The organism is Aeromonas sp. ASNIH2, assembly GCF_002934795.1.
Taxonomy (GTDB): domain Bacteria; phylum Pseudomonadota; class Gammaproteobacteria; order Enterobacterales; family Aeromonadaceae; genus Aeromonas; species Aeromonas caviae.
In genome coordinates, this window is record NZ_CP026406.1 from 4,432,959 (window position 1) to 4,490,629 (window position 57,671).

Annotated in this window: 51 protein-coding genes and 1 other RNA gene (2 of these 52 cut by a window edge); 28 read left to right on the forward strand and 24 right to left on the reverse strand. The window is 58.2% G+C overall.

Translation table 11 applies throughout. The annotated features are described in order from the left end of the window. The 5 genes from C3F36_RS21100 to C3F36_RS21120 form a co-directional block, all read right to left on the reverse strand. Positions 1–393 carry the start of an ABC-F family ATPase gene (locus tag C3F36_RS21100; RefSeq protein ID WP_104455854.1) on the reverse strand. 1,200 nt of this gene lie to the left of the window's left edge, so the window shows 393 of its 1,593 coding nt (coding positions 1–393); the start codon lies at positions 391–393; the stop codon falls past the left edge of the window. A 210-nt stretch (positions 394–603) separates the two neighbouring features. Beyond that, entirely contained in the window at positions 604–2,259 is a 1,656-nt protein-coding gene (locus tag C3F36_RS21105; protein ID WP_010674577.1) for a cation acetate symporter, read from the reverse strand. Continuing rightward, positions 2,256–2,567, reverse strand: coding sequence for a DUF485 domain-containing protein (locus tag C3F36_RS21110; RefSeq protein ID WP_039039049.1), 312 nt, complete (start codon positions 2,565–2,567; stop codon positions 2,256–2,258). The genes C3F36_RS21105 and C3F36_RS21110 overlap by 4 nt, the downstream gene beginning before the upstream one ends. Before the next feature lie 107 nt (positions 2,568–2,674). Continuing rightward, positions 2,675–3,301 carry a 3'-5' exonuclease gene (locus tag C3F36_RS21115; protein WP_104455855.1) on the reverse strand — a complete coding sequence of 209 codons (627 nt, stop codon included), beginning with the start codon at positions 3,299–3,301 and terminating at the stop codon, positions 2,675–2,677. A 2-nt stretch (positions 3,302–3,303) separates the two neighbouring features. Beyond that, complete coding sequence (locus C3F36_RS21120) at positions 3,304–5,091, reverse strand: putative nucleotidyltransferase substrate binding domain-containing protein (protein WP_104455856.1); 1,788 nt, start codon at positions 5,089–5,091, stop codon at positions 3,304–3,306. 157 nt (positions 5,092–5,248) lie between these two features. On the opposite strand from C3F36_RS21120, the gene C3F36_RS21125 reads away from it, so the two are divergent. Then, entirely contained in the window at positions 5,249–6,055 is an 807-nt protein-coding gene (locus C3F36_RS21125) for a crotonase/enoyl-CoA hydratase family protein (RefSeq protein WP_104455857.1), read from the forward strand. Positions 6,056–6,122: 67 nt separating this feature from the next. Here C3F36_RS21125 and C3F36_RS21130 read toward each other — a convergent pair whose 3' ends face one another. After that, the gene (locus tag C3F36_RS21130) at positions 6,123–7,622 is read right to left on the reverse strand and encodes an alanine/glycine:cation symporter family protein (RefSeq protein WP_010674582.1); all 1,500 of its coding nucleotides are present in this window, start codon (positions 7,620–7,622) and stop codon (positions 6,123–6,125) included. Between the two features lie 328 nt (positions 7,623–7,950). Here C3F36_RS21130 and C3F36_RS21135 point away from each other — a divergent pair, with 328 nt between their 5' ends. Continuing rightward, a complete protein-coding gene (locus C3F36_RS21135) occupies positions 7,951–8,364 on the forward strand; it encodes a GNAT family N-acetyltransferase (RefSeq protein ID WP_048208677.1) in 414 nt (137 codons plus the stop codon). 18 nt (positions 8,365–8,382) lie between these two features. Then, positions 8,383–9,192, forward strand: a complete 810-nt coding sequence (locus tag C3F36_RS21140; RefSeq protein ID WP_104455858.1) for a zinc-dependent peptidase — start codon at positions 8,383–8,385, stop codon at positions 9,190–9,192. A 78-nt stretch (positions 9,193–9,270) separates the two neighbouring features. On the opposite strand, the gene C3F36_RS21145 is transcribed toward C3F36_RS21140, so the two are convergent. The 8 genes from C3F36_RS21145 to C3F36_RS21180 all read right to left on the reverse strand — a co-directional run bounded on the left by C3F36_RS21145 (position 9,271) and on the right by C3F36_RS21180 (position 21,148). Further along, positions 9,271–9,867, reverse strand: coding sequence for an acetate uptake transporter (locus C3F36_RS21145; protein WP_039039055.1), 597 nt, complete (start codon positions 9,865–9,867; stop codon positions 9,271–9,273). A gap of 973 nt (positions 9,868–10,840) precedes the next feature. After that, a complete protein-coding gene (locus C3F36_RS21150) occupies positions 10,841–13,747 on the reverse strand; it encodes a DUF748 domain-containing protein (protein WP_199769629.1) in 2,907 nt (968 codons plus the stop codon). Positions 13,748–14,018: 271 nt separating this feature from the next. Further along, positions 14,019–14,432, reverse strand: a complete 414-nt coding sequence (locus C3F36_RS21155) for a MerR family transcriptional regulator (RefSeq protein ID WP_010674587.1) — start codon at positions 14,430–14,432, stop codon at positions 14,019–14,021. Between the two features lie 54 nt (positions 14,433–14,486). Continuing rightward, entirely contained in the window at positions 14,487–15,458 is a 972-nt protein-coding gene (locus C3F36_RS21160; RefSeq protein WP_048207573.1) for a hydroxymethylglutaryl-CoA lyase, read from the reverse strand. Continuing rightward, a complete protein-coding gene (locus C3F36_RS21165; RefSeq protein ID WP_104455860.1) occupies positions 15,455–17,419 on the reverse strand; it encodes an acetyl/propionyl/methylcrotonyl-CoA carboxylase subunit alpha in 1,965 nt (654 codons plus the stop codon). Before C3F36_RS21165 ends, C3F36_RS21160 begins: the two co-directional genes overlap by 4 nt. 109 nt (positions 17,420–17,528) lie before the next feature. Further along, the gene (locus C3F36_RS21170) at positions 17,529–18,377 is read right to left on the reverse strand and encodes an enoyl-CoA hydratase-related protein (protein ID WP_041215249.1); all 849 of its coding nucleotides are present in this window, start codon (positions 18,375–18,377) and stop codon (positions 17,529–17,531) included. 9 nt (positions 18,378–18,386) lie between these two features. Further along, complete coding sequence (locus C3F36_RS21175; RefSeq protein ID WP_104455861.1) at positions 18,387–20,003, reverse strand: carboxyl transferase domain-containing protein; 1,617 nt, start codon at positions 20,001–20,003, stop codon at positions 18,387–18,389. Next, entirely contained in the window at positions 20,000–21,148 is a 1,149-nt protein-coding gene (locus C3F36_RS21180) for an isovaleryl-CoA dehydrogenase (RefSeq protein ID WP_104455862.1), read from the reverse strand. The genes C3F36_RS21175 and C3F36_RS21180 overlap by 4 nt, the downstream gene beginning before the upstream one ends. A 257-nt stretch (positions 21,149–21,405) precedes the next feature. Here C3F36_RS21180 and C3F36_RS21185 point away from each other — a divergent pair, with 257 nt between their 5' ends. From C3F36_RS21185 to C3F36_RS21270, 21 genes are all read left to right on the forward strand, one after another. Beyond that, entirely contained in the window at positions 21,406–22,917 is a 1,512-nt protein-coding gene (locus C3F36_RS21185; protein ID WP_104455863.1) for a CoA-acylating methylmalonate-semialdehyde dehydrogenase, read from the forward strand. A gap of 79 nt (positions 22,918–22,996) precedes the next feature. After that, entirely contained in the window at positions 22,997–24,154 is a 1,158-nt protein-coding gene (locus C3F36_RS21190; RefSeq protein WP_104455864.1) for an acyl-CoA dehydrogenase family protein, read from the forward strand. A 118-nt stretch (positions 24,155–24,272) separates the two neighbouring features. Next, positions 24,273–25,064: an enoyl-CoA hydratase gene (locus C3F36_RS21195; RefSeq protein WP_104455865.1), complete on the forward strand. Its 792-nt coding sequence runs from the start codon at positions 24,273–24,275 to the stop codon at positions 25,062–25,064. Between the two features lie 78 nt (positions 25,065–25,142). Beyond that, positions 25,143–26,243 (forward strand): enoyl-CoA hydratase/isomerase family protein, encoded by a 1,101-nt coding sequence (locus C3F36_RS21200; RefSeq protein ID WP_104456105.1) that lies wholly within the window; start codon positions 25,143–25,145, stop codon positions 26,241–26,243. Between the two features lie 27 nt (positions 26,244–26,270). Further along, positions 26,271–27,191 carry a 3-hydroxyisobutyrate dehydrogenase gene (gene mmsB / locus C3F36_RS21205; RefSeq protein WP_104455866.1) on the forward strand — a complete coding sequence of 307 codons (921 nt, stop codon included), beginning with the start codon at positions 26,271–26,273 and terminating at the stop codon, positions 27,189–27,191. Positions 27,192–27,262: 71 nt separating this feature from the next. Next, positions 27,263–28,024, forward strand: a complete 762-nt coding sequence (locus tag C3F36_RS21210; protein WP_104455867.1) for an SDR family oxidoreductase — start codon at positions 27,263–27,265, stop codon at positions 28,022–28,024. Positions 28,025–28,389: 365 nt separating this feature from the next. Then, positions 28,390–29,826 carry an arginine-ornithine antiporter gene (arcD, locus tag C3F36_RS21215; protein WP_010674600.1) on the forward strand — a complete coding sequence of 479 codons (1,437 nt, stop codon included), beginning with the start codon at positions 28,390–28,392 and terminating at the stop codon, positions 29,824–29,826. A 91-nt stretch (positions 29,827–29,917) separates the two neighbouring features. Further along, positions 29,918–30,706 carry a sulfite exporter TauE/SafE family protein gene (locus tag C3F36_RS21220; protein ID WP_045524789.1) on the forward strand — a complete coding sequence of 263 codons (789 nt, stop codon included), beginning with the start codon at positions 29,918–29,920 and terminating at the stop codon, positions 30,704–30,706. Positions 30,707–30,808: 102 nt separating this feature from the next. Next, an RNA gene (gene ffs / locus C3F36_RS21225) (signal recognition particle sRNA small type) lies at positions 30,809–30,905 on the forward strand. Positions 30,906–31,018: 113 nt separating this feature from the next. Next, positions 31,019–32,254 carry a site-specific integrase gene (locus C3F36_RS21230; protein ID WP_233759682.1) on the forward strand — a complete coding sequence of 412 codons (1,236 nt, stop codon included), beginning with the start codon at positions 31,019–31,021 and terminating at the stop codon, positions 32,252–32,254. Between the two features lie 372 nt (positions 32,255–32,626). Further along, the gene (locus C3F36_RS21235; RefSeq protein WP_100653803.1) at positions 32,627–32,890 is read left to right on the forward strand and encodes a hypothetical protein; all 264 of its coding nucleotides are present in this window, start codon (positions 32,627–32,629) and stop codon (positions 32,888–32,890) included. A 1,088-nt stretch (positions 32,891–33,978) separates the two neighbouring features. Continuing rightward, a complete protein-coding gene (locus C3F36_RS23455; RefSeq protein ID WP_100653802.1) occupies positions 33,979–34,164 on the forward strand; it encodes a hypothetical protein in 186 nt (61 codons plus the stop codon). Between the two features lie 149 nt (positions 34,165–34,313). Further along, positions 34,314–34,994: a helix-turn-helix domain-containing protein gene (locus tag C3F36_RS21240; protein ID WP_100653801.1), complete on the forward strand. Its 681-nt coding sequence runs from the start codon at positions 34,314–34,316 to the stop codon at positions 34,992–34,994. A gap of 178 nt (positions 34,995–35,172) precedes the next feature. Continuing rightward, positions 35,173–35,388, forward strand: coding sequence for a hypothetical protein (locus C3F36_RS21245; protein ID WP_104455868.1), 216 nt, complete (start codon positions 35,173–35,175; stop codon positions 35,386–35,388). 8 nt (positions 35,389–35,396) lie between these two features. Then, the gene (locus C3F36_RS21250) at positions 35,397–35,768 is read left to right on the forward strand and encodes a GIY-YIG nuclease family protein (RefSeq protein ID WP_104455869.1); all 372 of its coding nucleotides are present in this window, start codon (positions 35,397–35,399) and stop codon (positions 35,766–35,768) included. 205 nt (positions 35,769–35,973) lie between these two features. Further along, positions 35,974–36,360: a hypothetical protein gene (locus tag C3F36_RS23460; protein ID WP_158656177.1), complete on the forward strand. Its 387-nt coding sequence runs from the start codon at positions 35,974–35,976 to the stop codon at positions 36,358–36,360. Further along, on the forward strand, positions 36,357–36,635 hold the full coding sequence (locus C3F36_RS23465) for a hypothetical protein (protein ID WP_158656178.1): 279 nt from the start codon (positions 36,357–36,359) through the stop codon (positions 36,633–36,635). The genes C3F36_RS23460 and C3F36_RS23465 overlap by 4 nt, the downstream gene beginning before the upstream one ends. Before the next feature lie 11 nt (positions 36,636–36,646). Continuing rightward, positions 36,647–38,437 carry a hypothetical protein gene (locus C3F36_RS21255; RefSeq protein WP_104455870.1) on the forward strand — a complete coding sequence of 597 codons (1,791 nt, stop codon included), beginning with the start codon at positions 36,647–36,649 and terminating at the stop codon, positions 38,435–38,437. A 489-nt stretch (positions 38,438–38,926) separates the two neighbouring features. Further along, a complete protein-coding gene (locus tag C3F36_RS21260; protein ID WP_104455871.1) occupies positions 38,927–39,265 on the forward strand; it encodes a hypothetical protein in 339 nt (112 codons plus the stop codon). Positions 39,266–39,267: 2 nt separating this feature from the next. Next, positions 39,268–39,603 (forward strand): hypothetical protein, encoded by a 336-nt coding sequence (locus C3F36_RS21265; RefSeq protein WP_104455872.1) that lies wholly within the window; start codon positions 39,268–39,270, stop codon positions 39,601–39,603. 58 nt (positions 39,604–39,661) lie between these two features. After that, complete coding sequence (locus tag C3F36_RS21270) at positions 39,662–40,687, forward strand: major capsid protein (RefSeq protein ID WP_021141106.1); 1,026 nt, start codon at positions 39,662–39,664, stop codon at positions 40,685–40,687. A gap of 133 nt (positions 40,688–40,820) precedes the next feature. Here the strand turns inward: C3F36_RS21270 and C3F36_RS21275 are convergent, their stop codons facing one another. After that, complete coding sequence (locus tag C3F36_RS21275; RefSeq protein WP_104454370.1) at positions 40,821–41,738, reverse strand: IS5 family transposase; 918 nt, start codon at positions 41,736–41,738, stop codon at positions 40,821–40,823. Between the two features lie 657 nt (positions 41,739–42,395). Between C3F36_RS21275 and C3F36_RS23470 the strand changes: the two genes are divergently transcribed. Beyond that, positions 42,396–42,875, forward strand: a complete 480-nt coding sequence (locus C3F36_RS23470; protein WP_158656179.1) for a hypothetical protein — start codon at positions 42,396–42,398, stop codon at positions 42,873–42,875. A gap of 706 nt (positions 42,876–43,581) precedes the next feature. Here C3F36_RS23470 and istB read toward each other — a convergent pair. The 3 genes from istB to C3F36_RS21300 form a co-directional block, all read right to left on the reverse strand. Next, positions 43,582–44,337 (reverse strand): IS21-like element ISAs29 family helper ATPase IstB, encoded by a 756-nt coding sequence (gene istB / locus C3F36_RS21285; protein WP_104454438.1) that lies wholly within the window; start codon positions 44,335–44,337, stop codon positions 43,582–43,584. Between the two features lie 14 nt (positions 44,338–44,351). Continuing rightward, positions 44,352–45,893, reverse strand: a complete 1,542-nt coding sequence (gene istA, locus C3F36_RS21290) for an IS21-like element ISAs29 family transposase (protein WP_104454439.1) — start codon at positions 45,891–45,893, stop codon at positions 44,352–44,354. A gap of 938 nt (positions 45,894–46,831) precedes the next feature. Continuing rightward, a protein-coding gene (locus tag C3F36_RS21300; RefSeq protein ID WP_104456028.1) for an IS3 family transposase occupies positions 46,832–48,036 on the reverse strand; the annotation gives its coding sequence in 2 pieces (ribosomal slippage) (positions 46,832–47,718 and positions 47,718–48,036; 1,206 coding nt in all). A gap of 162 nt (positions 48,037–48,198) precedes the next feature. On the opposite strand from C3F36_RS21300, the gene C3F36_RS21305 reads away from it, so the two are divergent. Together C3F36_RS21305 and C3F36_RS21310 are read left to right on the forward strand one after the other, a co-directional pair. Next, positions 48,199–48,612 carry a DUF2513 domain-containing protein gene (locus tag C3F36_RS21305; RefSeq protein WP_059169857.1) on the forward strand — a complete coding sequence of 138 codons (414 nt, stop codon included), beginning with the start codon at positions 48,199–48,201 and terminating at the stop codon, positions 48,610–48,612. A 749-nt stretch (positions 48,613–49,361) separates the two neighbouring features. Then, positions 49,362–50,381 carry an MBL fold metallo-hydrolase gene (locus C3F36_RS21310; RefSeq protein WP_233759683.1) on the forward strand — a complete coding sequence of 340 codons (1,020 nt, stop codon included), beginning with the start codon at positions 49,362–49,364 and terminating at the stop codon, positions 50,379–50,381. Between the two features lie 183 nt (positions 50,382–50,564). Here the strand turns inward: C3F36_RS21310 and yjfF are convergent, their stop codons facing one another. The 5 genes from yjfF to C3F36_RS21335 form a co-directional block, all read right to left on the reverse strand. Further along, positions 50,565–51,572 carry a galactofuranose ABC transporter, permease protein YjfF gene (gene yjfF, locus C3F36_RS21315; protein ID WP_104455876.1) on the reverse strand — a complete coding sequence of 336 codons (1,008 nt, stop codon included), beginning with the start codon at positions 51,570–51,572 and terminating at the stop codon, positions 50,565–50,567. Beyond that, entirely contained in the window at positions 51,565–52,584 is a 1,020-nt protein-coding gene (gene ytfT / locus C3F36_RS21320; RefSeq protein WP_104455877.1) for a galactofuranose ABC transporter, ATP-binding protein YtfT, read from the reverse strand. The genes yjfF and ytfT overlap by 8 nt, the downstream gene beginning before the upstream one ends. Before the next feature lies 1 nt (position 52,585). Next, positions 52,586–54,094, reverse strand: a complete 1,509-nt coding sequence (ytfR, locus tag C3F36_RS21325) for a galactofuranose ABC transporter, ATP-binding protein YtfR (RefSeq protein WP_104456107.1) — start codon at positions 54,092–54,094, stop codon at positions 52,586–52,588. A gap of 85 nt (positions 54,095–54,179) precedes the next feature. Then, the gene (gene ytfQ / locus C3F36_RS21330) at positions 54,180–55,139 is read right to left on the reverse strand and encodes a galactofuranose ABC transporter, galactofuranose-binding protein YtfQ (protein WP_104455878.1); all 960 of its coding nucleotides are present in this window, start codon (positions 55,137–55,139) and stop codon (positions 54,180–54,182) included. 283 nt (positions 55,140–55,422) lie between these two features. Further along, positions 55,423–56,376 (reverse strand): LysR family transcriptional regulator, encoded by a 954-nt coding sequence (locus C3F36_RS21335; RefSeq protein WP_104455879.1) that lies wholly within the window; start codon positions 56,374–56,376, stop codon positions 55,423–55,425. 129 nt (positions 56,377–56,505) lie between these two features. On the opposite strand from C3F36_RS21335, the gene C3F36_RS21340 reads away from it, so the two are divergent. Beyond that, positions 56,506–57,357 (forward strand): type 1 glutamine amidotransferase domain-containing protein, encoded by an 852-nt coding sequence (locus C3F36_RS21340; RefSeq protein ID WP_103858139.1) that lies wholly within the window; start codon positions 56,506–56,508, stop codon positions 57,355–57,357. Between the two features lie 62 nt (positions 57,358–57,419). On the opposite strand, the gene C3F36_RS21345 is transcribed toward C3F36_RS21340, so the two are convergent. Further along, positions 57,420–57,671: the end of a LysR family transcriptional regulator gene (locus C3F36_RS21345; protein ID WP_104456108.1), read on the reverse strand. The gene runs 627 nt beyond the window's last position; the window shows 252 of its 879 coding nt (coding positions 628–879); its start codon lies beyond the right edge, outside the window; the stop codon is at positions 57,420–57,422.

Here is a 57,671-nt window from a genome sequence, read left to right on the forward strand (position 1 = left end):
GGCGGTGTAGCCATCATACTCGGCGACCAGGCCTTCCAATTCGGCGGCCTTCATGTAGTCGTCGTCGGTGGCCTCCAGGTTGGCGTAGATGGCATCGCGCTCGGCGATGGCGGCCCACAGCTCGGTGTGGCCCATCATGACCACGTCCAGTACGCGCATCTCTTCGTAGGCGAACTGATCCTGGCGCAGCTTACCGATGCGCTCGTTGACATCCAGGCTCACATTGCCGCCGGTGGGTTCGAGATCGCCGCCGAGGATCTTCATGAAGGTGGACTTGCCACAGCCGTTGGCACCGATGAGGCCGTAGCGGTTGCCGCCGCCAAACTTGACGCTGATGTTCTCAAACAGCGGCTTGGCGCCGAACTGCATGGTGATGTTGTTGCTTGAAAGCACTGGAATGTCCCGGTTGGTCTGTCAAATGGCGCGCATTATGGCACAGATCCCCCGAAAGTTTTAGCAGGAACTGTGATCTGGCCCCATTGCAGGGGGGAAGGTTTCACGACCAGGCCGGCAACGGGCTCCGGCCTCTCTTGCAGAGGGGAGGCGAGGGGGCTGTCATGAAAAAAGCCGGCACTGGGCCGGCTTGGATGCGTGGGATGCCACTTAGTGGGCGGAGGCGCCGGAGGCACCGAGCCCGGTCTGGGAGCGGACGAACTGCGGGAAGAACTTGGCATGCTCGTCGGAGGCTGCCTGGGACTTGTCGGTGACCGAGAAGAACCAGATCCCGATGAAGGCCAGCCCCATGGAGAAGAGCGCCGGGTATTCGTAGGGGAAGATGGCCTGGGCATGACCCAGCACCTTCACCCAGACGGTGGGGCCCAGGATCATCAGGGTCACGGCGCTGATGAGACCGAGCCAGCCGCCATAGACGGCGCCACGGGTGGTCAGGCGGGACCAGAACATGGAGAGGAAGAGCACCGGGAAGTTGCAGCTCGCCGCAATGGAGAACGCCAGGCCCACCATGAAGGCGATGTTCTGCTTCTCGAACAGGATGCCAAGGCCGATGGCGACCACACCCAGCACCAGGGTGGTCATCTTGGAGACGCGCAGCTCGTCGGCCTCGTTGGCCTTGCCTTCCTTGATGACGCAGGCATAGAGGTCGTGAGAGACCGCGGAGGCCCCCGCCAGGGTCAGCCCGGCCACGACAGCCAGTATGGTGGCAAACGCCACGGCGGAGATGAAGCCCAGGAACAGGCTGCCGCCCACTGCATCGGCCAGATGGACCGCCGCCATGTTGGTGCCCCCCAGCAGGGCGCCGGTGGCGTCCTTGAAGTCCGGGTTGGTGCTGACCAGCAGGATGGCGCCAAAGCCGATGATGAAGGTGAGGATGTAGAAGTAGCCGATGAAGCCGGTGGCGTAGAACACCGATTTACGGGCTTCCTTGGCATCGCTCACGGTGAAGAAGCGCATCAGGATGTGGGGCAGACCGGCGGTACCGAACATCAGGGCCAGCCCAAGGGAGATGGCGGAGATGGGGTCGGCGACCAGGCCGCCCGGGCTCATGATGGCCGCACCATTGGCATGCACCTTGACCGCTTCGCTGAACAGGGTACCGACGTCGAAGTTGACGGACTTCATCACCATGATGGCCATGAAGGAGGCACCGGAGAGCAGCATCACCGCCTTGATGATCTGTACCCAGGTGGTGGCCAGCATGCCGCCGAACAGCACGTAGAGCACCATCAGGATGCCGACCAGCACCACGGCCACGTGGTATTGGAGGCCGAACAGCAGCTCGATGAGCTTGCCGGCACCGACCATCTGGGCGATGAGGTAGAGGGCGACCACCACCAGGGAGCCGCTGGCGGAGAGGCTGCGCACCGAGGTCTGCTTGAGGCGGTAGGAGGCCACGTCGGCAAAGGTGTACTTGCCGAGGTTGCGCAGCCGCTCCGCGATCAGGAACAGGATGATGGGCCAGCCCACCAGGAAGCCGATGGAGTAGATGAGACCGTCGTAGCCCGAGGTGTAGACCAGGGCGGAGATGCCGAGGAAGGAGGCGGCGGACATGTAGTCACCGGCGATGGCCAGACCATTCTGGAAGCCGGTGATGCGCCCGCCGGCGGCGTAGTAGTCGGAGGCCGAGCGGTTGCGCTTGGAGGCCCAGTAGGTGATGAACAGGGTCGCGGCCACGAAGATCACGAACATCACGATGGCCGAGATATTGAGGGGTTGGCGTTGCACCTCGCCGCTGATGGCGTCGGCCGCCAGCAAGGGGGTGGAGATCAGACCTGCCAGCGGCAGCAGAAACTTGCCTTTCATGATTGCGCTCCCTTGAGGATCTTCTGGTTCAGCTCGTCGAACTCGCCGTTGGCACGAAATACGTAGATACCGGTCAGCACGAAGGCCGATACGATGAGACCAATCCCGACCGGGATGCCACGGGTGATGCTGGAGCCTTCGCTCAAGGGGGTGCCAAGCCAGCCCGGTGCAAAGGCGATGAGCAGGATGAACGCCAGGTAGAGCCCCAGCATCAGGATGGAGAGGGTCCAGGCAAAACGCTGGCGTTTGGCGACCAGTGCCTGGAAGTTGGGATCTTGCTGGATCCGAAGATACGGTTGCTGTTCCATTGCAGTTCTCCATGACAGTGAATGTCAGCGGTGGATGAGGGGTTCCCTACCGGACAGCACGGCTGTCCATGTAAGCGAAATGTGAATTAAATGTTATTGCCGAACAATTAGACTTTGGGATAAGCCAGGGGGCCGCCCTGATGCAGGCGTACAAAGACAAGGGCGGCGGTGACGGCATCGCTCAGGGCGTCGTGGGGGGGCAGGGCTGGCAGCGCCAGATGGCGACAGATCGCGGCCAGGTGCAGATCGATGGCGGCATCGGGATAGCGGCGATAGAGGTGATCGTGATAGAGGCGGCTCACCTCGATGCCGCGCTGGGGCAGGGTGAGCCCCCACAGCCGTTGGCAGGCGAGGTTGAGAATGCGCAGGTCATAGGCGATGTGATACCCCACCAGCTCACGGGGGCCGATGAACTCCAGCAGCGCGCGCAGCGCGGGCTCCAGTGCCATGCCCTGTTGCAGATCCTGATGGCGCAGGCCGTGGATCACCACTGACCCGGCGCTCAGGCTGGCGGGAGCCTGGACTCGGATGGCAAGGGCATCGCCCGTCTCTATCCGGTTGCCCCGGATACGCACCGCCCCGATGGAGACGATCTCCGCCAGCGCCGGATCCAGGCTGGTGGTCTCGAAGTCCAGCGCCACCCACTCGTCGCCAGCAGGGCGGGCAAAGAGCGGGGCAAACACCCCCTCCCGAAACGTCCTGCCAAGCCAGCGGCGGCGCCAGTGCATCCACATCGCTATTGCCTAAGACGAAAGTGCAAGGTGAGCCATTGCTGGAACTTCTTCACCTGGTGCAGGGCATGGCGCAGCAGATCCCGCTCTGCGGGGCCGAGGTCTGCCACCCGCACCCGTCCGTCTCCCTCCTGCAACTGGCTGCGCAGCCGAAGCCGCATGAACAGCCGGAAGGCCTCCGCCAGATTGGTGCCATAGTCCCGGCTGAGGCGTCCTTGGCCCACCAGGGCCTCGATGCGCCCCGTGGTCGAGGTCTCCAGGATCCCCGCCTCCAGGGAGAGCACCCGGACGCCGTGGACAAGGGGGAAGAGGCCGCCCCGCTTGAGATCCAGCCCCTCGGGGGCTTGCTCCAGCCTGCCAAAGAGGGTGAGGGGGGCGTGAAAGGCGACGGCGGCCCTTGCCATCTCCGCCAGCAGATCCGGCCGGTCGGCGAGGCAGGCCCGCAGGTGGCGGGCGACGGGGGCGAGCCGGGCGCGATCTCCCGTGATGGCCTGGGCATCGGCCAGGGTGGCGAGCCAGAGCAGATCCGCTTCGCTGGCGCGCACACAGACCTGCTCTATCCCTTGCAGCCAGCCGCCAAGCGGCTTCACCCAGGCCGGGTTGTTGACCATCACCCTGCCCGGGCAAGGGGGATAACCCAGGCGCGCCAGCAGGGCGCTGAAGGCGGCCAGATCCGCCGACTGGGTGGGCCACGGCAGGCCATCCGGCAGGATCAGGGCATTGTCCTGATCGGTTTTCTGGATCTGCTCGCCACGCCCCTCCGACCCCAGCATCAGCAGGCACACCTGCTCTTGCTGCGCCGCGGGGATCACCAGGGAAAAGGCCTTGGCGATCAACTGCTCGTTGATGGTGGCGATGAGCTTCATCAGGAACAGGGTGTGGATCCCCTGGGCAAACAGGGAGCGAATGAGCTGCTGCTGCTCCCGGGCGACCGCCTCGAGGGCGGCCGGGGAGTCGGCGCGGGCGATGCGCAGGGTCAACACATGGGAGTGGGTGGAGAAGAGCCCGAGCACCTGGGTCAAATGCAGGATGCCTGCCACCTCCTGCCCCTGCCAGATGACCAGGCGCTTGATGCGGTGGCGGGTCATCAGCAGCAGGGCATCGAACAGATAGCTCCCCAGTGGCAGACCCGTCAGCGGGGTGGGGGTCAGCACCGCCAGCGGCGCACTGAGCGGCAATCCCTTGAGGGTGAGGGCGTGGAGCAGGGTCTTGCGGGTGGCCAGGCTCAGGCTGCCGTCTGCTCCGGGATAGAGCAGGCAGTCGGTGCCCCTGGCCACCATGGCCTCGGTGGCGGCCAGGAGCGAGAGGCTGCTTTCCACGATGAGCGGCGCCTGCAGATGGTCGGGAGCGATGCGGGTCAGGATGAACTCCGCCAGGTTCTGCTGCCCGAGCTGGCTGCGCCGCTCCTGCTCCCGCTGGCGCTCCGCCAGGGTGGCGGTGAAGTAGCGGGCGATATGGGGGTGCTCGTCGCACAGGGCCAGAAAGACGGGGCGGGGAATGAGCTGGCAGAGGGTATCTTCCAGGGCGGCGAAACGGTGGCGGCAGTGCCCGTCAAACTGGGCACGGACGTCGAACATGTCCCCCTCGCCATAGTCGCCAAAGGATTGATGGGGGGCAGACTCTTCCACGGCCCCCTTGATGATGAGGTAGAGCCCGGCGGGCTCCTCCTCGGCGTGCTGCACCGTCTGGCCCGCGCGAAAGTAGCAGATGCTGAGGTGCTGACCGAGCCGCTGGCGTGCCTCCTCGTCCAGGCCGTCGAACGGTGGACGGGCAAAATTGAACAGAAGTGACATGAGAGGCTCCACCGTGACCATGGGGCCAGTCTGACAAAGGCTCCACCACCGGGCCAGCCGACTTTAGTCGCAGGCCCGGGGCTGCCTCCCTGTACCTGCCCATAACACTCTGGTAACGTTGTGGTATGACCAGTTGAATCAAAGGACGAAGACGGAGATGGAAAAGCCAAGGGTCAAATGGGTGTTTCAGGAGGGGATCGCCGAGGTGATGCTCTGCCGGGGGGACAAGCTCAACGCGCTGGATCGGGCCATGTTCGATGCCATCGACGAGACGCTGAACGCGGTATCCCGGCAAAAAGGGCTGCAGGCCGTGATCCTGCATGGGGAGGGGCGGGCGTTCTGCGCCGGGCTGGATGTGAAATCCATGCTGAGGCAGCCGGTGGCGGCGCTGGAGATCCTCAAGCGCGAGGCGGACGAGGCGACCAACCTGGCCCAGCGGGTGGCCTATGGCTGGCATCAACTGCCGGTGCCCGTGATTGCGGTGACCCAGGGGGTCTGTTTTGGCGGCGGTCTGCAGATAGCGCTCGGCGCCGATTTTCGCTTCAGCACCCCGGATTGCCGCTTCTCGGTGATGGAGATCAAGTGGGGCATCATCCCCGACATGAGTGGCAGCGTCACCCTGCGCAACCTGATGGGGATGGATACCGCCATGGAGCTTGCCATGAGCGGGCGCGAGCTGGAAGCCAGCGAAGCCAAGTCCCTCGGCCTGGTGAGCCGGGTGTGCGCGGATCCCCTGGAAGAGGCGCGGGCCTTTGCCCGGACCCTGATCACCAAGTCGCCGGATGCGCTGGCGGGGATCAAGCAGCTCTACACCCAGGCCTGGGCTTGCAGTGACGAGACCATGCTCAAGGAAGAGACCCGGTTGCAGAGGCAGATCCTGGGGCGCCCCAACCAGTGGCGGGCGACCCTCAACAGCCTGTTTCGCTGGCGCCTGCCGTTCGGACCCCGCCGCAACGCGCTCTGAACCCCTCACCCATCCAACACAAATGAAAATGGCAGCCGAAGCTGCCATTTTGCATTGTGCCGTCTGATTACTTGGCAACGGTATCCGGGTCCGCCTCGAAGGGGTGGCCGGTTTGCTCGCGCATCAGGTTTACTTCGGCGCGGTTTTCAATCCAGTAGTCCGCGTTCTTGATGCCGAGCTTTTCCGGGTGGAACACGGGATCCAGACCCTTGGCCAGCTGTGCCTCGTAGTCTTTCAGACAGGCGAAAGCCGGCTTTTGCAGCATCAGGATGGCACCGATGTTGAGCCAGGCCATCAGGCCGACCCCGATGTCACCCAGGCCCCAGGCCAGATCGGCGGTCTTGACGGTGCCGTAGACGGTGGCAGCCATCAGCGCAATCTTCAGCAGGAAGGTGAGCCAGGGGCGGTTAATCTTGCGGTTGACAAAAGCGATGTTGGTTTCGGCGATGTAGTAGTAGGCCACGATGGTGGTGAAGGCGAAGAAGAACAGGGCGATGGCGACGAAGTAGTTGCCAAAGCCTGGCATCATGCTCTCCATGGCGGTCTGCACATAGCCGGGGCCTGCCGCGATGCCTGCGATGCCGGTGTAGAGGGCGGCACCGTCCGGACCCTGCACGTTGTACAGGCCGGTGATGAGCAGCATGAAGCCGGTGGCGGAGCAGACGAACAGGGTGTCGATGTAGACGGAGAACGCCTGCACCAGGCCCTGCTTGGCCGGGTGGCTCACCGCCGCGGCGGAGGAGGCGTGGGGGCCAGTCCCCTGGGCGGCTTCGTTGGAGTAGACCCCGCGCTTGACACCCCACATGATGGCCAGACCCAGAATGGCGCCGAAACCGGCTTCCATCCCGAAGGCACTCTTCCAGATGAGCAGGATCACGCCCGGCAGTTGGCCGATGTTGAGGGCGATGATGACGCAGGCAACGATGATGTAACCCAGCGCCATGAAGGGCACCACGGTACTGGCGAAGTTGGCGATGCGCTTGACGCCGCCGAAGATGATGAAACCGAGCAGCAGCGCCAGACCGGCGGCGGTCACGTTGGGGTCGATGGCAAAGGCGGTCTGCAGGCTGGAGCCGATGGAGTTCGCCTGTACGCCCGGCAGCAGCACGCCGCAGGCGAAGATGGTGGCGATGGCGAAGGTCCAGGCGTACCACTTCATGCCCAGGCCCTTCTCGATGTAGAAGGCCGGACCGCCGCGATATTCACCGTTGATCTTCTCCTTGTAGACCTGGCCCAGGGTGGACTCCACGAAGGCGGAGCTGGCGCCGAGGAAGGCGACCATCCACATCCAGAACAGGGCGCCCGGGCCGCCGAAGGTGATGGCAGTGGCCACACCGGCGATGTTGCCGGTACCGACGCGACCGGCCAGGGTCATGGAGAGTGCCTGGAAGGAGGAGACACCGGCATCGTTGCCCTTGCCCTGAAACATCAGGCGTATCATGCCTTTCAAGTGACGCAGTTGCAGGAAACGGCTGCGCAGGGAGAAGTAGAGGCCCACCCCCAGACACAGATAGATGAGCGCAGGGCTCCAAATCACGCCATTGATGGCATTGACGATCTCATTCATGTACAACAACTCCTTTGTTGCGCTGTCTTGGCGAGGTCTGTGCCTCGCTGCCCTAACATTGAAATATATGGTGACCAAGGGGGTCACTCAGGATTGTGCGGGACTTTCGACTGGTTAGTCCGCGGGATTTAACATATCGGTTTGTTCAGGGCCTTCCTAGTGAAAAGTGTTGTGACTTTGTTAATTTGTGAATTGACATTAACAAATGGTGAATGGAACTGGACAAGATTCGGTACATACCCATCATCTGCCGCTTTGCCATGCCCAGAGGGCTGATTGAGGTAATGCAAATAGGAGGCCAGGAGTGGCAACAAGGGAAAACAGATACATCATTCGCCTCGCCGGGGAGGAAGATGGGGCCGGATTGACGGGGTTGTTTGCCCAGCTGGGCTACCCCAACCCTGACGGGGCGGTCAGCGCCAGGCTGGCCCAGCCCGATCCGGCGCGGGAGGTACTGGTGGCCCTGTGCGAGGGGATCCCGGTGGGGGTGCTGGTGTGGCACCACTTGCAACCCATGCACCTTGCACCAGCCTGGGGCCTGATCTCGGCGCTGGTTGTCGATGAGGGTGCAAGGGGCGGGGGCATCGGGGCCCTGCTGCTGGCGGCGGCTGAGCAGCGGGCGGCAGCCCTGGGGTGCGGCCAGCTGGAGCTCTCCAGCAGCCTCAAGCGCGAAGGGGCGCACCGATTTTATCTGGCGCAAGGGTATTGCGAGCGTCCGAAACGTTTTGTGAAAGCTGTCTGATTGGCAAGAGGAGTCTGTGTGTTCTGGTCCAGGTTGAAAGAGGTATTGGGTGGTGCATCTCCCCGGGAGCCCCGTCTCCCCGAAGAGCAGGAGTGGCGCGAGGCGCTGGCGGCGGTGCCCATCTTGCAGGGGCTTGAAGAAGAAGAGGCGCAGAGGCTGATGGAGCTGGCGCGCCATTTTCTCTCGCGCAAGACCCTCACCCAGATCGGGGTGGAACTGACGCCCCGCCAGCAGGGGGTGCTGGCCCTGCAGGCAGTGCTGCCCATCCTGCACCTGGGGTTCGATTGGTATCGAGGTTTCCACGAGGTGATCATCATCCCCGAGCCCGTGACCCGTCGTCAGGAGGTGCAGGACGAGTTCGGGCTGGTGAGCCAATTTGAAGAGGAGAACGCCGGTGAATCCTGGCCCCAGGGGCCGCTGGTGCTGGCCTGGAGCGAATTGCAGCAGGACGGGGACTGGGACGGATTCAACCTGGTGATCCATGAGCTTGCCCACAAGCTCGACATGCTGGGAGGGGATGCGGACGGTGCACCGCCCCTGCCGCGGGGCATGGATCCCCAGCAATGGACCCGGGCGCTGCAAGGTGCGTTTGACGAGATGAACGATCAGTTGACCAGAGAGGAGGTGACCGAGATAGACCCCTACGCCGCCTCGCACCGCGCCGAATTCTTCGCGGTGTGCAGCGAGAGCTTCTTCACCGATCCGTTGCGTCTGCGCGCCGTCTACCCTGCGGTCTATGACCAGTTCGCCCGCTTCTACGGCCAGGATCCCGCCGCCCGCTACCCGGCCACCCGGTTGCTGGCGGGAGATCCCGGAGCGCAGGGCTGACCGGCACTGTGTCCGGGCGGCAGAAACACAAAAGGCACCCGAGGGTGCCTTTTTCGTGACAGCGATGTCGCCGGGTGCTTAGGCAGCGGCTTTGAGCTCGACGGGAGCGGCTTTCTTCTGCTCGCCGATGGGCAGCACGGTGCGACCGAACTGCTCGTTGATCACGGTGGCCATGGCCAGGTAGATGGCGCTGGCGCCGCAGATGATGCCTTCGAAACCGGCGATGGTGCCGATCAGGGTGCTGCCGGTGAAGTCACGGGCGGCCAGCAGGAAGAACAGCACGGTCAGGGAGGCGAACACGAACTGCTTCACGCGCGGGAAGTTGACAGTCCCGATCAGCATGAACAGGGTGAACATGCCCCACATCAGCAGGTACCAGCCCATGTAGGCGTGCGGGGTGGCCTCGGCCAGACCCATGGTCGGCATCACCAGCAGGAACACCAGGCTCCACCAGAAGGTGCCGTAGGAGATGAAGGCGGTGACACCGAAGGTGTTGCCACGCTTGTACTCCATGATGCCGGCGATGATCTGGGCCAGACCGCCATAGCACAGACCCATGGCCAGGATCATGGCGCTGATGGGGAAGAAACCTGCGTTATGGATGTTCAGCAGAATGGTGGTCATACCGAAACCCATCAGACCCAGAGGGGCAGGGTTGGCCAATTTTTCGCTCACGTGGTGTTCTCCAACAATAGAGGTGGGGTTGATAAAAGACGCGCGATTTTAGGCAGGCTCAGGGTCCCGGGCAAGGGGGGGACACACAGAAATGGTAAAAAAAGAACACGAAAGTTTAAGTGGCCAACCATTCGTGCCATTCAGGTAGACGAGTGGTGAATGAAAAACGTTTTCAACGTTGCGTTTTTGTATAAAAGGCACCTTGGCATGAAAGTCGGCAACGACGATGGTGACTGGGACTGGTGAGGGAAACACGCCCCCGGGTGGTCGCGTTATGGCGACTTGATTGAAAAATGAGTTCATATGCCATCAGACCAGAGTATTTCCCTCCTGTTTGTGACCCATGGACCTCCCGTATCGCTTGCCATCGCAGTGTCCGTTGCGCACCCCATTTTCTCGTCAACCCCGCGCTCGCCACCGTGTTCCCTACACAAGGGCGGGGCGCCTGAGAAACCCGCAGGCGCGCCGTGTTGACGGCCACGGGCGAAAGGGGCGCAAGATCAACGGGTGGGCTCAGAGGCTGCCCTTGTCAAAAAGCCAGAGGCGGGATGGGCCATGGGCCCAGATGACAAAAACCGAGACGCAAGAGGTTGGGCCAAGGGATTGCCCTGTGGCCGGAGGCTTCAACATGCAGACACGGCAGCACGGGGGCTCCTGTGAAGACGCTTCAAAATGTAAGGGGGGCGCGGGGTTGGCCCTGTGGCGTGCGGGAGAGGGTGCTCAGGATTGGCCCGATTAGACACTGTATATCTGATCGGGCCATCTATTTTGACATGCCGACATGCCGACATGCCGACATGCCGACATGCCGACATGCCGACATGCCGACATGCCGACATGCTGGATAAAGGGATAACCGGATTGTTCGGGACGGCTAGCGAGAGACATATCCTGATGGAAGGGGTCAGGGGAGGGAGCCCCTCGGGCCATGTGCCGTCGGGGCAAACAAGAGGGGTATCCGGCGGTCGCCGGATCAGTTGTCCAGGGTCAGCACCACCTTGGCTTCCTTGTCCGTCTCCTTCACCTGGCTGTCGAGCACGAAGAGGCGCTCCGGCGCGATGCCCTGGGTATCCACCAGATACTCCTTGGTGTTCTGGGCGCGGCGCATGGCGAGGTTTCGCAGGGACTTGGCGGTGATGAGCTGCTGATCCCGCAGCCGGAGCACCGCCTGGGCGCGCAGGGCCTCGCTCCCTTCATCGAGTCGCAACCGGTCGGCCAGATCCCCGAGATCTTCGTTGAACTTGGCTTCATAAGCCTCTGCCAGTGCGGACTGCATGGCGGGATCCTGCTCCAGCAGTGTCAAATCCACCGGGCTGCCGGTGGTCTTGGCCAGCAGCCGCTCAAGCTTCTGGCGCTGGAGGATGGGGCGCTCTTCGTTGAAGTTGACCTTGCCGCGGATGTTCATGCTGAGCTTGGGCCTCTCCTTGAGGGCCTGGGCGAGGGTGGTCAGCTTGGTCTGCTGGGTCGGGGTCAGGGCGGGATCGCCAGGCAGGAAGGGGAGCTCGTCGAGATCCTTGGTGCCCCCCGTCAGGGACGCAAGCAGGGAGAAGGGGGAGGTGATGGCCTTGCCGAGGGTATTGCCGAGCACGTCCCAGAAGATGTTGCCCAGGCTGAAATCAGGCTGATCCAGATTGCCCTTCACCTTGAGGTTCATCTTGATGACGCCGTTCGAATCGCTCAGCAGGGCGATGGCGAGGCCGAGGGGCAGATCCTTGGCCTGCTCGCTCTTGACCTTCTCCCCGAGTTGCAGCTTCTTGATGGTGATGTCGTTGTCCCCCTCCAGCCGGTTGCCCTGCAGCTTGTAGTTGAGCTTCATGGAGAGCTGCCCCTTGTCGATGGCATAGCCTGCATAGGTGCTGGAGTAGGGGGTGAAGGTGGTGAGCTCCAGGTTGTTGAAGGCCACGGCCACATCCAGCACGGGATCCTCGATGAGCAGGTTGGCGCCCCCCCGGATGGTGACGGGGGCATAGCGGTCCACCTTGCCGTTGAAGGCGAGCTCGGAGCGCTGCCCCGGGGTGTTGCTGATATGGCGGCTCTGGCCGTCGAGGGAGGCGATGTCCACCACGAACTCCGGGCTCAGGCTGCGATCGGCGAAGCGCAGGTTGCCCTGGGCGGTACGGATCTGATCGATGACGATGTGCGGGGCGGGGGCGTCCTCCCTGGCGTTCGCGGCGGGTTGCGGCAGCAGCAGTTGCTGCACGTTGGTGATCCCCTCTTCGTTGATCTCGATGCGGGCATAGGGTTTGCTGAGCAGGATGTCGGCGATGTGCAGTTGCTGGCTCAGGCCATCATAGTGCAGGCCGCTCAATTGCAGATTCTCTATCTGGAGCAGGCGCTGGTTGTCGGCCCGATCCAGCACGTTGAGCCCCGCGACCTCGAGTCCACCGCTTATCTCCAGCTTGCTGATGGCCCCCTGGTGGTCGGTGGCCAGGTCCAGCCTGGTGCGGCTGGCAAGCTCGCCGTCCCGCACGCTGATGCGCAGCAGATCCTGCAGGTAGGGTTGGGCCAGGGTCAGCGGCAGCCCCTGCTGGCGGATGGCGCCGTTCAGGGTGAAGGGGGTCAGCCCCAGGGTGCCGTCAAACGCCACCGTCGTCCTGGTGTCGAGGGCTGCGTTGAGGGTGAGGGGGCTGGGTTGGGCGGTCTGGCTGCCAAGGGGCCCCAGGGTGAGGGCGATGGTGGAGATGGCCCGTTTCAGGGGCTTGCCGCTGGTGGCTTCGGTCAGGGTGAGGCTGCCCTGGTCGATGCGGGTCTGCTTGAGGGCCCATTGCCAGGGCTTGGCGGGGGTGGCCGGTTGTTTGCCCCCCTTGGGGGTCTTCTGGGGGATCAGCAGGTCCGCGAGATCCAGTTGTTGCTGGTGGTCGAGGACGGCGGTGATGGCCGGGCTCTTGAGGATGGCGGCATCGAGCTCAAGGCGCTGCTTGTTGCCATCGATGCGGATCCCGGTCAGCGCCAACTGCTTGAAGCGGGCAAATTCCTCCCCCTTGTTGCGTGTGAGCTGCCAGTTGGCCAGGGTCAGCTTGCCCTTTGACAACTGCCAGTCCAGTCCCTGCTTGCCCTGGGTGAGGCGATAGGCGAGCTCGGCGCTGGCCTCCCCTTTGGCGAGGGTCGCCTTGAGATAGGGGGCCCAGAGGGGGGCGAAGGGGGCGATGGCCACCTTGCCAAGGCTGAGGTTGCCCTTGCCGGTGCCGCTCATCATGTCGAACTCCCCTTCGGCCTTGAGGGGGCTCTTCTCGTTGACGGTGGCGCTCAGGCGATAGGGGTTGAGCGCCCCCTCTGCGCTGGAAAAGCCGGGCAGGTGCAGGGCGAGCTTGTCCAGGGTGAGGGGCGGCACCCACCCCGGGCTGCTCTGCTTGCGGCTGTCCCGGTAGCTGAGCCGGCCCTGCTCGACGGACAGCTTGCCGATGGTCACCAGCACGGGCTCGGCGCTAGCTGGCGGCGTTTGCTCCGGCGCAGGGGCGAGCAGGGAGGCCAGTGCATCGGTCAGGTTGAAGCGCGCCTCCCCCTTGAGATCCTCGAGGCGCACCATATCCGCCCTGGGGGCGGTCAGGGTGGCCTCTTCCAGTACCAGGGCGCGCTGCTGCCAGCTCGCTTTCAAGGCGGGAATGAGCTTCAGCTCTTCAAATGACACCAGTGCTTGCTGCTTGTCATCGAGCAGGGCGCTGGGCCCCAGCACGAGGGAGGGGGAGCGGATCCCCACCTCTATCTTGCCAAGGGAGAGGTGCAGACCGTAATGGGTGGCAAGCCAGCCGGGGAGATGGCGCTGGATGAGGGTCGGCGCCTGCCAGAGCAGGATGGTGATGCCGATGAGCAGGAGCGCGAGAAGATAGAGGGCATAGCGCAGCAGACGAGCGGGCAGAGGCTTGAGCATGATGGTCTCCATTTGATGCGCATATGGTAGCAATTAATCGTGCCCGGTTCATGGGAAGGACTCATGAGGTGCGCCGCACTCTGACCGGGCTGGGGAATTATTGTGCGACCAAGGCCGGATTTCCCCCGTTTGCCCCACCTCGCCGCTTGCCCAAACCGCCCACTCTGTCCGGCATGCCGTGACGGGCGATGTGGGGAACAAGGGGGTTGCCGGGTCAGGGCCTGCCACTGCGGATATCCACTGGAAAACCGGGATACCGGGGGCGAGATACCCCCAGAGTCTGTCAATCCCCGTCGGTTTTCAAGCCGCCGAGGGAGTGGATGCAGCGCTGCTCGGCGGCATCGAGCTCGGCCATCACCATCTGGATGTCCTCCAGTTGCTGGCGCAGGGAGTGGCGTCTGGCCTCGATCAGCTGGATCATGGAGTGAAGCTGCATCCGGCTGGAGCGGTCGGTGTCGTACATGTCGAACAGCTCGCGGATCTCCGCCAGGCTGAACCCGAGGCGCTTGCCGCGCAGGGTCAATTTCAGGCGGATCCTGTCCTTGTGGCTGTAGATGCGGGTCTGCCCCTCCCGGGTCGGGGTGATGAGCCCCTCGTCCTCGTAATAGCGGATGGTGCGGGGGGTGATGTCGAACTCCTGGGCCAGCTCCGAGATGCTGTAGGTCCTCTCCTTGCCACTGGCGTGTCTGGCTCTCATGGTGCGCCCTCCTGATGAGCTGGCGGGGTCCTGGCACAGCGGCAAGGGCCGGGTTCATGATGCATGATGGCCTCCCGGGGTGCGCTGCTCGCGCTCTTGTGCGAGGCGCCGTCCCCTCCCGTGCAGGGCCTGGCCGACCCGGGAGCCGTTGGGGCGCCCCAGCAGCTCGCTGACCCACTGGCCGGTGGCGGCCAGCTGGTCGAGGTCGACCCCTGTGCTCATGCCAAGGCCGTGCAGCAGATAGACCACCTCTTCCGACGCCACATTGCCGGAGGCGCCGGGGGCATAGGGGCAGCCGCCGAGCCCGGCCACCGAGCAGTCGATGGTGCGAATGCCGCGCTCCAGCGCCGGCAGCAGGTTGGCCAGCCCCTGGCCATAGGTGTCGTGAAAATGAACCGCAAGCCGGCCCGCCGGGATCTCGTGCAGCACCGCATCCAGCATGGGAGCCACGGTGCCCGGGGTGCCGACGCCGATGGTGTCGCCGAGGGATATCTCGTGGCAACCCAGATCCAGCAGCCGCTCGGCCAGGGCTGCGACCCGTTTCGGGCGGGTCGGGCCGTCGAACGGGCAGGCGATGACGGTGGAGAGGTAGCCGCGCACCTTGATGCCGAGGCTGCGCGCCTCCTGCACCAGGGGGGCGAATCGCACCAGGGACTCCTCCACGCTGATGCCGATGTTGGCCCGGGTGAAGCCATCCGAGCAGGCGGTGAAGAGGCCTATCTCGTCGGCGCGTGCGGCGATGGCGGCCTGCAGACCCTGCAGATTGGGCACCAGGGCGCCATAGCGGGTCGGCCCCCTGCGCGGCAGGGCGTTGAAGAGTGCGGCGGAATCCGCCATCTGCGGCACCTTCTTGGGCGACACGAAGGCCCCCACCTCGATGCGCTGCAACCCGCTCTCGGCCAGGCGGGCGATGAGCGCCAGCCGCTGCGCCAGGGAGAGGGTGGCGGTCTCATTTTGCAGGCCGTCCCGCGGCCCCATCTCCACCAGGCTGACCTTGTCGTCCCGGCTCTCGTGCGTGTGGCTCATGAGCGCTCCTCCTGCGCGGTATGGTCCTCGGCAAAGCGCACCAGCACGGCGCCCTGGCTCACCTGTTCCCCCTGGCGGCACTGCAGGGCCTCAATCACCCCGTCCCGGTCGGCCTTGAGGACGTGCTCCATCTTCATTGCCTCCAGCACCAGAAGGGGTTGCCCCTTGCTGACCGGCTGGCCGGCCTCGACCTGCAACGCCACCACGATGCCGTGCATGGGGGCCAGGATGCCCGGGACATGGCTCGTGTCGTGATCATGGTGGAGCTGATGATGCTGATCATCGAGCGAGAAGCGGATGCGTCTGCCCGCCAGGTGCAGCAAATAGGCACCCTCGCCGAGGGGCTGCACCGGATAGCGCTGCCAATGTCCACCCTGGCACAGGCGGATCTGATCTGACCCGAGTTCAAACGGGATCTGCTCGCCCTGCCAGAGCAGGGCGCCCCCTCGCTCGGCGAGGGTGAGAGTGCGGGTCTCCTCGCCGATGCGCACCGTGGCGCAAAAGCGGCGGGTGGGGCCCAGCCGAAAGCCTGCGGCCTGCTGCCAGGGGGAGGCATCGCGCTTGCAAGTGGCGAGCCAGAGGGTGGCGAGGGGCCAGGCGAGCGCCGGAACGGGCAAGGTGTCGGTGGGAATGGGCCACTGGGTGTGGTGGCGCATCGCCAGCACCTCTGGCGTTTCGCACAGGCGCTGCAGGAGCGGGCCGTTGTGCACCAGAGGGCCGAGATCCAGGGCTGCCAGGGCATCGGCCAGGGTGGCAAAGGCTTCGCTGCGGCTCGGTGCGTGGGCGACGAGCTTGGCGATCATGGGGTCGTAATAGGGGCTCACCTCATCGCCGGCGGTGACGCCGGTGTCGATGCGCACCCCCTTGGGCCAGGTGAGCCAGTGGATGGGGCCGCTGGCGGGCAGAAAACCGGCGGCCACGTCTTCGGCGTAGAGGCGCGCCTCCACCGCGTGGCCACGCAGCATCACTTCATCCTGGGTGAGGGGCAGCGGTTTGCCCTCGGCCACCGCCAGCTGCCAGGCCACCAGATCCTGGCCGGTGATGGCCTCGGTAACCGGGTGCTCCACCTGCAACCGGGTGTTCATCTCCATGAAGAAGAACTCCTCCCCGCAGAGCAGAAACTCGATGGTGCCCGCCCCCCGATAGGCGATGGCCTTGGCCGCCGCCACGGCCGCCTCGCCCATGGCGCGGCGCAGGGCAGGGGAGATGTCGGGGGCGGGGGCCTCCTCGATCACCTTCTGGTGGCGGCGCTGCAAGGAGCAGTCCCTGTCCCCCAGATAGATGGCGTTGCCAAGGGCATCGGCAAAGACCTGCACCTCCACGTGACGGGCGCGGGGGAGATAGCGCTCCAGCAGCACATGGTCGTCGCCAAAGGCGGCACTCGCCTCCCGCTTGACCGCCGCCAGGGCGTCGTCAAAGTCGGCCAGCTGATCGACCCGGCGCATCCCCTTGCCACCGCCGCCGCTGGCCGCCTTGATAAGGAGCGGGAAGCCCACCTGGCTCGCCTGATCGCGCAAAAAGCCGGGGTGCTGATCCGCGCCGTGATAACCGGGCAGCACGGGGACGCCGGCTGCCTGCATCAGCCCTTTGGCCCCCGACTTGTCCCCCATGGCGAGGATGGCGGCGCCGCTTGGGCCGACAAAGCGCACGCCCCGCTGCTCGCAGGCGGTGGCAAAGTCGCTGTTCTCGGAGAGGAAACCGTAGCCCGGGTGGGTGGCGTCGGCATTCGCCTCTTTGGCAATCTTGAGCACCTTGCCGGTGTCGAGGTAGCTCTCCCGGGCGGGGGCCGGCCCCAGATGCCAGGCCTCGTCGGCTTCGCGCACGTGCATGGCGCGGGCGTCGGCGTCCGAGTAGAGGGCGATGGTGTGAATGCCGAGGCGTCGTGCTGTCTTGATGATGCGCACGGCGATTTCACCGCGGTTGGCGATCAGCAGGCGCTTGATGGGAGAGTGGTTGGTCATGCTGACTCCCTGCTGTTCAAGGTGCACAAGTGCGAAGCGTGTTGATCCACATTCCAGTGATATTGACCACAGTTGGCGATCAGCAGGCGCTTGATGAGGTGGTATTGAGTCATGCTTCGTCCTTGAAACGGGGGCGCCATGTTGGGGGGCGTTTGTCGAAGAAGGCCTGGATCCCCTCCTGGGCCTCGAGACCGACCCGTACCCGGGCGATGGTCTCGACGGTCTGTTCTTCGTGCTGGTGGCCTGGGCGCCCTTCGAGGGCGGCCAGCAGCCGCTTGGTCTCCTTCATCGCCTGGGGGCCGTTGCGACACAACCGCAGGGCCATGGCGCGTCCCTCCGCCAGCAACTGATCAGGCTGGCTGAGCCTGTGCACCACGTTGAGTCGGCAGGCGGTGATGGCATCGAAAGGCTCCGCGCTCAGCATGTAGCGGCGGGCCTGGCGCATCCCCATGGCGCGCACCACGTAGGGGCTGATCACCGCAGGCACCAGTCCCAGGGTCACCTCGGAGAGGCAGAAGCGGGCATTTTCGCTGGCCAGCACGATGTCGCAGGCGCAGACAAGGCCTAAGGCTCCGCCGTAGGCGGCCCCCTGCACCAGGGCCACCGTGGGGAAGGGCAGCTCGTCCAGTGCCTGCATCAGGTGGGCCAGCACCCGGGCGTCCTCGCGATTCTTGTCAAAGGCGCGGGGGTCGAACGCCTCCCCGGCCATCTTGCGCATCCACTCGAGATCGGCGCCCGCGCAAAAGTGCGGCCCCTCGGCGCGCAGCAGCAGCACGTGGGGGCGGTCGGCCAGCGGCTGGCCGTGGGCCAGCTCGCCGAGACAGTCGAGCAGCCCCTGCATCAGGTCGGCATCAAGGGCGTTGTGGCGGGCCGGGCGGGCGAGCACCAGCTCGATCACCGGGCCGTGGCGCTCCAGGCGAAAATGGGCAAGGGGATCGTTGAAGAGCGGGTCTGACATATGAACTCCTTACATCCGGAAGATGCCGTACTGCCGGGGGCCCGGCTCGGCCCCCTGGCAGGCCGCCAGCGCCAGGGCCAGCACGGTGCGGCTCTGGGCCGGGTCGATGACGCCGTCATCCCACAGGCGAGCACTGGCGTAATAGGGGTGACCCTGGCGCTCGTACTGCGCGATCACCGGGGCGCGAATGGCGGCCGCCTCCGACTCGCCCAGAGTCTTGCCCTCGGCGGCGAGCTTGTCCCGGCGCACCTGCACCAGCACCCCGGCCGCCTGCTCGCCCCCCATGACGGAGATGCGGCTGTTGGGCCAGCTGAAGAGAAAATCCGGTTCATAGGCGCGCCCACACATGCCGTAGTTGCCGGCACCGAAGCTGCCGCCGACGATCAGGGTGATCTTGGGCACCCGGCTGCAGGCCACGGCGGTCACCAGCTTGGCGCCGTGCTTGGCGATCCCCTCTTTTTCCGCCGTACTCCCCACCATAAAGCCGGTGATGTTTTGCAGAAACAGCAGCGGGATCCCCCGCTGGTTGCAGAGCTGGATGAAGTGGGCTCCCTTCTGGGCGCTGTCGCTGTGCAGCACGCCATTGTTGGCGAGGATCCCCACCGGCATGCCGCAGATCCAGGCAAAGCCGGTCACCAGTGTGGTGCCGAACAACGCCTTGAATTCGTCAAACACAGAGCCATCCACCAGCCGGGCGATCAATTCTCGTGCGTCATAGGGGCGCTTGAGACTGGTGCCCACCAGGCCGTAGAGCTCCTCGATGGGGTAGTGCGGCTCATCATAGGAGGGAGCGGATGGGGCGGGTGACGCCGCCGTCTGGTTGTCCCCCAGGTTGCTTACCAGGGTGCGGGCGATGGCCAGGGCATGGGCATCGTCCCGGGCCATGTGATCCGCCACCCCGGAGTGGACGCAGTGCACCTCGGCGCCGCCCAGGGCTTCTGCGCTGATCTCCTCACCGGTGGCGGCCTTGACCAGGGGCGGGCCCGCCAGAAAGAGGGTGGCCTGTTCCCTGACCATGATGGACTCGTCCGCCATGGCGGGCACGTAGGCGCCCCCGGCGGTACAGAGCCCCATCACCACCGCCAGCTGGGGGATGCTCTGGGCCGACATGCGGGCCTGATTGTAGAAGATGCGGCCAAAATGCTCCCGGTCGGGGAACACCTCGTCCTGCATGGGCAGGAAGGCGCCGCCGGAATCCACCAGATAGAGGCAGGGGAGGCGCAGCCGCTCGGCGATGGCCTGGGCACGCAGGTGCTTTTTCACCGTGAGGGGGTAGTAGGTGCCGCCCTTCACGGTGGCGTCATTCACCACCAGCATGCACAGGCGCCCCGAGATCCGGCCGATACCGGTGATGAGGCCGGCGGCGGGCACCGGCTCGTCATAGACCTGCCAGCCCGCCAGCGCCGACAGTTCGAGAAAGGGGGAGCCCGGGTCCAGCAGCTGGTCGATGCGCTCGCGGGGTAGCAGCTTGCCGCGGGCCTGATGGCGGGCGTTGTTGGCCGCGCCGCCGCCCAAGGCTATCTCCTCCAGGCGGGCATTGAGATCGTCGACCAGTGCCTGCATGGCGGCCCGATTTGCCTCATAGTCGGGGCTCGCGGTGTCTAGGCGGGAGTGGATCCTGCTCATGCGCGCTCTCCCATCAGCTCGCGGCCGATGAGCCAGCGGCGGATCTCCGAGGTGCCGGCGCCGATTTCGTAGAGTTTGGCGTCCCGCAGCAGGCGGCCGGTGGGGTATTCGTTGATGTAGCCGTTGCCGCCGAGCAGCTGGATGGCATCGAGCGTCATCTGGGTGGCGTTCTCGGCGGCAAACAGGATGGCGGCGGCACAATCCTTGCGGCTGGTGCGGCCCTGATCGCAGGCGCTCGCCACCGAATAGACCAGCGCCCGGCTGCTGGCGAGACGGGTATACATGTCGGCGAGCTTGCCCTGCACCAGCTGAAACTCGCCGATGGCCTGACCGAACTGCTTGCGCTCGCGCACATAGGGGAGCACCACGTCCATGCTGGCCTGCATGATGCCAAGGGGCCCGGCCGCCAGCACCACCCGCTCGTAGTCCAGACCGCTCATCAGTACCTTGACCCCGCCGTGCAGGGGGCCCAGCAGGTTCTCCTGCGGCACCCGGCAGTTGTCGAACACCAGCTCGCAGGTACTGGAGCCGCGCATGCCGAGCTTGTCGAGCTTCTGGGCGGTGGAAAAACCGGGAGTTCCCGCCTCGACGATAAAGGCGGAAATACCTTTGGGCCCGGCGGCGGCATCGGTCTTGGCATAGATGACGAAGGTGTCGGCATCGGGCCCATTGGTGATCCACATCTTGTTGCCGTTCAGCACGAAGTGATCCCCCTCGCGCACCGCAGTGAGGCGCATGCTCACCACGTCGGAGCCGGCACCCGGCTCGCTCATGGCCAGCGCCCCCACGTGTTTGCCGCTGACGAGGGAGGGCAGATATCTCGCCTTCTGATCAGGGGTGCCGTGGCGGTGGATCTGGTTGATGCAGAGATTGGAGTGGGCGCCGTAGGAGAGGCCGACCGAGGCGCTGGCGCGGCTCACCTGCTCCATCACCAGCACATGGGCCAGATAGCCGAGGTTCACCCCGTCATACTCCTCCGCCACCGTGATGCCGTGCAGTCCCAGCTCACCCATGCGGGGCCAGAGATCCCGGGGGAAAGCGTTGCTCTGATCGATCTCGCTGGCGCGCGGTGCGATCACTTTCTGGCAGAAAGCCTCGACCTGTTCGGTCAGGGCCTGGAGGGTTTCATCCATCAGGGCATGCATCCGTGCTCTCCTTGGTGCAGTGGACTGCCGATTTCCCCTGCCATCAGGGTGATGACTGGTCAGTCCATTCGTGATTCAAGTTTACGTTAGCGTAAACGTAAATGAGTTGTTAGTCTAAGGTAAATTCGATGGCAGCCCGCCGCAAGGGGCTACCCGGGCAGAGGAGCGCAAGGAGTGAACAGGATGTGCAACAGCAACATGGATGTGGCCGGCCCAGGGTGGCCTGCCATCGCCTGCCAACGGGCTAGGAGGGGGGCATGAGCCAGCATCACACCCAGTACGGGGATCTGCCGCTCTACATCGGTGGCGAGGCGTGTCCGTCCGCAAGTGACGAGTGGATAGAGGTGACCAACCCGGCGGATCAGAGTCTGCTGGCGCGGGTGCCGAAAGCTACCTCTGCGGAAATTGAGCTGGCGGTGCGCACCGCCCACGACGCCTATCTGCTGTGGCGAGAAGTGCCGGCCCCCGAGCGGGCTCGGGTGATGTTCAACTACCAGCATCTGTTGAAAGTGCATCACGACGAGCTGGCGACCCTGCTGGCCCAGGAAACCGGCAAGAATCTGGCGGATGCCAAAGGGGATGTGTGGCGAGGCATCGAGGTGGTGGAGCAGGCTTGCGCCATTGCCAGCCAGACCCTGGGGGAGACCATGGGCAACGTGGCGCGCCGGGTCGACGGTCACTCCTGGGTGCAGCCCCTCGGGGTCTGCGTCGGCATCACGCCGTTCAACTTTCCAGCCATGATCCCGCTCTGGATGTTCCCGCTGGCGGTGGCCTGCGGCAACGGCTTCGTGCTCAAGCCCTCCGAGCAGGATCCGCTCACCCCCATGCGGCTGGCCGAGCTGTTCACCGAGGCGGGGGCGCCTGCGGGCATCCTCAGCGTGGTGCACGGGGGCGCCGAGCAGGTGGATGCGCTGCTGGCCCATCCCGATGTCAAGGCAGTCAGTTTCGTGGGCTCAGCCCGGGTCGGCGGCCACGTCTATCGCAGCGCCACGTCGCAGCTCAAGCGGGCCCAGTGTTTTGTCGGTGCCAAGAACCACATGGTGATCATGCCGGATGCCAACAAGGCGCAGGTACTCGGCAACCTCGTGGGAGCCGGGGTCGGCGCCGCCGGTCAGCGCTGCATGGCCATCAGCGTGGCGGTGTTCGTGGGGAGCGCCAGGGAGTGGATCCCCGAGCTCGCCGCCGAGTTCGCCAAGGTGAAACCCGGCGTCTGGCACGATCCCGAAGCCGCCTACGGCCCCCTCATCAGCCCGGAGGCGAAAGTCAGGGTGGAGGGGCTTATCGAGGCGGGGATTGCCGAGGGAGCCGAGTGCCTGCTGGACGGCCGTTTTTGCGACGTACCCGGCTACCCGGTGGGCAACTGGGTGGGGCCGACCCTGTTTCGCGGCGTGACCCCCGAGATGCGCATCTACAAGGAGGAGATCTTCGGGCCTGTGCTGGCCTGCCTCGAGGTGGGGAGCCTCGATGAGGCGCTCACCCTCATCAACGACAATCCCTATGGCAACGGCACCTCCCTCTTCACCGGCTGTGGCGCCGCCGCCCGCAAGTTCCGTCACGAGGTGGCGGTGGGCCAGGTGGGGATCAACGTGCCCATCCCGGTGCCGCTGCCGTTCTTCTCCTTCACCGGCTGGCGCGGCTCTTTCTACGGGGATCTGCACGCCTACGGCAAACAGGCGGTGCGTTTTTACACCGAGACCAAGACGGTGACGGAGCGCTGGTTCGACGAAGACATTCCCAGCGGCCCCAATATGACCATTCAGCTGCGCTGATGGCAGGTTGCCCACTTTGCCCGGGCGCCCCCATTGACAGCAACGGATCGACGGAACAAGTACAAAGGAAGCGAACAAGATGGATTTTACCCTGACCGAATCCCAACGGGCCTGTGTCGAGTCGGCCGGCGCCTTCGCCGATCTGGCGCTCAAACCCCATGCCGCGCGCTGGGACAGGGAGCACAAGTTCCCCATCCCCACCATCAAGCAGGCGGCAGCGCTGGGCCTGTGCGGCCTCTATACCCCGGAGCAGTATGACGGCCTGGGCCTGAGCCGGCTCGATACCAGCCTCATCTTCGAGCGCCTCGCCATGGGCTGCACCTCCACCACCGCCTATCTCACTATCCACAACATGGTGAGCTGGATGCTGGGCAGTTGGCTGCCTGCCGAGGTGGCCGAGGAGTGGGTACCGAGGCTCGCCAGCGGCGAGCTGCTGGGATCCTACTGCCTCACCGAGCCGGGGGCGGGCTCCGACGCCGCGGCCCTCAAGACCCGCGCCGTGCGCGATGGCGCGGATTACCTCCTCGACGGCAGCAAGGTGTTCATCTCGGGCGCTGGCAGCACAGACGTGCTGGTGGTGATGGCCCGCACCAGTGGTGAGGGGGCCAAGGGGATCTCTGCCTTCATGGTACCGGCCCAGACCCCCGGCGTGAGCTACGGCAAGGCGGAGGAAAAGATGGGCTGGAACAGCCAGCCGACCCGGGAGGTGAACTTCAATGCCGTGCGCATTCCCGCTCGCTTCCGGCTGGGGGAGGAGGGGGAAGGGTTCAAGTTCGCCATGCAGGCGCTCGATGGGGGGCGCATCAACATCGCCAGCTGTTCGCTGGGCACCGCCCAGCAGGCCCTGGACGACGCGTTGGAGCACGTGCGCCAGCGTCAGCAATTTGGACACCCGATCAGCGAATTCCAGAGCGTGCAGTTTCGCCTTGCCGACATGGCCACCGAGCTCGCCGCTGCCCGCCTGCTGGTGCGCCAGGCGGCCGCCAAACTCGATGAGGGCAGCCCGGACAAGAGTGCCTGGTGCGCCATGGCCAAGCGTTTTGCCACCGACGTGGGGCACCGCATCTGCGACGACGCCCTGCAACTCTTTGGCGGCTATGGTTATATCCGCGAGTATCCGCTTGAGCGCTATCTGCGCGACACCCGGGTGCACCGCATTCTGGAAGGGACGAATGAAGTGATGCGGCTCATCATCGCCCGCCACCTGCTGGCCGACCCCGGCCTGTCGCTGGAGTAGCGGGAGGGGCCTGCTCTGAGGACGCAGTCGGCGCGTCCTCATGCTTTGTGAGCCAGGTGCAGGTTGGCTCCATTCAACCCTGTCATCATGGGGCAGTTTTTTTGACAAGGACAACGCAATGACAAGGATCAGGCTCGAATATCACGGCCACGTGGCCTACATCACCCTCGATCACCCACCCGCCAACACCTGGACGCTCGCCAGCCTGAAAGCCTTCTTGCAGATGATGGTGGAGCTGGATGGTCGCCCCGACGTGGTGGCCCTGGTGATCCGCGGTGCCGGAGAGAAATTCTTCTGCGCTGGCGCCGATCTCAAGATGTTCGCCGACTGCAGCCTGGCGCATGCCCGCGAGGTGGCCGAGGCTTTTGGCCACGCCTTCGAGGCGCTGGCCCGCTTTCACGGGGTCAGCATCGCCGCCATCAACGGCTATGCCATGGGAGGGGGGCTCGAAGTCGCGCTGGCCTGCGACATCCGCATCGCCGAGCAGCAGGCCAAGCTGGGGTTGCCGGAGGCCTCGGTGGGGCTCCTGCCCTGTGCTGGCGGCACCCAGCGCCTCACCGAGCTGGTGGGGCCGGGCTGGGCCAAGCGGATGATCCTCTGCGGCGAGAAGGTGAGCGCCACCCTGGCCTACGAGATGGGGCTGGTGGAGGAGGTGGTGACCGAGGGGCACGCCTGGGAGGCGGCGCAGCAGATGGCCCAGCTGGTGGAGCGCCAGAGCCCGAGCGCCCTGCGTGCCTGCAAACAGCTCATCAATCAGGGGCGAAGCACCCACAGGGACGCGGCGCTGCCACTCGAGCGCAGACTCTTTCTCGCCCTGTTTGACGATGCCAACCAGCGCGAAGGGGTGGCGGCCTTCCTGGAGAAGCGCGCCCCGCGCTGGCGTTACGACCAATCCAAACCGAAAGAGTGAGGGAGTGAAGGATGAATGAGGTAATGATGGCGACCCGCCATGTCGCAGGGGCAGATACCCGGTCTGCGGGGGCTGCCCATGAGTGAGCCCGTGCGCATCGAGACCCGCCCCACGGCGGATGGTCGCCGCATCGGCATGCTGACTCTGGACAGCCCCGCCTCCCTCAACGCCCTGAGCCTTGAGATGATCCAGTTGTTGCAGGGGGCGTTGACCCGCTGGGAGCAGGATCCGGCCATCGTCTGCGTGTTGTTGCAAGGGGCCGGCGAGAAGGCATTCTGCGCCGGTGGCGACATCCGCTCCTTCTACTACCGCAAGCAGGAGGCGAGCGAGTCGGCACTGTTTGGCTATGCCCGCGATTTCTTCCAGCAGGAGTACCGGCTCGATCACCACATCCATCGCTATAGCAAGCCCCTTGTCTGCGTGGCGGACGGCATCTGCATGGGGGGCGGCATCGGTCTCTTTGCCGGGGCCGGGTTCCGGGTGGTGACCGAGAAGAGCCTGTTCGCCATGCCGGAGGTGACCATAGGCCTCTATCCGGACGTGGGGGCCAGCTGGTTTTTGAGCAGGATGCCGGGGCGGCTCGGACTCTGGCTCGGCCTCACCGGTGCCCGCTTCAACGGGGCGGACGCCATCGGCCTGGGGCTCGCGGATCATGCCATGGCGAGCCGCGAGCGGGCGGAGCTGCCGGCGTGCCTCGCCGCCCTCGACTGGTCCGCAGGTGACCCCTGCGAGCAGATCGAGGCGCTGCTCACCGATTTGCAGGAGGCCCCTGGTCAGGCATTGCCGCCTCCCGTACTGCTGCCCCACCAGGCCCGCATCGATGCGCTGTTGGCCGGCCGCTCCCTGCAAGGGGTGCTGGCACGCCTCGAGGACGCCGAGCTGGATGAACCGGGGCTGGCTCAGGGGCGGGAGACCTGCCTTCGCGGCAGCCCCATCAGCCGCGCCATTCTCTGGCGCCAGTTCTGGCAGGCACGGCGCCAGTCCCTGGCCGAGGTGTTTGCCGACGAGTTGGCCCTCTCGGTCAACTGCGTACTCAAAGGGGATTTTGTGGAAGGGGTACGGGCCCTGCTCATCGACAAGGACAAATCACCCCGCTGGCAGGCCCCGCAGGCGGGGGAGGCCTGGCTGGATGTCTTCTATCGCTGGCCCGAGGGTGACAACCCCTTGCGCCCCCGCTGACGCGGGATCACACACAAGGAGCACACCATGACAAGGATTGGGTTTATCGGGCTTGGCAACATGGGGGGCCCCATGGCCGCCAACCTGGCCAGGGCGGGGCACAGGGTGCAGGTGTTTGATCTGGTGCCCGAGAGCCTGAACCGCGCCATCGAGGCCGGCTGCCTCGCCACCGGCAATGCCCGGGAAGCTGTGAGCGGCTGCGAGCTGGTCATCAGCATGCTGCCAGCGGGCGAGCACGTGCGCAGCCTCTGGCTGGGGGAGAGTGCCGGTGAGCGGGGCGGCCAGGATCTGCTGACGGCCCTGTCGCCCGGCGCCCTGGTCATCGACTGCTCCACCATAGACGTGGCCTCGGCCCGTCAGGTGGGGGCGGCGGCGAAGGCGCGCGGCATCCGTTTTCTCGATGCACCCGTCTCGGGAGGCGTGGCCGGTGCGGCGGCGGGCACGCTCACTTTCATCGTCGGCGGCGAACAAGCGGATTTTGAAGCGGCCAGACCCGTGCTCGCCTGCATGGGGCAGAACCTGTTTCACGCCGGGGCCCTCGGCGCTGGCCAGATCGCCAAGATGTGCAACAACATGCTGCTCGCCATCCACATGGCGGGCACCGCCGAGGCGCTGGCGCTCGGGGTCAAGGAAGGGCTGGATCCCGCCGTGCTCTCCACCATCATGGGCAAGAGTTCGGGCAACAACTGGAGCCTTGAGCGCTACAACCCCTGGCCCGGGGTGATGGAGAACGTGCCGGCATCCCGTGGGTATACAGGGGGCTTTATGACCCGGCTGATGGTCAAAGATTTGGGGCTCGCCATGGCGTTGGCGGAACATGCCCACAGCGCCGTGCCCATGGGTGCCCTGGCCCGCAACCTCTTCAACCTGCACGTGAGCCTGGGCCAGGAGAACAAGGATTTCTCCAGCATCCTCGAGCTCTATCGGGACAAGACAGCGCCGGGTTAAGGGCCGTTATCTACCTATTTACCCGATAGTCTTTGACTCGACAGTCACCGGCCATCTCACCAGGAGCATTTATGGATATCACACGGAAAGTCATCGCCATCACGGGGGCGGGCAGGGGGCTAGGCCGCGCCATCGCCCTGAGTCTGGCGGAGCAAGGTGCCGTGCTTGCACTCATCGACGTCAACCGCACCGATCTGGAGGTGACCGAGGCGGAAGTGCGCAGCCGTGACGGCCGCTGCGCCCTGTTCGTCTGCAACGTGGCAAGCGAGCTGGAGGTCGAGGCGACCTTCGCCGCCATCAAGGATCAGTTCGGGGCCCTGCACGGCCTCGTCAACTGTGCCGGCATCCTGCGCGACGGCATGCTGATCAAGGTGAAGGAGGGGTCACTGACGGAGAAGATGAGCCTGGCCCAGTGGCAGAGCGTCATCGACGTCAACCTCACCGGCACTTTCCTGTGCGGGCGCGAGGGGGCGGCGCTGATGGCCACCGGCGGGGAGGGGGGCGTCATCATCAACATCTCCTCCATCGCCCGGGCCGGCAACATGGGCCAGAGCAACTATGCCGCCAGCAAGGCGGGGGTGGCCTCTCTGGTGGTCACCTGGGGGAAGGAGCTGGCCCGTCACGGCATCCGGGTGATGGGCATCGCCCCCGGCGTCTTTGCCACCGACATGACGGCGGCGATGAAACCCGAAGCCATGGCCCGCATGCAGCAGGCCATCCCGGTGGGCACCCTGGGGCAGGCGGCGCAGCTGGCCCAGACGGTGCAGTTCATCCTTGCCAACGACTATCTGTCGGGGCGGATGATCGAGCTGGACGGCGGCTTGAGGCTCTAGTCCCCCCTGCACATACCCTCTCTGACGCCCCTCCTGCAGGGGCGTTTTTGCAGGAGACAGGCCCCAGCGCAAGGATGCATAGCCATGCAGGTCCGGCTTTTGAAAAGCGGGGCGGCATCATGAAAAGTCGTGAAATATCAACGGGTCTTTCTTAATTTGAACCAGCTCACAGGCACCCCGGGTCAGTGCTGTAAAATTGCGCGCGGTCAAGGCGGCTCATGATTGACGGCAAGAGGGATTGCGGCCGGAATAGTCATGCAATATAGTTGCCGCCTTTTTCACGGGGTACGGATTTCTAGCCCCTCCCATGTCGCGCGCTGTATGAATACGGATGCTCAGCCGCCGCCTAATAAAACAGGTTTGAGATGGACAAGAAACTGGGGCTGGGTGCCCTCATTTCGCTGGTGATCGGCTCCATGGTCGGTGCCGGGGTTTTCAGTCTGCCGCAAAACATCGCAGCGCACGCCAGTGCCGGGGCCGTCGCCCTGGGATGGGCCATCACGGGGATCGGCATGATCTGCCTCGCCCTGGTCTACCAGAATCTCTCCATGCGTCGACCGGATCTCGATGGCGGCATCTTCAGCTACGCCAAGGCAGGGTTCGGGGATTTCGTCGGCTTCAACGCCGCCTGGGGTTACTGGCTGTGCCAGCTGCTGGCCAACGTCTCCTACGCCATCGTGGTGTTCAGTGCGCTGAGCTACTTCTTCGACACGCCGGACAATGTCATCTTCGGTGACGGCAATACCCCGGTCGCCATCACGCTCGCTTCTCTGCTCATCTGGTCGGTGCATGCCCTGGTGCTGCGCGGCATCCAGGTGGCGGCGCTGGTGAACATCGTCACCACCATCGCCAAGATGGTGCCCCTCATCGTCTTCTGCGTAGCCATCTTGCTCGCTTTCAACATGGAGACCTTCACCCTGGATCTCTGGGGGCAGGGGAGTCCCGAGCTCGGCTCCGTGATGGATCAGGTCAAGTCCACCATGAAGGTGACCCTCTGGGTCTTCATCGGCATCGAGGGGGCCGTGGTGGTATCCGCCCGTGCCCGCCATCGCAAGGATGTGGGCCGCGCCACCGTGCTGGCGCTGCTCGGCGCCCTGGCGCTCTACGTCATGGTCACCCTGTTCTCCCTGGGGGTCATGAACCAGCCGCAACTGGCGGCCCTCAAGAACCCCTCCACCGCCATGATCCTGGAAGCAGTGGTCGGCCCCTGGGGCGCCTGGCTCATCAACATCGGCCTGGTGATCTCGGTGATGGGGGCCCTGCTGAGCTGGACCGTGCTGGCGGCGGAAGTGCCCTACATAGCCGGCAAGACCGGGGTTTTCCCGGCCTGGTTCGCCAAGGAGAACAAGAACGGCTCCCCCAAGGTGTCGCTCTGGTGCTCCACCTGCCTGGTGCAGATCTTCCTCATCATCATCTACTTCCAGAACAGCACCTATCTGGCGCTGGTGAACATCGCCACCTCGGCGGCCCTGGTGCCCTATGTCTTCTCCGGTGCTTACGGCCTCAAGCTGGCGTTGAAAGGGGAGACCTACGCGGGCCAGCCCCATCAGCGCAAGCGCGACCTGCTGTTGGCCCTGGTGGCCACTGTCTATGGCTGCTGGCTGGTCTATGCCGCCGGGGTGGAGTACCTCTTGCTGGTGGCGCTGCTCTACAGCCCGGGGATTTTCATCTACTGGAAGGCGCGCCAGCACCACGGCCTGCGCAGCCTCAACCGGCTGGAGCAGGGGATGACGGCAGCCCTGCTCGGTTGCGCCGTGCTGGCGTTCTACAAGGTGATGGACGGTACCATTCCCCTGCATTAATCGGCACAATAAAGAGATGGCAAGATGCCATCTCTTTTTTATGGATAATGGCGGTCAAGTTGACCGCTGTTTCGTTATTGAAGGAATGTTTATGCTGTTTGTGGGCTATCTGGTGTTGGGCGCCTTCGCGGGCATGCTGGCCGGGCTGTTCGGTATCGGCGGCGGACTCATCATCGTCCCCGTGCTGGTCCTGAGTTTTCACGCACAGGGCGTGGCGCCGGAGATCATCACCCATCTGGCCCTCGGCACCTCGCTGCCCACCATGATCTTCACCGGTTTCAGCTCCCTGCGTGCGCACCAGGAGGCCGGGGCGGTGGACTGGGGAATGATACGGCGCCTGGGCGCCGGCATGCTGGTCGGTGCCTGGCTCGGCGGCATGACCGCCAACCTGCTGAGCGCCAGCACCCTCAACATCATCATCGGCTGCTTCGCCTGGACCATGGCCCTGCAGATGGGGCTCAATCTGAGGCCAAAAGCGGAGCGACACATGCCGGGCCCCCTTGGTACCGGGATCGCCGGCACCGTCATCGGCTGGATGTCGGCCTTGTTCGGCATCGGTGGCGGCTCGCTGACCGTGCCTTACCTCACCTGGAATTCGGTGCCCATGCGCAACGCCGTGGCCGCCTCCGCCGCCTGCAGCATGCCCATCGCCCTGGCAGGCAGCCTCAGCTACCTCTATGCCGGTTGGGGAGACGTCGATCTGCCCGAGTGGAGCGTCGGATTCATCTATCTGCCGGCCCTGCTTGGCATCGTGCTCACCAGCACCCAGTTTGCCCGTCTGGGCGCCAGACTGGCACACAGAATGTCACCCCGGCGGCTCAAGCAGGCCTTTGCCCTGCTCATGTTGCTGGTGGGTGCCAAATTCATGCTCTTTAGCTGAACCCTTGGCCAGATTGTTGAAAAATAAGGCGAACGGCTCGCGATGCGGTAGAAAGCCATTGCATTGAGGGGCCAGTTTGCCTATTCTCCTCGCCGGTGGTCCTATTGGTCCTCTCGCATTGATAACCCGTCGACCTGGTCAGGACCGGAAGGTAGCAGCCAAGGCGGGGGACTCGAGTGCCGGGATGTGGCTGGTAGGGCCACCACCTGTTTCTGCCATTCCCGTTTAAGATCAGTAACTTAGCTTGTTGAAGGCAAGCTGTTTGTGTATCACTGTCACACAAACTGGCACACAATCCTCATAGGAGGTGCCATGTACTTACTGAATAGAAACGGAATTTACTACTACCAACGAGTGACCATGTGCAATGGTCGTCGTCAGACCTTCCGTAAATCCCTCAAAACAAGAGACAAGGCACAAGCCCAGCTCTTGGCACTTCAAATTCACTTCAATCATTCCAGCCCTGATGTGCAGCAAGCTGTATGCATCTCCGATGCTGCTTGCCGTGATGTCATGTCTAAACCCGTTGGGTTTGAAGCTGAAGCCTCAACGACACAACATCCCCCGCTAAACGGGCACGTTCACATCCCTACAAGCACCAGCAGCGAAGCTGTATGCCCCTCTGGGGTCGAATCCCCCGCTGTACCTTCCGAACACAACCAAATTCAACCAGACCAAGAAGACAAGCTTTCCGGTCACGTAGAGTCATACATTGCTGAAAAGCAATTGTCATGGGCTCCTAAAGAGACCAAGAACCAACAAAACTACATCAACACCTTTATTGAACACGTTGGTGATAAGGGTCTGTCTGAGTACACAAAGGCCGATGCTGTAGCGTTCAAAACTTGGCTGTTGGGTTCTGGCAAGTCGCCGACCACAATAAATAAGTACATTCAAAAACTGAGTTTGTTGTTTAGTTGGCTATCAGATCACACTGAGCAAACTACAGACATCTTCAAGGGTCTGAAGCTCAAGCGGGTCAAAGAGGTCAATGTTCGAACTGGCTACACAGATCCAGAGTTGAAACTGTTCGATTCATGGGCCAAGGAGCAAGAGCCGTGGCGCATGTTCATCGCCATGATAGGGCGATACCATGGATTGCGTTCTAATGAAGCCTGCCAGCTCTACAGTGATGATATAGAGAGGGTTAATGGTGTCTGGTGCTTCAACATCAGAGCTACACGTGAAGATCAGAGCTTGAAGACAGAAGCAAGCCAACGGCTTGTCCCAATCCATAGCAAATTGTTAGGGGCTGGATTCCTGGACTTTGTAGCAAGTAGGAAAGGGGGTAGGTTGTTCAAGGAGCTGCCATATCGGAACAACTGCTATAGCCATTTGTTTGGGCAGTGGTTTAGTCGCAATCGTCCAGTTAACAAAGATTTCCATAGCCTTCGCCACACAGTAGCAAGCAAGCTAAAAGCTGCGGGTATTCCCTTGCAGTATGCGGCTGCCATTCTGGGCCACACAAACAAAGCTATCAGTTATGATCGCTATGGTGGTGATGTTCCATTAGACAAACTCAAAGAAGCTTTGGAGATTGCACTATGAACACAAAATTACTCTTATTGTTATCTCTCACATTCTGTTCTGTAGCCTTTGCCTCTGCATATTCACAATACAGGCTCATAAAACATGAGGTGATCAACAATCAAACTGTCTGTACGTATGAGAATGCAAGGGGTGATATTGTTACTCGAACACACAAGCCTAAAAAGCAGTGTGCAAAGTACATCAACACAGATAGGGATTAATTATTTTAAATATTAAAAAATAATTCGGGTAACTCACTGTTTCTACAGGTGAAAAATATATTTCCCCCGGACTTTGACAAACGATTATCTCTTTAATATTCTGCTGGTGTCCTTCGGGGCTCCCTGTTTCATGTGAGATAGGGAACACAACACAAGAGGTAATGTAGAGATGAACAACTACTTTGTTTTTAAATTTAATGAGAAAGGTATTAATATTGATGCTATAAACGATAGGGAGGCGGCTACAAAATATTACGAAGGAAGTGAGGAGGAAATTATAATAATAGATTCTTGCCATAACATTAAAGGATTTGAAGCGAAATTTTTTAGTTCAAATGTTTTTGTAGTGAAAACTAATGATTTTAAAAATGGTGACTATTTTGATATCACAGATTTTAATGCATATGAAGCTGTGGGATTTACAATGGAATAAATCTCGGCGATCTCAGTGGTCACCTATTGCCAACAAAAACGAAAAGGGGTGACTTTGCCCCTTATAATAAATAGGGTGTCCTAGAAACTGGGACAGTAGGTGACGCACCCGTGTGCGAGACTAGGTAACGCAGACGTATGCGTAGGTAGTGACGCACCCGTGTGCGTAGGGGTGACGCAGATATGTGCGTCGTAAAAGAATAGATATAATAAAAGAATAAAAGAAAAGATATTAAAAGAATAATAGGGCTCGCCCTTGTCTGTTGTCGCTTATGCTCAACATCCAATGTCGTCACCGCTTCGCTTGTGGTCGCCCTAAACACAGTCATGGAATGATAATGTAATGATTGTGTTATTTCTTGTTTTATATATTTATTTAGATAAGACAAATAACCACTAACAATACATTCGCTATCACTCATTCCTTGTTGTGGTTTATAAGAATAGATAACACAAATATTATGTTCGTGTGCCACTCACTCCATACTTGTGTTTAAGGAACACATGGAATGAAAATGTAATGGGTTTCTTATTGTTCTTATAACATATAGAAGAATATATAACAAACTCAATACGCTAACGCTTCATGAGTCTGTTATGCACTGCCAACACAAAAATATAATATGTTTGTTGTGTTATAAATTATATGTTGTGTTCAATATGGCAATGCCATTATATAAACTGTATGTGTTGTATGATACATGCATGACAACATACTATATAACATCATAGGACGCGCTCTAAGAGCTTCTATTGTGTTGGGTAGTGCTGCTGTAGCCCAAGAGGGCGAGCATTGAGATTGGAGCAATACAGCAGGATTTATATTGATGATGGTGTGAAGCCTCAGATGCAAATTGTCATGGATAGCTTGCCATGTATTTTGTGGCTATCATGAAATGTAAGAAAAAGCATTATATTTTTTCATGAAAGCTTGAATTTTTTAAATTTAAATGATAATATATGTATTATGAAGTGAAAAAAGAAAGCATTTTCTTGTAACTCCTTCATATCCCTACAAAATAAACTGTATGCTTTGTGCCTTCTTGCACAACGGCAGATTTTTTATATTCAAAAAACAAAAGAGGAATAATGGCCTATTACGACACACCTGATAACACAGCAAAAGAGTTAGCAAACAAATACGGTATTACTAAAGCATTGGCGAGGGCTTCGGCCAATCGCTGCCGTGCAGTTGATGAGTTGAGATTTGATTATTGGGATTCTGTTTTAGATGTCCTGAAATCAATGAAACCTAAGAAGAAATTCAAGACCTAAGAGGACGTATGAAATGCGGATCAATCTAGCCATCCCCGCACACTTAACAGCTTTTTTTAATAGCCAGCGCGGCACAAAATCAGTGCAGTCTTACCTAATCGAATTGATTGCAGAGAAAAAAGAACTATCCCCGAACTATGAGGAACTAAATGAATCAGAAGAAAACCGAATCTAACTTTTTCCGTGCCTTTGACGAAATCTATAAGATCAAGAAAATCAATGGAATAACCTTCAATCTAAACCACAAATCAGTTTACTGTTTTCTTCTTAATTATCAAATGATGAGCGGTAAAGTCTTTCCATCATACAAGCATATTCAAGATAATTTGGGTATTGGTAGTGATAACACAGTTAAAAAATATCTTGATGAGCTTGAAGAAATGGGATTAGTAAAAGCCACAAGTCGGAAAGGAACCTCAAAGATTTATGAGCTTGTGACGCTGGCAGATTTCAATGCATTAGATACAGAAGAACAGCAGACAAGAAAACAGCCAAACAAGAATCTACACATCAAGCCAGTTCAACAGAAAGAGACTCAGCCTATTGCTAACCCAGTCAACCAACATCCTGTGAGTGTTGAGCTGGATGAACTCTATGACCCATTCCTTGATGATTGCATGGTGTCTCATGATTCCGCATTCGAGGAGTACAATAGCACCAGAGGTGCCGAGCCTTACGGCTCACTTAACAGCCAGCCCAAACCCATAAAATCCGTAAAACACTCTCACTATGACGAAGACGGTAGGCTGTGTGATAAGTGTTATCAGAATCGCCAGGGCGGTGCATGGTACTGCACAGACAGCGAATGTTTTAACAATGTACCATTTTAATAGAGGAATAATGAAGAAACAATTTAAAAGAAGTCGTCTATTCTTTTTTCTAAAATCAAAAGAGGAACAAAATGGATAATCAAGAAGTAATCGAGTATTACCACAATGATAAAAAGTTAATCAACCGATATTTTCTAATCAAACAAATCGCCACTAAATTAAAAGAAGGGAACGAATAATGTCTATTGCTACCGAAAACCTAAACTATCTCGGAACCCTTATTGCAAACAGCAGTGCAGAACAACCAGAGAAACATGAGATGTTATCATTCCTTGCAGATATGGAACAAGCCCAGAAAGAAATGGATAAGCTGTTGTTGACTCTCGCTGTTATGTTTGACCAAAACGACATGCAATCAATGGGTGTAGAAATCCGTAAATTTGTATTTAAATAAGAGGTGTAATGTCATTTAAAACTAAAGAATTCCATAAAAATAATAAAGGTTATGTGTACTGCTGTTTAGTGTCCCCATTAGAATCAGCCCCATATCTCAAGATTGGTTATTCCTGTCAGCCTGACCAGCGAGCCGAGCAACTCGAATCAAACTCAAAGTTATCCTGCAAGCTATTGGATGTTTGGGAGGCACAAAGCCAACAAGCAGCTAAAGCTATGGAATATGAAATCCATCAAGCTCTTAAAGAATACTCTCTTGTCGGTGGTTATTGGAAGCGTGAGAGTTTTAGGCGTGGCGCTTACCGCTCTCTTCAAGAATACATGTTGCATTCTGGTTTTTCTCGGGTCTACAAGAATACGAAAATTATAATCGAATCCTAAAATCCAACACAGTCTAAACCCCCCTTAAATATAGCCTTAAAAACCTCCTGTATCGCTCTATATTGCATTTCTTTGATATTGCCCAAGCAACCCTATTGCTTATGGTGAACTATTTAAAATAACGCATTCTAGGAGGTTTTATAAATCCAATTAATTATAGCATCGAAGGTGCTGGAGCCCCAGGGCTCAATTAACGAGGAACAATATGACAACATTTTACCAAGAAAACGACGGTTTGCCAGAGGTTACAACAAAGTCAGGTGGCAAGGCGGTAATCCCTCGACAATCGGGGCACCTTGATAAACCCTTGGATTACTACGTACACCGAGAGTTACCAATCGTTATAGGAATTTATAGTTATACAGTTAATAAGAATAGGAGTGTCAATACTTATTCAGCATGTGAAGTTATATGTTTAGAAACAGGGATTGTGTTACCAGCACACCATAAATATAGCTTGCTCGCTAAACGTCTTGTTATCTCTGGAAAGTTGTATTTTAATTCCTATTATCTCGGTTCGTATAAACCTTTAGATTCAGAGCTTCAAGAGAAAATTAATAATAAACGTAAAAGCAGAGCTAAGAATAAATGAGTGATAAAGAATTAACTAAACGTGAACAGGATATGTTATCCCCGACCTTTGTTACGCTTATCGAATTCGGGACTAAATGGTTTGGGAGTGATTTGATGTTAGCCTCAATGGATGAATTTTATGATCACTGTTGGGATGCATGGCATTCGACTGATGATTATAAACAACAAAGGCAAAAACTAAAGATCAGTTTATTTAGGCTTCTCTCGGGAAAGGCTGCTTATCTTGGACGTTCAGCAAGCATTATCAAAAAACTCAATGCTATTAAAATTTAAATAGAGGAACAATGTCGTCAGAAATTCTAGTTTCAAAAATCACAAACGTTATTGATTTCAAAATTCACGAGTCAAATTATAAGAAATCAGTACAGCGTATTAAAAAAATGGCGGGCATGTGGGGTAAAGTTACCTCGCAGTATGATAAGGCCGTGCAGGCAGGACGAAGGGCGGCAGGAACAGAGCAGAAAGCCCATAAGCGGACAGAGCTAGCACTAATCCGCCAACAGAAATCAAAGAAAGAGACTTTACGAGCCGACAACATTCGGCATGCACAGGCTATTAAACAATCATTGCAGTTTCGACAACAGCTGCAAAAAACTAATGCTCAATTTCTTCAGGGTACGATCAGCGCAAAAGAACGAGCCGCCAGCATTGGGTCTCTTGTAAAACAATATAAGCAACTTAATAGCGCCGCAGGCCAGTACAACAAGCACAGTCGAAGCATGGGCGCGATCAAAGGGGTTAGCAGGGGCCTAGGTGCAGTGACCCGCCTCGGCGTAGCTGGTGCGGCTGCTGGGATCGTCGGCGGTGGATTCGTTGCACAGAACCAGTTTGATAAAATAAAGCAACAAGGACAGAGCTTTGAAGGTTTGATCATCTCTCTTCAAAATACCTTTGGGGATAGAGCGCAAGAAATATCTACAAAAATGCGCAATATGGCAGATGATAATGGTGTTGGGATCTTGAATCTTGGCAACAATCTTATTGAATTTGTCAGCCTCATGAAACCGCTAGGTATTTCAATTGATGATGCAATCACTAAATTCCAGCAAACACAGAACGCAATGCAATCTTATGGGATTGGTGGTGAGCGAGCCGCAGGGTTCCAACAACAGCTAACCCAAGCCCTTGACCAAGGCACACTGGATTCATTTAAAGAGGCTTTTGCCTGGGCTCCGCAATTGCGCGCTGATTTATTGCAGTATGTCCAAAAAGAAATGAATGTAACCCAGAAACAATTTCTCGGCGGCTTAACTAACGGCAAATACTCACTGAAAGATACTTGGTTCAAATTCCTTAATGCTAATAGCAATAAATATGCGGGTATGTCAGCCAAATTCAAATCTTCAACTATGGCTCAGGATGCACGAGTTGGAAATGAGCTAAGTATCGCTATTTATAGAATCTTTGAATCATCAGGGTTTAAATCTGCTATGCAAGCAGGGGCTAAAATTGTTTCAGATTGGGCAGAACTATTAGAATCAAATGCCTCAAAAATTGGAGAGATTTTTGGAAATCTCTATAGTATTGTTGGTGAGTTGAGCAAGCAGGGTTTTGAAGATCTTTCTAAGTGGCTTCAAGAGCTGACAGCGGAAGATATTAAAACCTATTTTAAAGATATGAAATTAAGTGTCTCTGAGTTTTTGCAGGCGCTTAAATCATTAGCTGCATTCATTAATGACGTCTTACCTGATCGTTTTGTTTCCAACAAACAATCTACATCTGTACCTGAATCCCAACGCAAAAATTATGATGCTGAAAAGTATGGGAAGATTTATGTGCAGAAGGAAAAAGAGCTATTGAACAGTGGTTTAGACCCCAATGCGGCAGCAAGGCAAGCAGAACAATTTGCCCTCCAGCAGGCTCTGAAGATCCCACAACCAACAATTCCGCAGAGTGCTATCTCTTTCAATGCTCGGGGTTCAAGCTTTAATGGTGGTGGTAACCTTCCTTCTAGTTTTTCCGGTAAGTTAGATTTAAAAATCAATGCAGAAGTAAACGAGCAAGGCTTTAGTAAGTTTGTTGACTACCGAATCGATAATAATATGCAGCAGACTATAAATTTAATTGCGGAATAAATAGGTGCATCATAATTAATAAGCCATATATGGTTGCTAACCATTGAATAATTTATGTTTTTATGATAATATACCTATATAAAGTTGAATATCGAAAAGCCTTTTTTAGTTGCATTTAAAAGACCTCTGACGATTCATAGTTTATAACTCCGAACAATTAACATGTGGCTATCCTTCAGCAAGATAGTCACTATGTTTCTTTAAATGTTTTATTTTAGAATATTTAAAGAAGAATAGAGATTGAGTCCCTTTGTTCCTCCGATAAAACTAATTACTTTTTTTGTGATTGCGAGTTGCGATTTAAGTTAATTAGCCTCTGTAAGGCCGAGCGTAAAACCTCGGCTTTATTTTTATTTGCTAACAACCAATGTTGGCTAATTTCAACAATTAATTATCAATTAAATATGTAACTAAATTTAATATCTGGCTGAATCCTTGATAAACAAGGGTTTAGCACACGTATTTATTTTAATAATTCAGGAATCAAAAATGAATAAAAATAAAATAATTGAAGCTATGGAGACTGAGAGAAAATCTCAGGGCATTCAAAGCAACAATAACTCTGTTAAACCAGAGATTACAAAGAAAAGCCCGCACCTTGCTGTTTGTCTTGATTCTAACCCCTCAGCTAATAACCGCCACGAGCCCTTGATGCTCAAGTCTAAAAGTCTTGTTAGCTTGGTTAAATCAGACAATGAAGCCAAAGAGTTTGAAGCATTCTGTAAGACGCTGACAAACCCTGACGTTCTTTTAGATCTTTATCTATTTTGCAAGAAATCAGGTGAAGATAATTTTATCGAGTCACTTATCAATTTTAATAAGGAATAACAATGAAACTCGGAACACAACAGAAAACCCGCACTGATGTTATGCAATACTGCATTGATGGTCAGTTTGCTGTCAAAACCATTGAACTCCCCAGTGCACTGACTGCTGATCTTAAAGCAGGCGACTGTATCGACCCTGTAACAGGTGCTTTGCTTACTGGCACTGCAACAGAGGTTGCTGTAGTTGCAGATCTGACCCTAAAGGGCTCTAAGACTGTGGTCGTATTCAATAAGCACGTAATTCTCTTTAAAAACTCCCTGACTGCTGCCAGTGGGGCAGGTGTCACCAAAGCTATTGAACTGATTGAAGCTGATCCCTTTATTCAATTCTCTAAATAACAAATAGTGCAAAGCACCGAGCCCCATGGCTCAATTAACAATAATAACGAGGAACACAATGGATTTTAATTACGTTAGTTATACCGAAGCGTTTGAACAACATGCCTTCCCTCTGAATCGTCTGATGCTGTCTCTTGGCATCTTCGATGTTGCCCCCACCAGTGAATTTAAGGTCAACTTTGATTATCTGGTTTCTGGCGATCAAGACCTAGCGGAACAAGTAGCAATCAATGCCCGTGAATTCGGCGGCACCATCAAGCCAAAAGCATCAAACATGCAGTACGAGCTGATTGGCTATGCCCTTGAAGATGCTGTTACTACGCAAGATTGGAAAGGTCTTCGTAAGCCAGGAAGCAAAGACGCGGCCATGACTGCTGTCGATGTGGTGGGTGACCTTCTTTTTGAGCAACGCAAGAAATATGATCGCACTATGAATAAACAGCTTGCTGATTGTATTGTTCGTGGTCTGCAATTTAACAAACATGGTTCTCAACAAAATATTGTAATGGCCGATGAGTTTGGTTCTGCTGCTGTTACTAAAAACATTGATCTAAACAATGCTGCTACTCTTGTAGACATTGAACTTGATAGTATTCAAACAACCATTCGCAAAAATCTTGGTAGCAAGGTTGATTATCTGAAAGGTTTTGTTGCCCTGTGCTCTCCTGAATACTTCCGAGCGGTTAAGAGCAATCAGTCTGTACGTGACACTTTCAAATATTCTCAGGGTCAAAGCGCATACAACATTGAAAACCTGATTGACTATAAGAACGAGTATCCAAGCATTCAAACATTCTTCTATAATAACGTCACATTTATTATGGTCGATGATGCAGATATTGGCATTGCAGCTAACAAGGCGGTATTCCTTCCATTGCTATTTAAAGGCTCTGGTGTTTTTAAGTGGCATTGTGGCCCAGTATCCAAACATCAAGAACTGGCAGCACAATCCAGTGGCGCACCAGTTCATCACTATCAAATCAAGGATAGTAAGTTTGGTGATCTATTTGCTATTACCGAATGGTGTGCTCTCGCAATCAATGCGCTGCCTTCTGTTATTGTTCACTCCGAGAACGCAGCCTAATATCTATTGATATCTGCATGGTTATTGAGGGCGTAAAGCCCTCTGTGCAGTCGGCACAATTGGTTCTATTATTCACTGGCGTTGTTGATCAAATCCGTCGCTGGATGGCCGTTCCCCAACCCGTTGATACCACTCAATTCACTGGCTGGCGAACAGGCATACCAAGCCCTATCAGCTTGTTCATCACCTTCACGCCAGCCAGGATTTCGCCCACCTGGGCGTTGTAGTTCCGCAGGCTCAGCGTTGGCCCGATGAGTTGCTTGAACCGGTACATGGCGGTCTCGGCTATCGAGCGCTGGTGATAGCCGGAGTCTTTCTTCCATTGCTTCAGTTCACCGGCCTTGAGCGCCGTCACCGCCTCGTTGCGGGGATGGCCTTCCTCCCACGGTGCCGCATTTTTTCTCGGCGGTATGGTGGCTTTCGCCCCCTTCTTCTTCAGTAGCGCATGACAGGCCTTGGTGTCATACGCACCATCGGCGCTGACCTGTTTTATCTTGCGTCGTAAGGGGTTGAGCAACGTCGGTAACACCTCGTTATCCGCCACCGTCTCCAGGCTGACTTCGGCAGCGATGACCGCATGGGTTGTGGCATCCACCGCCAAGTGGAGCTTGCGCCACACTCGTCGCTTCTCCTTGCCGTGTTTGCGAATTTTCCATTCGCCTTCGCCATAGACCTTGAGGCCGGTGGCATCAATGACCAAGTGAGCCACCGGGCCTTGGCTGGGGACGCGGTACTTGATGTCGACGGTCTTGGCGCGCTTGCTGATACAGCTATAGTCCGGCGACTGCAAAGGCACCGCCATCAGTTGGAACAACGAGTTAATGAAGCCTTCTAGCGCCCGCAGCGGCAACTTGAACAAGCCTTTTAGCATCAGGGCCGTCTCAATGGCGGTGTCACTGTAGTGGAAACCTCTCCCTCGGCGGCCATGGTGGACCAGGCAATGCCACTGCTTAATGGCTTGTTCGTCCATCCAGATGGTCAACGAACCGCGTTGCACCAAGGCTTGGTTGTACTGCTGCCAGTTGCTGATCTTGTGCTTGGACTTGCCCATCTGATGCTCTCGGAGACTGCGCTACAGGATCAGATCACCGAGATGACAGATAGTTCCCCGATTTGAGCAACAAGGCCTTATTCACTAACAAAATTTAAAGGGAGGGTTATTGCTTTTATTTAAGCTTTCCCTTTATGTCACTACAATTTTATTCTGTATATGGTTGTGGTTAGGCATCTTTAAGATATTCGGTTTTATCTTGCCACCTCTAGTACTATGGATAATTTATAGTATGTGGGTTAGTGATAATTGAGAGCTAAGTCTATGTGCCTTTATGGCTAAAGTAACAATGGTCATTAATAAATAGGGAGTTGCTGGCCTCCCTTATCTATCTAAATTTTATGTGAGGTCAGGATGATAAGAGTCACAATTGAAGAGTTGGGTCCAACGGGTTGGGAAGTAAGGCAGAAAACCACACGGTTAGATGACATAAAGAATGTTCTAAGTCTGTCAGCTCTAGCTAAACTTCTCGGCTTAACACGAGGCCAGTTCAGATATAAATACGAAAAATAATCAGTAACAAAATCTCTCTTAAAGGCTGCCGAAAGGTGGCCTTTTACTTTTAAACCCAATTGACACCTTTTGGAGCAATGATATTATTGTATCACTTTTATAGGGGGATTTATGAGATCGAGTTATGTTATAGGTGGATGCATAGTGTTAGCCTCAGTAATACTGAATGCTAAAGACATAAATTCATTAATACAAAGTACAAATGTTCTTGGAACAAGTAAGGGATTTGTACGGTTGGGACAAGTGAACTCAGAACGAACAACTGTTATTTTTACTGTAGTTTCTGATGGAGAAACATTTTTCCAAGTCGAGGGGGCTACATCTGATATCGTTTCTTTAGTAAAAGAAAAAGTTCAGGGGATGATTGACAAGGAAAACAAATCCATAACGGATGAAAATAAAAAATTAACTTTGGAAAAATTATCCTTTACGAAGGACATGGAACTAAAACTGACATCAAATATATTTTACGAATCAGAGTATCAGCCTATGTTTACTTTGAGTCTTGAATCAGAGACTAAACTTTTCCCTAAAGACACATTGTTTTTAAATTATATTTCTGCGCTTGAGAAATATAACGCCATGGTAATTCAAAATAGCCAACACTACAGTTTCATGCGGTGATGTCGCTAGGTTTTTGTGTTAGAGCCATTCGCTTGGATGGCTTTTTATTATTATGGTTTATGTCTATTAAAACTTTTAAAAAGCCAATATTATCAATTAAATTCGATTTATTATAAAATTTTCAATTGAGTCTATTTGTGTTGGTTTAGCACAATACCATATTTACACAATACACCCCCAACCCCTCTGCAACCCTTGATGTATAAGGCTTGAACCAAATATGGTTGTAGCAATAAATATCCTTCTGATACCACACCAATTTATTATTTTAGGTTAAATATGCCCTCTGTAAGGCCATGTATATACCGAAAAAAAGATTTAATTCATTTATTGAGGCCACAAGGGCCTCGGACAACTTTAGTTGTCAATTGGCTATTGATTTTATCTATTTGACAATGGAACCCTCCCCAAAACAATTTGCTCGAATGACTTTGAAATATCAGAGCATAGATAATCATTAAATTATGCAATAGTGACCCTAACTAAACGTATCAACAGCCATCAGTGTTATCCACAATCAACAGTAATACAGGGCTTTTGGCCTGTTCTGTCCTGCTTCTTCTCCTGCATGATCCATCTATCAATCAATGTGTGCCACTAAACATACTGTAAACCATTGTTGTTATTGCGTATTCCGGCGAAGTTGAACAGCCATTCCGGCCAACGTGAACACCCTGATCCTTAACGCGCTCACGTCACCCCGTTTCTAACTCGAGTGTTCAGATTGGGTCAACTCACTTCTCCTCTTTCTCATCGATTCTCCCTTCAGTGACAGCCGGTGAGCGTTGTGCATCAGCCGGTCCAGGATCGCATCTGCCAGAGTGTTGTCCCCCAAGCTCGCGTACCACTCTTCCGTTGGCAGCTGACTGACCACTACCGTCGAGTATTTCCCGTACCGATCATCCATGATCTCCAGCAGGGCGTTGCGCTGCTCGGCATTCACCGCTTCTAGTCCCCAGTCATCCAGGATCAACAGCTCTATCCTTGCCAGTTGACCCAGCAGCCTGGCGTAACTGCCATCTACCTTGGCCTGGCTCAGCTCAAGTAGCAGACGCGGCAGCCGGTAGTAACGAGTGCTATGCCCTTGCTGACAGGCTTGGTAGCCCAGCGCACAAGCCAGGTAGGTTTTTCCACAGCCACAGGGGCCGGTAATGAGCAGGTTCTGGCCCCGGCGCAGCCACTCTCCTTGGGCCAGGTTTGCTACCTGTGACCGCTCTAGGTTGCGTGCTGACTGGTAGTCCAGCTCCTGCACCGTGGCCTGGAGTTTGAGCCTTGCCTGCTTGACCAGCCGAGCTTGCTTACGCTGCTCCCTGCTCAGTTGTTCGTGTTCGACCAGCAGGCTTAGCCGCTCGATGAAGGGCAGCCCTTCGTAGGTACTCGCCTGTTCAAGTTGTTGTTGCACGGCATCCGCCATGCCGGTCAGTTTCAGGTTTCTCAGGCGGGTCAGGGTTTGTTGGGTCATGGGGCGTATCCTCTTTAGTGGAAGCTCTGGGGGCCACGGATGTTCTCGTGCTCTTGCGGTAACTCTGGGTAGCTCAGCGGGCTTGCGGGCAGTTGGTCGCGGCCACTGGTCAGCACCGACTTGAGCTGCTTGAGCCGCACCAGTCCTTCCCGGTTAGCCAACTGGCAGCAAGCCTCGACCCGTGATGGCGGATACTCTCGACTAAGACTCAGTAGACCCAGGCAGAGTCGGTATGCCTGCTCGGCATGGGCTTTTTCTTCCAGCCGTTCGCTAACCCAGCACAAGGTGCCCGGTCCGATGTCAGCAGCCCACTGCTTAAGACGCCCTGGCGTCCAGCGTTGCTGCTTGCTGTGACGTTCCGGCATGTGCTCAGGGAGCGTGCTCATCCCCGGGATGGTTTTACGTGGATGGCTCGCGACCAGCTGTTGCTGGTGATAGACCTGAAGCAGGGTATCGCCCGCATGGAGCTCCAGTTGCTGACCCACATACTGGTGCGGCACCGAGTAATGGTGCTGCTCATAGCTGACGTGATAGTCGATGTTGACCTTGACCGTTTTGATGGCGACATAGCGATAGGGATGCACCGGTAGTGACCCCAGTGCCGGGCGGTCCAACTGCTCAAACGCCTCGCGTCGGTTACCGGGCAGCTGCTTGAACGGGCGCTCGTTGAGCTCATTCAACAAAGCCCGGATGCACTGGTTGAGTTCGGCAAGCGAGAAGAAGGTCTGATGGCGTAGACGAGCCAGGATCCAGCGCTCGACGATCTGCACTCCCACTTCAGCCTTGGCTTTATCCTTAGGCTTATAAGGGCGAGCTGGCATCACTGCCACCTGATAGTGCTCGGCCAACTGCTGGTAGCTGGGGTTTAGCTCGGGATCGTAACGGCAAGCCTTGCTGACACCGCTCTTGAGATTGTCGGGGATCAGGAGTGCCGGGGTCCCGCCGAAAAACTCAAAGGCACGGACATGGCTTTGCAGCCAGTCCGGCAGTGACTGTGACCAGGTGGCCTCGGCAAAGGTGTAGTTGGACGCACCAAGCACGGCGACAAAGATCTGGGCCTGACGGATCTCACTCGTGGAGGGCGAGACGATGGGCACCGTGGGCCCGCAGTAGTCGATAAAGAGCTTTTCCCCCGCCTTGTGGATCTGGCGCATGGAGCGTTTTTGCAACTGACACCAGGACTTGTAACGGTCGCAGAACTGGGAGTAGCTGTAACAGCTATTGGGATAGCGCTGGGTGTATTCCTCCCAGAGCAGTTGTTTGGAGACCCCCTTGCGCTTGAGCTCCTGATGGACAGAGGGCCAATCCGGCACGACATGGCGGGCCGAGATGGTGGTATCGGCCTGCGGATAGAACAGGGCAGCCAGTCGGGCATCATCAAGCTCGGTGGGCAAGGGCCAGGTCAGGCCGAGCGCCTGGGCACTTTTGAGGAGTTTCTGGATGGAGCCAACGCTGACCTTGGTGCAGCAACTTATCTGGCGAACAGAGAGGTCAGCCTCCAGCCGCAGTCGCAGCACTTCACGAATTTTACGCATTGCAATCCTCTTGGCAGACATAGGCTCTTCCCTGGCAAAAGGGAGAGCGTATCAAAGGTTGTTAAATCAATGCGTTAAGGATGATTCCGGTGAATGTGAACAGTGATTCCGGGATGTTGAACACTGTTTCCGGAAAGGAGGGGCAAAGTGTTCAGGTTGAACCGGAATGAGCGTTCACATTGGTCCGGAAATGGTGTTCACGTTGAACCGGAATCGGTGTTCATGATCAGCCGGAATATGCAGTTATTGCTGTTTGTCTGTCTATGTGTGACACAGTGCAATCAGGGTGGCTCAATGAGCCACTACACATCCAGCAATGTCCTTGCTCCTTTTTGTTATCTCTAACAAGTGAACACCTCATAAAGTTGTAGGGCACAACCATATTGTTCATTCAATAACTATTCGGTTTTGTAGCACGTCTGTAGATTACGTGTGGCACGTCAATTCCCCTGTGAGAGGGGACTTTTGTAACTTGTGAAACCATTAGGGGGTTGAAAAGTGGATATTGTCTAACACCACATAAATTGACCTTGCTTAGCCATTGTTGGCTCAAGTCGCACCACGTAAGGCTTGCAGGGGTGTGATAGTGCTGATGATAAAACCACCATCAAAACGTTTGCCAAATGTATCCGCATGCTATATGTTGTGCCTGTGTCGATTATTGGCACAATATGTAGTGGTTAATCTGGCATTTTTGAGGGTTTAAACATGACTAAGAAAACTTCTCCTGATGTAGGTTCATTGGCCGCTAGTGTCTTGCGTGATCCCAATGCGTCAAAGGTTCAGAAACAGCTTGCTGGGTCTGCGTTGTCTCAGACAGGGACTCGCAAAGATACGGGTTCTACTATGGAGACAAAGGCAGCGAAGGTACTTGAAAGTGATAAGTACAGTGATCTGACTAAGACCCTTGCAGGTTCGGTACTGGATTTGACCCCATAGGTCCAGACACTTTTTCCCGCTTAGGGTTGTGATACCCGACTGCGCAGAAATTCCCGTGGTGAACGGTATCCCAAGGCGCTGTGCGGGTGGTGCTCGTTATAATGCTCAAACGCGATAGCCAAATTGCCTACCGCTGTTCGGCTATCCGGTTTTGGCATCATCTCGATATAGTCTCGCTTCATCGTCTTCACGAAGCTTTCCGCTATACCGTTACTCTGTGGGCTTCTCACTGCTGTCGTTCTGGGCTCCAACCCGATTTCTCGTGCAAACGCGCGGGTCTCATGGGCTCGATACGCCGAGCCATTATCAGTCAGCCACTCCACCGGTGATGCCGGCAACGAATCCCCAAAGCGACGTTCGACAGACCTCAGCATGACATCTTGCACAGTGTCACTATCGTAACCCCCAGTACTGGCCGCCCAGTCCAACGCTTCCCTATCGCAGCAATCCATGGCGAACGTGACACGTAGTTTTTCACCGTTATCGCAGCGAAACTCGAAGCCATCTGAGCACCACCGTCGATTGCTCTCCTTGACGGCAACACGCCCCTTATGTGCCTGCTGGGCCAATGGTGCAGCTGGTTTTCTTTCCAGCAGCAAGCCATGCTCGCGCATGACGCGATATACCCGCTTAGCGTTTACCACAGGTTGTTCTGTTGCCTCAGACTGACGCCGTAACAGCGCCCAGACCCGGCGATAGCCATAGGAGGGAAGCTCTGCCATCGCCTCCATGATACGGCCAAGTAAGGCTGCATCATCACGCTGGCGATGATGACGACCATCTTGCCAACCCGGTTTTCGATGAACACGAACGGATAGCTGCGCACGCGATACATTAAGAGCCTGGCTCACAGCACTTAATCGTCGTCCCCCGGCAACAAGGGCGCATGCGCAATCCATTTTTTTGCTCGACCATACTCCACGGCTTCTTTGAGGATCTCGTTCTCCATGGTCTTCTTCCCGAGCAGACGCTGAAGCTCTCGGATCTGCTTGATGGCAGCAGCCAACTCGGAAGCAGGAACAACATCCTCACCGGCGGTGATCGCCGTGAGAGACCCTTCTTGGAATTGCTTACGCCATTTGAAAAGCTGGTTTGCGTTGACGTCGTGCAAGCGAGCAACATGAGAGACGGTCATCCCGGGCTCAAAGGTCTGCTGCACGATGGCGATCTTTTCTTGTGGAGTCCGGCGTCGACGGCGCTCGGCCCCTGGTAACACTTCGACCATCTTCTCGTTGTGACTAGTACTGAACATAGCTCCAAGACTACCTCTTAAGTTAAGAGGGGCGAAGTGTCTGGATCTTCAAGGGGCCAATCTAGGTACTGTCTCAAAGCAAAAAGTGAAGAACTATGTCCCGCTTCGGCGGGGCACTTTTACAAGGGGAGTTGCATGAAGCGAGATTGGGACGTCATTAGGGATATTCTTCTCAAGATTGAGAATGAGGAGGATCTGTTTGCCTCACTACCAGAGAAACCGAAGTGGAACAATGATCTCTCAGTCGAGGATAATCTCAAAGCTGAGGAGGTATATCGCCAAGCTGAAGGCCACTTATGTGGACATCTCGAAATTCTTATTGAATCAGGCTACATAGACGGGCTTCAAGTCATCAGGGCTGGTCATCAATGGTCTTGGGGGCTTTTCGGCCCGCGACTAAAAATGCCAGGGCATGACCTACTGGATACTCTCAGACCTGTTGGAATGCCACAAAGATTAACCAAGTTTGCTAATGAACGTGGGGTAGAGCTAACGATTGATACTATAAAGGCTGTTTTTGGTGCCTTTGTTGGCTCAGTTTTAGCCTGAAAATTGGCACACAATATGGTATAGTTGTTCTGTAACGTGTTGATTTTATCCATGTTGAAGGCGCTAAGTTCGTCTTATAGTGGGATAAGCAAGCTGGTAGGGCCACCACCTGTTTCTGCTATTCAACAAGTTACAGCTAATACCCCCCTTCAGACCTCTTGGTAATCCACTTCATGTGGATGAATCAGGAGTCTTCAAAGTGCATTTTCAGCTCTCTTCACATGCTATTTGCTCTACAGCAAGGTGAGCCTGTGCCCTATGGGCGTTCATCAGGCTTCAGACCGCGCCTGGCTCAAACTTCCTCTTGATCTTCAGCACTGTCCCCTTGAGATCATGCTTTCCCTCAGTCACCTCCCGTGGCCTCTATGGCCCAGCCATCTTCTGACTTTCAGCACTGCAAGCTCTTGCAGTACGCCATCTGACGCCTCCTTGTTTTGGCGCCGGCAGAGCAGGTGAGGCCATGTGCGTGACGCGACACCATGCCGGGGACACGCGGCAACGCGACCCCCTCTGGTGGCGGGAGCCCGGGCAGGCTATCTTGCCGTTGCTGAAGACGCCGGGCACCGGTTTCATACCGTGCGACTCTCCCGTTCTGTTTTATGGAAGGTGCGGCCCCGTGCAGGGGTTGCTCCCGACTCACCAGAGACCAGGCTGACAGGCGTGTCATGAATGCAGACCCGTCAGCCTCTTTTCGCGCCCCTGAGGGGCGCCGTTTTCTGTGGTTGCTCAAAGGAGCCCTGATGATTGGCATGATCGCATCTCTACTCAAACCGGGTCTGCCCGAACACCCGGACTCTTCGCAATATCAGGGGGGCCGGTTCAACAATGCCGTGACACCCCAGGCGCGAAGCCTCTGGGAAGGGGTCAGGCTCTGGTGGGACTTCCTGTTCGCCAAGCCTGAGGGCACGGTGCCGGATCGCGCCATTCCGGTACAGGTCATGACCCGGGAGGGGCTCATCGCGGCGCCGGACAACAGCGTGTGGCGCCTCGGCCACTCCACTCTGCTGCTGAAGTTGCAGGGCACGTTCTGGCTGACGGATCCCGTGTTCAGCGAGCGTGCCTCACCGGTGCAGTGGTTCGGCCCCAAGCGCTGGCATCAGCCGCCCATCACCCTGGAGGCGCTGCCTCCCATCGAGGGGGTGATCCTCTCCCATGATCACTACGACCATCTCGATCACGGGGCCATACTGGCGCTGCAGGAGAAGGTCGGCCACTTCATCACGCCCCTCGGGGTGGGGGCGCGCCTCATGGCCTGGGGAATTGCGAAGGAGAAGATCCGCGAACTGGACTGGTGGCAGCAGACCCGGGTGGGCGGTGTCACCCTGGTAGCGACCCCGGCCCAGCATTTCTCCGGCCGTGGCCTCGGGGACGGCAACCAGACCCTCTGGGCCTCCTGGGTCATTCGCGGCGAGGGGGTCAACCTCTTCTTCAGCGGTGACAGCGGCTACTTCGACGGTTTCAAGGAGATTGGCAGGCGCTACGGTCCGTTCGACGTGACCTTCCTCGAGACCGGGGCCTACGACAAGCGCTGGGAGCTGGTGCACATGCTCCCGGCGCAGACGGCGCAGGCGTTTCACGATCTCGGGGGGAAATGGCTCTATCCGGTGCACAACGGCACCTTCGATCTGGCCATGCACCGCTGGAACGACCCGCTTGAGCAGATTGCCCGACTGGCTGCCGAGCAACAGATACCTCTGACCACGCCTCTCATGGGGGAGCCTCTGGAGGTGCTGAGCCCCCATGAGGGCAGCCCCTGGTGGCGCGATTGACCTGAGTGCCCTCCAAAGACGGTGTCACCCCTCAAAGGGGCGTGCGGGAGGCTGGGGGCGGGCCCTGTGAGCGCCCCCGCTGCCTCCCCATCCTCTGCGCCGGACCTGCTATGGCCAGGCGGGGAGGGCGCACGGGAGCGCCTTGCCCGCGTTATCTTCTGCCACCAGAGTCTTGCTGATACCTCACTCGGGCTGGGCGGCAACCTGGCGCTTGAAGGGACCTGGCTTGTTGGCCTTGCGGTGTTCCGAGACCAGGATCAGCAGGCGCTGCAGGGCGATGAAGCTGAACAGCAGCAGGCCGATGATGATCTTGGTCCACCAGGAGCTGAGGGTGCCGTCGAAGTTGATGTAGGTCTGGATCAACCCTTGGATCAGCACCCCGAACAGGGAGCCGAAGACGGTACCCACCCCGCCGCTCAGCAGGGTGCCGCCAATGACCACGGCGGCGATGGCATCGAGCTCCACCCCGACGGCGGCGAGCGGATAGCCCGCCGAGGTATAGAGCGCGAACACGATGCCTGCCAGGGTCGCCAGGGTGGTGGAGAGCAGGTAGATGCGAATGGTGGTGTGGCGCACCGAGATCCCCATCAGGGCCGCCGAGGTGGCGTTGCCGCCGATGGCGTAAACGTTGTTGCCAAAGCGGGTGCGGTTGGCGAGCAGGATGCCGAAGACCACCACCGCCAGCATGATGAGGGCCAGCAGGCTCAGGCGACCGCCCCCCGGTATCTTCCACGACAGGCTCGACAGGTAGGTGAAGGTGGGATGATCGATGGGCAGGGACTGCTCGGAGATGAGAAAACTGGCCCCCCGCAGGAAGAACATGCCCGCCAGGGTGATGATGAAGGCGGGGATCTTCAGGGTGTCGATCAGCCAGCCCATGAGGGCGCCAAAGCCTGCTCCGAGCACCAGTACCAGAGGGATGGCCAGCACGGGGCTGACGCCCAGCTTCCCGATGAGCGTTGCCAGCAGCACGCCGGTGAAGGCGATGACGGCCCCCACCGACAGATCGATGCCCCCCGAGAGGATGACGAAGGTCATGCCCACCGCCACAATTCCCAGAAACGCGTTGTCCGTCAGGATGTTGCAGATGATGCGGGTGGATATGAAGGCTGGGAAGGAGGCCAGGCAGAGCAGATAGCCCAGCACGAAGACCATGATGGTCACCATCAGGGGGAGGTTGCGTTTAAACATGGCGAGTCCCTCGCTGGAAGAGGTGGTTGAGGGTCGGTGACTGCATGACCAGCACCGCCAGTACCACCAGGGCTTTGACGATCTGGTTCCACTGGGGCTGGTAGCCGGAGAGCAGGATCCCGGTGTTCACCCCCTGGATGATCAGTATGCCGATCAGGGAGAGGGCGAGGTTGAAGCGCCCCCCCATCAGGGAGGTGCCCCCTATCACCACCGCCAGAATGGCGTCCATCTCGAGCCAGAGCCCGGCGTTGTTGGCATCGGCACCCCGGATGTCGGCGGCGACTATCATGCCGGCGACGGCGGCCATCATGCCGCTCAACAGGTAGGTGGCGATCACAACCATGGGGGTGTTGAGCCCGGCGTTCTTGGCGGCCTTGATGTTGATCCCCACCGCTTCGATGAAGAGGCCGAGGGCGGTGCGCTTGGTCAGCAGCCAGAGCAGCAGCGCCATGCCCAGGGTGATGATGACCGGGGTGGGCAGATAGAAGAGGGAGCCGCTGCCGATCCAGGCGAGGGCGTCGTTGTTGAAGGTGATGATCTGCCCCTCGGTGATGAGCTGGGCGATTCCCCGGCCCGCCACCATGAGGATCAGGGTGGCGACGATGGGCTGGATCTTGAACACCGCCACCAGCAGACCGTTCCACAGGCCGCACAGAAGGCCCACCCCGATGACGGCGGCGAAGATGACCGGCAGGCTGTGACCGCCGGTGGCCAGGCTGGCCATGGTGGCCCCGCTGATGGCCATGACGGCGCCCACCGACAGGTCGATGCCGCCAGTGGCGATCACCAGCGTCATGCCAAGGGAGAGCAGGGCCACCGGGGCACAGCGGTTGAGGATGTCGATGAGGCTGCCAAACAGCCGCCCATCCTGGATGTGGATGGCGAAGAAGTTGTCGGCGACCAGGGCATTGATGAGCAGCACGCACACCAGGGCGGCGCACTGGGCCGAGCCCGTGGGCCACTCCCTGCGGGCGCGCGACCCCTTGGCGAGGGGGAGAATGGATGACGTCATATCAGGCCTCACATGCAATGGCGTTCATGATGGCAGGGACGCTCAGGGCGTCCGTCGCAAGCTCTGCCACCTGTTTTCTGTCACGAAGGACGATCACCCGATCGGCATAGCCCACCAGCTCCTCGAGCTCGGAGGAGATGACCAGCAGGGCCAGCCCGTTGGCGCAGAGGGATTCGATGAGGCGGATGATCTCGGCGTGGGCCCCCACGTCGATGCCCCGGGTAGGCTCGTCCAGGATCAGGAACTGGGGTTTGGTGAGCAGCCAGCGGGCGAGCAGCACCTTTTGCTGGTTGCCCCCGGAGAGAAACTGGATGGGCTGCTCTGGTCCTGGGGTCTTGATGGCCAACTGCTCGATGAGGCGAGCGGTGATCTCGTCCTGTTCCTTGCGAGACAGGGGATGCAACCAGCCCCGCTGGGCTTGCAGGGCCAGCACCATGTTCTCCCGCACCGAGGCCGAGGCGATGATGCCGGCGCTCTTGCGATCCTCCGGGCAGAAACCAAAGCCGTTGGCGGCCGCCTGGCGTGCAGAGCGGATGGTCACCGGTTTGTCCCGCACCCGGCACTCGCCGCTGTCGCTCGGCACTATGCCGAACATCAGCTCGGCGGTCTCGGTACGACCGGACCCGAGCAGGCCGGCGAGGCCCACTATCTCCCCGGGCATGACGTCGAGACTGAAGGGGGTGATGACTCCCCGCTTGCCATAGTCCCTGAACGACACCATGGGCTGGTTGCTGCGCAGTGTCTTGCCCGCCCGCTTGAGGGCATTGTCGTCCAGCTCGCGTCCCAGCATCATCTTGACCAGCTCCAGTTGTGGCAGTGCCTGGGTGTCGCGGGTGCCGACCAGCTCGCCGTTGCGCAGCACTGTGATGCGATCGCTGATGGCGTAGACCTGATCGAGAAAATGGGTGATGAAGATGAGGCTCACCCCCTGATCCCGCAGGCGCGTCATGAGGGAGAAGAGCATCTGGACTTCGCTGGCATCCAGGCTCGCGGTGGGCTCGTCCAGGATCAGGATCCTGGCGGAGAGGGACACCGCCCGGGCGATGGCCACGATCTGCTGCATGGCGACCGAGTAGTGGTCGAGGGGCAGGGTGACATCCATCTCGAAGCCGTGGCTGGCCATGATGGCGCTGGCCTGCCGGGTCATGGCGCCCCGGTCGATGAAGCCGAAACGGCGGGGCTCGTGGCCGATGAAGAGGTTGTCCGCCACCGACATGTTCGGCAGCAGGTTGACCTCCTGATAGACGGTGCCTATCCCCAGATGCTGGGCATGGGCGGTGTCCGTGGGGGAGATGGGGACGCCATCGAGTTCGATACGGCCGGCGTCTCGCTGATAGACACCGGTGAGGGTCTTGATCAACGTGGACTTGCCGGCCCCGTTCTCGCCGAGCAGCGCCATGATCTCTCCGCGGCGCAGGGAGAAGTCCACCTGATGCAGGGCTCGTACTCCGGGAAACGCCTTGCATATTCCGCGGGCATTCAATACGACATCGTGAGTGTTCTCTGACATGAACATTGGCTCTCCGATATAGCGCGCCATACAAGTTCAATCACTTATATGGCGCGCTATGTGACAGTCTGGCGGGGGAGCGGGATTAATAACCCATGTCTTTTTTCAGCTCGAGCTGCGCCTCGGCACTCCCGGGCTCAAACAGTTTGGACTCCGTCTTGATATGTTTGGGGGGCAGGGTGCCATCTTTCTTATAGGCCAGCAGGGCATCGAAGGCCGGTCCCGCCATATTCGGCGTGAGCTCCACCGAGGCATTGGCTTCGCCTGCGATCATCGCCTTGAAAATATCCGGCACGCCATCGATGGAGATGATCTTGATATCCTTGCCCGGTTTCAGCCCGGCCTCTTTAATGGCCTGGATGGCGCCGATGGCCATGTCATCGTTATGGGCGTAGACGGCGCAAATATTCTTGCCGCTATTTTCCGCCTTGATGAAGCTCTCCATCACCTCCTTGCCTTTGCTGCGGGTGAAGTCGCCGGACTGGGTGCGGATGATCTTGATGGTGGGCACGGCCGAGACGGTGTCGAGGAAGCCCTTCTTGCGATCCAGCGCCACGCTGGCACCCACCGTGCCCTGCAATTCCACCACGTTGCACGGTTCGCCATCCTGCTGCTTGATGAGCCACTGGGCTGCCACTTCCCCTTCGTGGACGCTGTCGGCGGCGACCCCGGTCATGAAGAGACCGTCATCTTTTACCGTGATATTGCGATCCAGCAGGAAGACCGGGATCTCGGCCTCTTTCGCCTCCTGCAGTACCGGCTCCCAGCCAGTCTGTACCACGGGGGCAATAAAGATGGCATCCACCCCCTGGGCAATAAAGGAGCGAATGGCCTTGATCTGGTTCTCCTGTTTCTGCTGGGCATCCGCAATTTTCAGGATGATGCCGCGTTTTTGGGCTTCGCTCTTGGCGACTGATGTTTCTGCAGCTCGCCACCCGGATTCAGAACCAATTTGCGAGAAGCCCACGGTCATCTCTGCAGAATATGCAGTGGCCGAGAGAATAAGGGTGCTGATAATGCTCGCCAGTTTCACTTTTTTATACATATGACACTCCTTTGTGATGCATGGTGAAATAAACCGGAACACGTCAGGTTTTTATTGTACGGGTCAAGGTTATAGGCTCTTGAATTAAACGGCGGGAGGTGGCTCACAGAAAATTTTCAGCAGCACGATGCTTCATACAAACAGCAGAAGAGTTCATATATCGAGCCCTGCCTGTATTGATTTTTATGCATATTTATTTAATTAGGCAACCATTGTGTCCAGAGTGCCACCTGCTTTTTGCCCCCGGTATCGGGGGCGCAGGCACGCAGATGAGGGGCCCTCGTCAGCGAAGAGGGGGACATTCCCCTGGCACAGGCGACCCCTCTGGGTGCACCGCTGCCAGCAGGTAATCCACGAAGGCCCGGACCCGGGCAGAGAGGTGACGGTGCTGTGGATAGAGGGCGTAGAAGGGGCGGGATCGCCCCGCAAAGGGGGTCATCACCTCGACCAGCTTGCCTTGCAACAGCGCCTCGGCCGCCACGAAATGGTAGATCTGGAACAGACCGCCCCCAGCCACCGCCCAGCCCAGGCCCGCCAGCACATCGTCAAGCACCCGCTGTCTGCTCTGGACATGAAGGTCGACAGGGTCCCCCTGCTCGTTCACGAACTGCCAGGGGAAGGGGCGACCCGTGCTCGGGGTGATGAACTGAATCAGCTCATGTTGCGACAGTATCTCCAGGGAGGTTGGCGCGGGGCGGCGGGCGGCATAATCGGGGGCGCAGAAGACCCCGAGGCTGGCATCCTCCAGCTTGCGGGCGATGATCCGCCCATCGCGCGGCTCCCCCAGCCGGATGGCCAGATCGTAACCATCCTCCACGAAGTCGATGTTCCTGTTGGAGACATTGAGCTCCAGTTCGACCTCGGGATAGGCCGCCATGAAGCCCGGCAGCAGGGGCACCAGACGGTGGTGGGCATAGACGGTGCCCACGCTGATGCGCAGCACTCCTCTGGGGTGGCGCTGACGACCGGTGATGGCCCGCTCGGCCTCGGCGATCTGCTCGAGCGCCTGCTGGCACTGCTCCCGATAGAGCTCCCCGTCATGGGTGAGGCGAACGCTGCGGGTGGTGCGATGGAAGAGTTTGACGCCGAGCCTGGCCTCGAGACGCTGGATGGAGCGGCTCACCGAGGCGGGCGTTACCCCCAGTACCTGAGCCGTGGCGGTAAAGCTGCCAAGTTCGGCTGCCTTGCAAAAGAGCTCTATGGTGCCGAGCTGGACGGGGTCGAAGGCACGGGACATATGTTCATCCATGTAAATAATAAAGTTCAATAGTGTGAGTTTATTCGTCCTTGTGTAATCAGTAAATTGCTCTTCGAGGGCGGCCCGGTGGCCGCCCGATCGATCACTGCCATCAAAAGGAAGATCACGATGAAGAACACCCTCAAGGCCGTGCTGGCCTCACTGCTGCTGGCGACCTCCGCTGCGGCCAGCGCCGCCCCGAAAGGCGAGATCCTGGTGCTGCTCTCGAGCGAGACCGAACTGCCGCTGCAAGGGGGCAAGAGCCTGACCACAGGCTTCTACCAGAATGAACTGGGGGTGCCTGCCGCCGCCCTGCTGGAGGCCGGTTATACCCTGACCCCGGTGACCCCGAGAGGGAACCGGCCCGTTGTCGACAAACACTCCGTCGATCCCCAGTACTTTGGTGGCAACCCGCAGGAGATGGTGCGCATCGGCGCCGTCGTGGAGGGGCTGCTTGGCGCCGGCAAGGTGCTCTCCCTGAGGGAGGTGCTGGCATCCGGTCCCGAGCGCTATGCCGGCCTCTTCATTCCCGGCGGCCATGCGCCCCTCATCGATCTTGCCAAGGATCCCGAGGTGGGGACCCTGCTTCGCCACTTCCATGACAACCACAAACCCACGGCCGCCATCTGCCACGGCCCCATCGCGCTGCTGGCGGCGCAGTCGGATCCGGCCGGGTTCGAGCAGTCGGTCATTGCGGGCAAGGCGGACGGCGCCATAGAGTGGATCTACGACGGTTACAGGATGACCATCTTCTCCGACAAGGAAGAGGCGGTGTTTGAAGGCTCCCTTGGCGGCGACAAGCTGCGCTACTACCCGGCGAAGGCCATGGCCCAGGCCGGTGGCAGCATGCAGTTCGTGGCACCCTGGCAGCCTGGCGTTGTGATCGATCGCGAGCTCATCACAGGCCAGAATCCCTTCTCCGACCACGCCCTGGCGAGCGCCTTCATCGCGGCGCTGGACAGACAGCAAGGGGCAGACTGACGCCAGGAGAGGGGCAAGTTCCCCCCTTGATCAGTGCAGGCAGCCCCAATGGGCTGCCTTTTTCATGCCCCTGCCTTGGCTAGAAACGCCTTCATGGCGGGGGTGACACTGTGTTTTCGGGTGATGAAGGCGATGGTGCCTGCGCTCGTATCGCTCAAGGGATGGCAGGGCAGTTTGAAGAGTTGCTGGGCGGTGGCGGCGATGCCGGCGCTGACCACGGCGCAGCCTAGGCCGTGGCTCACCCCGTTGACCAGGTGGAACAGGGAGTCGGTCTCCAGCACCACCCGCAGGCTGATCTGCTGGCGGGCGGCGGC

What these genes read in the sequence shown, in the direction of transcription:
- ytfQ (WP_104455878.1), bottom strand. Translation starts at nt 55,139, where the DNA reads ATGTATAAAAAAGTGAAACTGGCGAGCATTATCAGCACCCTTATTCTC.
- C3F36_RS21340 (WP_103858139.1), top strand. Translation starts at nt 56,506, where the DNA reads ATGAAGAACACCCTCAAGGCCGTGCTGGCCTCACTGCTGCTGGCGACC.
- C3F36_RS21110 (WP_039039049.1), bottom strand. Translation starts at nt 2,567, where the DNA reads ATGGAACAGCAACCGTATCTTCGGATCCAGCAAGATCCCAACTTCCAG.
- C3F36_RS21240 (WP_100653801.1), top strand. Translation starts at nt 34,314, where the DNA reads ATGAATCAGAAGAAAACCGAATCTAACTTTTTCCGTGCCTTTGACGAA.
- C3F36_RS21155 (WP_010674587.1), bottom strand. Translation starts at nt 14,432, where the DNA reads ATGAGAGCCAGACACGCCAGTGGCAAGGAGAGGACCTACAGCATCTCG.
- C3F36_RS21260 (WP_104455871.1), top strand. Translation starts at nt 38,927, where the DNA reads ATGAATAAAAATAAAATAATTGAAGCTATGGAGACTGAGAGAAAATCT.
- C3F36_RS21195 (WP_104455865.1), top strand. Translation starts at nt 24,273, where the DNA reads ATGACAAGGATCAGGCTCGAATATCACGGCCACGTGGCCTACATCACC.
- C3F36_RS21185 (WP_104455863.1), top strand. Translation starts at nt 21,406, where the DNA reads ATGAGCCAGCATCACACCCAGTACGGGGATCTGCCGCTCTACATCGGT.
- C3F36_RS21180 (WP_104455862.1), bottom strand. Translation starts at nt 21,148, where the DNA reads ATGCATGCCCTGATGGATGAAACCCTCCAGGCCCTGACCGAACAGGTC.
- yjfF (WP_104455876.1), bottom strand. Translation starts at nt 51,572, where the DNA reads ATGTTTAAACGCAACCTCCCCCTGATGGTGACCATCATGGTCTTCGTG.
- C3F36_RS21200 (WP_104456105.1), top strand. Translation starts at nt 25,143, where the DNA reads ATGAGTGAGCCCGTGCGCATCGAGACCCGCCCCACGGCGGATGGTCGC.
- C3F36_RS21235 (WP_100653803.1), top strand. Translation starts at nt 32,627, where the DNA reads ATGAACAACTACTTTGTTTTTAAATTTAATGAGAAAGGTATTAATATT.
- C3F36_RS21270 (WP_021141106.1), top strand. Translation starts at nt 39,662, where the DNA reads ATGGATTTTAATTACGTTAGTTATACCGAAGCGTTTGAACAACATGCC.
- C3F36_RS21245 (WP_104455868.1), top strand. Translation starts at nt 35,173, where the DNA reads ATGTCTATTGCTACCGAAAACCTAAACTATCTCGGAACCCTTATTGCA.
- ytfR (WP_104456107.1), bottom strand. Translation starts at nt 54,094, where the DNA reads ATGTCAGAGAACACTCACGATGTCGTATTGAATGCCCGCGGAATATGC.
- C3F36_RS21210 (WP_104455867.1), top strand. Translation starts at nt 27,263, where the DNA reads ATGGATATCACACGGAAAGTCATCGCCATCACGGGGGCGGGCAGGGGG.
- arcD (WP_010674600.1), top strand. Translation starts at nt 28,390, where the DNA reads ATGGACAAGAAACTGGGGCTGGGTGCCCTCATTTCGCTGGTGATCGGC.
- C3F36_RS21335 (WP_104455879.1), bottom strand. Translation starts at nt 56,376, where the DNA reads ATGTCCCGTGCCTTCGACCCCGTCCAGCTCGGCACCATAGAGCTCTTT.
- mmsB (WP_104455866.1), top strand. Translation starts at nt 26,271, where the DNA reads ATGACAAGGATTGGGTTTATCGGGCTTGGCAACATGGGGGGCCCCATG.
- C3F36_RS21120 (WP_104455856.1), bottom strand. Translation starts at nt 5,091, where the DNA reads ATGTCACTTCTGTTCAATTTTGCCCGTCCACCGTTCGACGGCCTGGAC.
- C3F36_RS21165 (WP_104455860.1), bottom strand. Translation starts at nt 17,419, where the DNA reads ATGACCAACCACTCTCCCATCAAGCGCCTGCTGATCGCCAACCGCGGT.
- C3F36_RS23460 (WP_158656177.1), top strand. Translation starts at nt 35,974, where the DNA reads ATGACAACATTTTACCAAGAAAACGACGGTTTGCCAGAGGTTACAACA.
- C3F36_RS21250 (WP_104455869.1), top strand. Translation starts at nt 35,397, where the DNA reads ATGTCATTTAAAACTAAAGAATTCCATAAAAATAATAAAGGTTATGTG.
- C3F36_RS23465 (WP_158656178.1), top strand. Translation starts at nt 36,357, where the DNA reads ATGAGTGATAAAGAATTAACTAAACGTGAACAGGATATGTTATCCCCG.
- C3F36_RS21255 (WP_104455870.1), top strand. Translation starts at nt 36,647, where the DNA reads ATGTCGTCAGAAATTCTAGTTTCAAAAATCACAAACGTTATTGATTTC.
- C3F36_RS21125 (WP_104455857.1), top strand. Translation starts at nt 5,249, where the DNA reads ATGGAAAAGCCAAGGGTCAAATGGGTGTTTCAGGAGGGGATCGCCGAG.
- C3F36_RS21310 (WP_233759683.1), top strand. Translation starts at nt 49,362, where the DNA reads ATGATCGCATCTCTACTCAAACCGGGTCTGCCCGAACACCCGGACTCT.
- ytfT (WP_104455877.1), bottom strand. Translation starts at nt 52,584, where the DNA reads ATGACGTCATCCATTCTCCCCCTCGCCAAGGGGTCGCGCGCCCGCAGG.
- C3F36_RS21105 (WP_010674577.1), bottom strand. Translation starts at nt 2,259, where the DNA reads ATGAAAGGCAAGTTTCTGCTGCCGCTGGCAGGTCTGATCTCCACCCCC.
- C3F36_RS21115 (WP_104455855.1), bottom strand. Translation starts at nt 3,301, where the DNA reads ATGTGGATGCACTGGCGCCGCCGCTGGCTTGGCAGGACGTTTCGGGAG.
- C3F36_RS21175 (WP_104455861.1), bottom strand. Translation starts at nt 20,003, where the DNA reads ATGAGCAGGATCCACTCCCGCCTAGACACCGCGAGCCCCGACTATGAG.
- C3F36_RS23455 (WP_100653802.1), top strand. Translation starts at nt 33,979, where the DNA reads ATGGCCTATTACGACACACCTGATAACACAGCAAAAGAGTTAGCAAAC.
- C3F36_RS21275 (WP_104454370.1), bottom strand. Translation starts at nt 41,738, where the DNA reads ATGGGCAAGTCCAAGCACAAGATCAGCAACTGGCAGCAGTACAACCAA.
- C3F36_RS21230 (WP_233759682.1), top strand. Translation starts at nt 31,019, where the DNA reads ATGTACTTACTGAATAGAAACGGAATTTACTACTACCAACGAGTGACC.
- istB (WP_104454438.1), bottom strand. Translation starts at nt 44,337, where the DNA reads ATGACCCAACAAACCCTGACCCGCCTGAGAAACCTGAAACTGACCGGC.
- C3F36_RS21150 (WP_199769629.1), bottom strand. Translation starts at nt 13,747, where the DNA reads ATGGAGACCATCATGCTCAAGCCTCTGCCCGCTCGTCTGCTGCGCTAT.
- C3F36_RS21170 (WP_041215249.1), bottom strand. Translation starts at nt 18,377, where the DNA reads ATGTCAGACCCGCTCTTCAACGATCCCCTTGCCCATTTTCGCCTGGAG.
- C3F36_RS21265 (WP_104455872.1), top strand. Translation starts at nt 39,268, where the DNA reads ATGAAACTCGGAACACAACAGAAAACCCGCACTGATGTTATGCAATAC.
- C3F36_RS21130 (WP_010674582.1), bottom strand. Translation starts at nt 7,622, where the DNA reads ATGAATGAGATCGTCAATGCCATCAATGGCGTGATTTGGAGCCCTGCG.
- C3F36_RS21305 (WP_059169857.1), top strand. Translation starts at nt 48,199, where the DNA reads ATGAAGCGAGATTGGGACGTCATTAGGGATATTCTTCTCAAGATTGAG.
- C3F36_RS21160 (WP_048207573.1), bottom strand. Translation starts at nt 15,458, where the DNA reads ATGAGCCACACGCACGAGAGCCGGGACGACAAGGTCAGCCTGGTGGAG.
- C3F36_RS21190 (WP_104455864.1), top strand. Translation starts at nt 22,997, where the DNA reads ATGGATTTTACCCTGACCGAATCCCAACGGGCCTGTGTCGAGTCGGCC.
- C3F36_RS21220 (WP_045524789.1), top strand. Translation starts at nt 29,918, where the DNA reads ATGCTGTTTGTGGGCTATCTGGTGTTGGGCGCCTTCGCGGGCATGCTG.
- istA (WP_104454439.1), bottom strand. Translation starts at nt 45,893, where the DNA reads ATGTCTGCCAAGAGGATTGCAATGCGTAAAATTCGTGAAGTGCTGCGA.